Origin of the sequence: Daejeonella sp. (assembly GCF_044342615.1) — a bacterium.
Taxonomy (GTDB): domain Bacteria; phylum Bacteroidota; class Bacteroidia; order Sphingobacteriales; family Sphingobacteriaceae; genus Daejeonella.
Genome location: NZ_JBIIPN010000001.1, coordinates 1 through 52,875 on the forward strand (window position 1 = coordinate 1; position 52,875 = coordinate 52,875).

At 36.9% G+C, this 52,875-nt stretch carries 44 protein-coding genes and 1 pseudogene; 21 read left to right on the forward strand and 24 right to left on the reverse strand.

Features of this window, described 5'->3' with window-relative positions; all coding sequences use genetic code 11:
* Window positions 1-285, reverse strand: a pseudogene (locus tag ACIQ0D_RS00005) (peptidase M61); the annotation flags it as partial.
* Window positions 286-552: 267 nt separating this feature from the next.
* On the opposite strand from ACIQ0D_RS00005, the gene ACIQ0D_RS00010 reads away from it, so the two are divergent.
* The 5 genes from ACIQ0D_RS00010 to ACIQ0D_RS00030 are packed head-to-tail and all read left to right on the forward strand — an operon-like array spanning window position 553 to window position 7,415.
* Window positions 553-1,623: an efflux RND transporter periplasmic adaptor subunit gene (locus tag ACIQ0D_RS00010; RefSeq protein ID WP_395801861.1), complete on the forward strand. Its 1,071-nt coding sequence runs from the start codon at window positions 553-555 to the stop codon at window positions 1,621-1,623.
* Between the two features lie 44 nt (window positions 1,624-1,667).
* Window positions 1,668-4,742 (forward strand): efflux RND transporter permease subunit, encoded by a 3,075-nt coding sequence (locus tag ACIQ0D_RS00015; RefSeq protein ID WP_395801863.1) that lies wholly within the window; start codon window positions 1,668-1,670, stop codon window positions 4,740-4,742.
* Window positions 4,743-4,792: 50 nt separating this feature from the next.
* Window positions 4,793-6,106 (forward strand): TolC family protein, encoded by a 1,314-nt coding sequence (locus ACIQ0D_RS00020; RefSeq protein ID WP_395801865.1) that lies wholly within the window; start codon window positions 4,793-4,795, stop codon window positions 6,104-6,106.
* A 49-nt stretch (window positions 6,107-6,155) separates the two neighbouring features.
* Window positions 6,156-6,551 carry a response regulator gene (locus ACIQ0D_RS00025; RefSeq protein WP_395801867.1) on the forward strand — a complete coding sequence of 132 codons (396 nt, stop codon included), beginning with the start codon at window positions 6,156-6,158 and terminating at the stop codon, window positions 6,549-6,551.
* A 3-nt stretch (window positions 6,552-6,554) separates the two neighbouring features.
* On the forward strand, window positions 6,555-7,415 hold the full coding sequence (locus tag ACIQ0D_RS00030; RefSeq protein WP_395801869.1) for an N-acetylglucosamine kinase: 861 nt from the start codon (window positions 6,555-6,557) through the stop codon (window positions 7,413-7,415).
* A gap of 15 nt (window positions 7,416-7,430) precedes the next feature.
* On the opposite strand, the gene ACIQ0D_RS00035 is transcribed toward ACIQ0D_RS00030, so the two are convergent.
* On the reverse strand, window positions 7,431-7,727 hold the full coding sequence (locus ACIQ0D_RS00035) for a hypothetical protein (RefSeq protein WP_395801871.1): 297 nt from the start codon (window positions 7,725-7,727) through the stop codon (window positions 7,431-7,433).
* Window positions 7,728-8,007: 280 nt separating this feature from the next.
* Here ACIQ0D_RS00035 and ACIQ0D_RS00040 point away from each other — a divergent pair, with 280 nt between their 5' ends.
* Together ACIQ0D_RS00040 and ACIQ0D_RS00045 are read left to right on the forward strand one after the other, a co-directional pair.
* Entirely contained in the window at window positions 8,008-8,595 is a 588-nt protein-coding gene (locus tag ACIQ0D_RS00040) for a TlpA family protein disulfide reductase (RefSeq protein WP_395801873.1), read from the forward strand.
* Between the two features lie 57 nt (window positions 8,596-8,652).
* Window positions 8,653-9,117, forward strand: coding sequence for a rhodanese-like domain-containing protein (locus ACIQ0D_RS00045; protein WP_395801875.1), 465 nt, complete (start codon window positions 8,653-8,655; stop codon window positions 9,115-9,117).
* Window positions 9,118-9,189: 72 nt separating this feature from the next.
* On the opposite strand, the gene ACIQ0D_RS00050 is transcribed toward ACIQ0D_RS00045, so the two are convergent.
* From ACIQ0D_RS00050 to ACIQ0D_RS00075, 6 genes are all read right to left on the reverse strand, one after another.
* On the reverse strand, window positions 9,190-10,098 hold the full coding sequence (locus ACIQ0D_RS00050; protein WP_395801877.1) for a PorP/SprF family type IX secretion system membrane protein: 909 nt from the start codon (window positions 10,096-10,098) through the stop codon (window positions 9,190-9,192).
* Between the two features lie 27 nt (window positions 10,099-10,125).
* On the reverse strand, window positions 10,126-11,706 hold the full coding sequence (locus tag ACIQ0D_RS00055; protein ID WP_395801878.1) for a gliding motility-associated C-terminal domain-containing protein: 1,581 nt from the start codon (window positions 11,704-11,706) through the stop codon (window positions 10,126-10,128).
* 86 nt (window positions 11,707-11,792) lie between these two features.
* Window positions 11,793-13,739, reverse strand: a complete 1,947-nt coding sequence (locus tag ACIQ0D_RS00060) for a beta strand repeat-containing protein (protein WP_395801880.1) — start codon at window positions 13,737-13,739, stop codon at window positions 11,793-11,795.
* A 318-nt stretch (window positions 13,740-14,057) separates the two neighbouring features.
* The gene (locus ACIQ0D_RS00065; protein ID WP_395801882.1) at window positions 14,058-15,224 is read right to left on the reverse strand and encodes a helix-turn-helix domain-containing protein; all 1,167 of its coding nucleotides are present in this window, start codon (window positions 15,222-15,224) and stop codon (window positions 14,058-14,060) included.
* A gap of 330 nt (window positions 15,225-15,554) precedes the next feature.
* A complete protein-coding gene (locus ACIQ0D_RS00070; RefSeq protein WP_395801884.1) occupies window positions 15,555-16,274 on the reverse strand; it encodes a hypothetical protein in 720 nt (239 codons plus the stop codon).
* Between the two features lie 41 nt (window positions 16,275-16,315).
* On the reverse strand, window positions 16,316-17,260 hold the full coding sequence (locus ACIQ0D_RS00075) for a sulfite exporter TauE/SafE family protein (RefSeq protein WP_395801886.1): 945 nt from the start codon (window positions 17,258-17,260) through the stop codon (window positions 16,316-16,318).
* A gap of 203 nt (window positions 17,261-17,463) precedes the next feature.
* On the opposite strand from ACIQ0D_RS00075, the gene dinB reads away from it, so the two are divergent.
* Window positions 17,464-18,621, forward strand: a complete 1,158-nt coding sequence (gene dinB, locus ACIQ0D_RS00080; protein ID WP_395801888.1) for a DNA polymerase IV — start codon at window positions 17,464-17,466, stop codon at window positions 18,619-18,621.
* A gap of 3 nt (window positions 18,622-18,624) precedes the next feature.
* Window positions 18,625-21,561, forward strand: coding sequence for a DNA polymerase III subunit alpha (locus ACIQ0D_RS00085; protein ID WP_395801890.1), 2,937 nt, complete (start codon window positions 18,625-18,627; stop codon window positions 21,559-21,561).
* A 442-nt stretch (window positions 21,562-22,003) separates the two neighbouring features.
* Here ACIQ0D_RS00085 and ACIQ0D_RS00090 read toward each other — a convergent pair whose 3' ends face one another.
* The 15 genes from ACIQ0D_RS00090 to ACIQ0D_RS00160 all read right to left on the reverse strand — a co-directional run bounded on the left by ACIQ0D_RS00090 (window position 22,004) and on the right by ACIQ0D_RS00160 (window position 39,861).
* A complete protein-coding gene (locus ACIQ0D_RS00090) occupies window positions 22,004-22,441 on the reverse strand; it encodes a c-type cytochrome (protein ID WP_395801891.1) in 438 nt (145 codons plus the stop codon).
* A gap of 39 nt (window positions 22,442-22,480) precedes the next feature.
* A complete protein-coding gene (locus tag ACIQ0D_RS00095; protein WP_395801893.1) occupies window positions 22,481-24,082 on the reverse strand; it encodes an aminotransferase class V-fold PLP-dependent enzyme in 1,602 nt (533 codons plus the stop codon).
* Window positions 24,083-24,087: 5 nt separating this feature from the next.
* Window positions 24,088-25,359, reverse strand: a complete 1,272-nt coding sequence (locus tag ACIQ0D_RS00100; RefSeq protein WP_395801895.1) for an amidohydrolase/deacetylase family metallohydrolase — start codon at window positions 25,357-25,359, stop codon at window positions 24,088-24,090.
* Window positions 25,360-25,541: 182 nt separating this feature from the next.
* Window positions 25,542-28,634 carry a PQQ-dependent sugar dehydrogenase gene (locus ACIQ0D_RS00105; RefSeq protein ID WP_395801897.1) on the reverse strand — a complete coding sequence of 1,031 codons (3,093 nt, stop codon included), beginning with the start codon at window positions 28,632-28,634 and terminating at the stop codon, window positions 25,542-25,544.
* 134 nt (window positions 28,635-28,768) lie between these two features.
* On the reverse strand, window positions 28,769-29,521 hold the full coding sequence (locus tag ACIQ0D_RS00110) for a DUF1080 domain-containing protein (RefSeq protein WP_395801899.1): 753 nt from the start codon (window positions 29,519-29,521) through the stop codon (window positions 28,769-28,771).
* 117 nt (window positions 29,522-29,638) lie between these two features.
* Entirely contained in the window at window positions 29,639-30,934 is a 1,296-nt protein-coding gene (locus ACIQ0D_RS00115; protein ID WP_395801901.1) for a Gfo/Idh/MocA family protein, read from the reverse strand.
* A 147-nt stretch (window positions 30,935-31,081) separates the two neighbouring features.
* Window positions 31,082-32,434, reverse strand: a complete 1,353-nt coding sequence (locus tag ACIQ0D_RS00120) for an alkaline phosphatase family protein (protein WP_395801903.1) — start codon at window positions 32,432-32,434, stop codon at window positions 31,082-31,084.
* 10 nt (window positions 32,435-32,444) lie between these two features.
* A complete protein-coding gene (eboE, locus tag ACIQ0D_RS00125; RefSeq protein WP_395801905.1) occupies window positions 32,445-33,653 on the reverse strand; it encodes a metabolite traffic protein EboE in 1,209 nt (402 codons plus the stop codon).
* Window positions 33,650-34,780: a 3-dehydroquinate synthase gene (locus ACIQ0D_RS00130; protein WP_395801907.1), complete on the reverse strand. Its 1,131-nt coding sequence runs from the start codon at window positions 34,778-34,780 to the stop codon at window positions 33,650-33,652. Before ACIQ0D_RS00130 ends, eboE begins: the two co-directional genes overlap by 4 nt.
* A gap of 66 nt (window positions 34,781-34,846) precedes the next feature.
* Window positions 34,847-35,728: a UbiA-like protein EboC gene (gene eboC / locus ACIQ0D_RS00135; RefSeq protein ID WP_395801909.1), complete on the reverse strand. Its 882-nt coding sequence runs from the start codon at window positions 35,726-35,728 to the stop codon at window positions 34,847-34,849.
* Window positions 35,729-35,731: 3 nt separating this feature from the next.
* Window positions 35,732-36,715, reverse strand: a complete 984-nt coding sequence (locus ACIQ0D_RS00140) for a TatD family hydrolase (protein ID WP_395801911.1) — start codon at window positions 36,713-36,715, stop codon at window positions 35,732-35,734.
* 16 nt (window positions 36,716-36,731) lie between these two features.
* Window positions 36,732-37,601 (reverse strand): EboA domain-containing protein, encoded by an 870-nt coding sequence (locus ACIQ0D_RS00145; protein ID WP_395801913.1) that lies wholly within the window; start codon window positions 37,599-37,601, stop codon window positions 36,732-36,734.
* A gap of 90 nt (window positions 37,602-37,691) precedes the next feature.
* Window positions 37,692-38,066 carry a transmembrane 220 family protein gene (locus ACIQ0D_RS00150; protein WP_395801915.1) on the reverse strand — a complete coding sequence of 125 codons (375 nt, stop codon included), beginning with the start codon at window positions 38,064-38,066 and terminating at the stop codon, window positions 37,692-37,694.
* 114 nt (window positions 38,067-38,180) lie between these two features.
* Complete coding sequence (locus ACIQ0D_RS00155) at window positions 38,181-38,696, reverse strand: ferritin-like domain-containing protein (protein WP_395801917.1); 516 nt, start codon at window positions 38,694-38,696, stop codon at window positions 38,181-38,183.
* A gap of 337 nt (window positions 38,697-39,033) precedes the next feature.
* Window positions 39,034-39,861, reverse strand: a complete 828-nt coding sequence (locus ACIQ0D_RS00160) for an MBL fold metallo-hydrolase (RefSeq protein WP_395801919.1) — start codon at window positions 39,859-39,861, stop codon at window positions 39,034-39,036.
* A 121-nt stretch (window positions 39,862-39,982) separates the two neighbouring features.
* Between ACIQ0D_RS00160 and ACIQ0D_RS00165 the strand changes: the two genes are divergently transcribed.
* The 3 genes from ACIQ0D_RS00165 (at window position 39,983) to ACIQ0D_RS00175 (ending at window position 42,548) form a co-directional block, all read left to right on the forward strand.
* Window positions 39,983-40,525 (forward strand): hypothetical protein, encoded by a 543-nt coding sequence (locus tag ACIQ0D_RS00165; RefSeq protein ID WP_395801921.1) that lies wholly within the window; start codon window positions 39,983-39,985, stop codon window positions 40,523-40,525.
* 96 nt (window positions 40,526-40,621) lie between these two features.
* Complete coding sequence (locus ACIQ0D_RS00170) at window positions 40,622-41,509, forward strand: carbon-nitrogen hydrolase (protein WP_291403458.1); 888 nt, start codon at window positions 40,622-40,624, stop codon at window positions 41,507-41,509.
* Window positions 41,430-42,548, forward strand: a complete 1,119-nt coding sequence (locus ACIQ0D_RS00175) for an agmatine/peptidylarginine deiminase (RefSeq protein WP_395801923.1) — start codon at window positions 41,430-41,432, stop codon at window positions 42,546-42,548. Before ACIQ0D_RS00170 ends, ACIQ0D_RS00175 begins: the two co-directional genes overlap by 80 nt.
* A gap of 1 nt (window position 42,549) precedes the next feature.
* Here the strand turns inward: ACIQ0D_RS00175 and ACIQ0D_RS00180 are convergent, their stop codons facing one another.
* On the reverse strand, window positions 42,550-43,041 hold the full coding sequence (locus ACIQ0D_RS00180) for a polymer-forming cytoskeletal protein (RefSeq protein WP_395801925.1): 492 nt from the start codon (window positions 43,039-43,041) through the stop codon (window positions 42,550-42,552).
* A 240-nt stretch (window positions 43,042-43,281) separates the two neighbouring features.
* Between ACIQ0D_RS00180 and ACIQ0D_RS00185 the strand changes: the two genes are divergently transcribed.
* From ACIQ0D_RS00185 to ACIQ0D_RS00225, 9 genes are all read left to right on the forward strand, one after another.
* Window positions 43,282-44,130 carry a M23 family metallopeptidase gene (locus ACIQ0D_RS00185; RefSeq protein ID WP_395801927.1) on the forward strand — a complete coding sequence of 283 codons (849 nt, stop codon included), beginning with the start codon at window positions 43,282-43,284 and terminating at the stop codon, window positions 44,128-44,130.
* A gap of 5 nt (window positions 44,131-44,135) precedes the next feature.
* Window positions 44,136-44,498: a polymer-forming cytoskeletal protein gene (locus ACIQ0D_RS00190; protein ID WP_395801929.1), complete on the forward strand. Its 363-nt coding sequence runs from the start codon at window positions 44,136-44,138 to the stop codon at window positions 44,496-44,498.
* A gap of 178 nt (window positions 44,499-44,676) precedes the next feature.
* The gene (gene pafA / locus ACIQ0D_RS00195; protein WP_395801931.1) at window positions 44,677-46,344 is read left to right on the forward strand and encodes an alkaline phosphatase PafA; all 1,668 of its coding nucleotides are present in this window, start codon (window positions 44,677-44,679) and stop codon (window positions 46,342-46,344) included.
* 173 nt (window positions 46,345-46,517) lie between these two features.
* Entirely contained in the window at window positions 46,518-47,624 is a 1,107-nt protein-coding gene (locus ACIQ0D_RS00200; RefSeq protein ID WP_395801933.1) for an amidohydrolase family protein, read from the forward strand.
* A gap of 22 nt (window positions 47,625-47,646) precedes the next feature.
* On the forward strand, window positions 47,647-48,045 hold the full coding sequence (gene mutT / locus ACIQ0D_RS00205; protein ID WP_395801935.1) for an 8-oxo-dGTP diphosphatase MutT: 399 nt from the start codon (window positions 47,647-47,649) through the stop codon (window positions 48,043-48,045).
* A 62-nt stretch (window positions 48,046-48,107) separates the two neighbouring features.
* Window positions 48,108-48,404 (forward strand): Dabb family protein, encoded by a 297-nt coding sequence (locus ACIQ0D_RS00210; protein ID WP_395801937.1) that lies wholly within the window; start codon window positions 48,108-48,110, stop codon window positions 48,402-48,404.
* 178 nt (window positions 48,405-48,582) lie between these two features.
* Complete coding sequence (locus ACIQ0D_RS00215; RefSeq protein WP_395801939.1) at window positions 48,583-49,500, forward strand: metallophosphoesterase; 918 nt, start codon at window positions 48,583-48,585, stop codon at window positions 49,498-49,500.
* A 256-nt stretch (window positions 49,501-49,756) separates the two neighbouring features.
* On the forward strand, window positions 49,757-51,061 hold the full coding sequence (locus ACIQ0D_RS00220; protein ID WP_395801941.1) for an FG-GAP repeat domain-containing protein: 1,305 nt from the start codon (window positions 49,757-49,759) through the stop codon (window positions 51,059-51,061).
* 771 nt (window positions 51,062-51,832) lie between these two features.
* Window positions 51,833-52,875: DPP IV N-terminal domain-containing protein (locus tag ACIQ0D_RS00225; RefSeq protein WP_395801943.1), on the forward strand; the 1,043-nt coding region annotated here is incomplete at its 3' end.

A 52,875-nucleotide genomic window follows, 5' to 3' on the forward strand; every position in this document is an offset into this window, starting at 1 on the left:
CCAAGTATTTTTATTTATTTTCTCTGCATTAAGTGTTGTTCCATCAGCATTTACAGCATTAAAAGACTCTACACTTTTTGCAAACTCTCTAATTAAATAAGACCCTGGGGTCCAAACCGGCATTTTTAAATCAATAAAAGGAGATTTTATACCGGAAATTTCCATTGCCACATCTACGTAATGGGCTTGAGGCTCGGAGAAAGAAACTTCAAAGGCAATTTTATTTTGTGCACTCAAAGAAGTAGTAATCATGGCAATAATAAATAAGGATATCAGATGTTTCATAATTGATTAGTTAATGAGATTTTCCAAAAATAACTTTTTAATACATTTCTTGCTAGTTATTAAATTAAAGGCTGTAAAATAAATGCTACAATACCACCAAATACAAGGTATAAAAGATAAATTTGCAAACTAATTATGCTAAAATCCCTCGCCAGTCAATTGTTTTTATCCCAATAGGAACTAAAAGGCCTATTAAAAATACATAAATCCTTGGTTATCAAATAATTGAAAGCGAAAATCTTTTTTAATAAAAAATAAAAAAATCACATGAAATTAAAGTATATCATCTATCTGATCTTAGTTATTCTTATTGGCGGAGCTGTTGCCTATCGTTTTAATAAAAATAAAGCGCAACAATCTGCTTCTGGAGGTCGCGGACCAGGTGGTGGTTCTCCATCGGCTTTGAAAGTAAACGGCATAGTGGTTAAAACTGAGAATTTTTCTAATTCACTTTCAATTGCCGGTTCAATTGAAGCCGATGAGCAGGTAGATATACGTAGTGAAATTTCGGGTCTTGTGACTTCCATTCAATTCACAGAGGGTAGTAGCGTTAGCAAAGGCAAAGTATTATTAAAAATCAATGATCTTGAATTGCAAGCACAGCTTTCCCAAGCATTAACAAAGCAAAAGCTTGCTCAAGAAACAGAATTCCGTGCAGGCATGCTTCTTGAGAAAGAAGCAATTAGTAAAGAAGAATATGATGTTGCATTAGCTGAGCTTCGGTCATTACAATCGCAGACTCAACTCATTAGAGCACAGTTAGCCAAGACTTTAGTTCGTGCACCTTTTAGTGGAAAAATTGGATTACGCTCAATTTCTGAAGGCGAATACATCACACCAGCAAGCACTATTGCACGTTTAGTAAGTAACAATCCGGTAAAGATTTTATTTTCTATACCTGAAAAATATGCTGGAACAATAAAATTAAACACCAAGATCTCCTTTACTGTAGCTGGCTCTAGGGATGTTTACAGCGCTATAGTTTACGCAATCGAACCAGGAATTAATGTTGCGACACGTACCTTGCAGCTGAAGGCTAAGGCATCCAACCCGAATGGTGAATTAATGCCAGGTTCATTTGCTAAAATTGAACTCCCCCTAACCAATACAAACGATGCAATATTAGTCCCAACCCAATCAGTTATTCCTGTTTTAATGGGTAAAAAAGTGTTTATTAGCTCAAATGGAAAGGCTAAAGAAGTGATGGTTGAGACAGATACAAGAACTGACAAATCGGTTTTAATAAGTTCCGGTTTAAGTGTAGGAGATACTGTTTTAACGACAGGAATTATGTCACTTAAAAATGATACACCTATTGAGGTTAAAGTTATCAATTAATAATCTTTAGGGAGTTTGTGACATTTATTAAAAATAAATAAATAATGAGTTTATCTACCATCAGTATAAAAAGACCGGTTTTAGCAATAGTATTAAATTTACTAATAGTACTTTTTGGAATAATCGGCTTCTACTTTTTAGGCGTCAGGGAGTTCCCATCTATTGACACTCCCATTGTGTCTGTTCGGACAAGTTATCCTGGGGCAAATTCAGACATCATTGAATCTCAAATAACTGAACCTCTTGAAAAGGCAATTAATAGCATTGAAGGTATTAAAAGTATCAGCAGTTCAAGTAATCAGGGCACCAGTAATATTAGCATTGAGTTTAACCTTGAAAAGGACTTAGAAGAGGCTGCGAATGACGTTAGAGATCGTGTTTCTCAGGCTGTTCGTCAATTACCTAAAGACATCGATGGATTGCCGGCAGTCTCAAAGGCTGATGCTAATTCAGAATCAATTATATCGATGACCCTTCAGAGCACTAAAAGAAATCAATTAGAGCTAAGTGACTATGCTGAAAATGTAATTTCACAACGTTTACAAACAATACCAGGAGTAAGTGGTGTGCAGATATGGGGGCAGAAAAGATATGCCATGCGTATTTGGATTGATCCGGCCAAGCTTGCGGCCTATCGACTAACGGCCTTAGATGTTAAAAATGCGCTTGACAGAGAAAATGTAGAGCTTCCTTCAGGAAAAATAACAGGTAAATCGACAGAGCTATCAGTAAAAACACTAGGTAATTTAACCAATGAGGAGCAATTTAACAATCTCATCATTCAGAGTACTGGCGACAATACTGTACGTTTAAGAGATATCGGGACTGCAATATTAGGCCCTGAAAATGAAGAAACTATGCTTCGTCAATCGGGCACACCGATGATTGGAATAGCGATTGAGCCTCAACCTGGAGCAAATTATTTAGAGATTTCTAAGGAGTTTTATAAGCGATATGAACAATTAAAAAAAGATCTTCCAGATGATTTTACTGTAGATATTGCTTTAGACAATACCATATTTATTAAACAATCAGTAACGGAGGTAGCTGAAACTATTTTAATATCCCTCATTCTAGTTATACTCATTATCTTCTTATTTTTCCGTGATTGGAGTATGGCATTCAGACCCCTGATAGATATTCCTGTTTCATTGATTGCTACCTTCTTCATCATGTACCTTTTTGGCTTTTCCATCAATGTACTAACCTTACTCGCCATTGTGTTGGCAACAGGTTTGGTAGTAGATGATGGAATTGTAGTGACTGAAAACATCTACAAAAAAGTAGAAGAAGGATATAGTCCGATAGAGGCCGCGATTAAAGGCTCCAATGAAATATTTTTTGCAGTTATTTCTATATCTGTTACCCTTGCTGCCGTATTCCTTCCGGTAATATTTTTGGAAGGATTTGTTGGGCGACTCTTCCGAGAGTTTGGAGTGGTGATAGGTGCAGCCGTTTTAATCTCGGCCTTTGTATCGCTTTCATTAACTCCGATGCTAAATGCCTACATGATGAAGGCAAATAAAAAGAAAACCAAATTCTATACTTGGTCGGAGCCCTATTTTGAAAATATGATATCTGGATATTCAGAATCGCTAAATAATTTCATGAAAAGGAAGTGGTTAGCATTTCCAATTATCATCTGTTGTATCGGCTTAATCGCTTTATTTTGGAATATCCTTCAAAAAGAAACTGCGCCATACGACGACCGTGGTTCTGTAAATATACAGCTTACTGCGCCTGAGGGATCATCTTATGATTATACAGATAACTTCGTTTTAGAACTATCTAAAATGATTGAAGACTCTATACCAGAGAAGAGAATAAATTTAACAGTAACTTCCCCAGGATTCAGTGGCTCTGGTGCTGCCAACACAGGTTTTTTAAGGATAAGACTTTCAGAAGCCGATAAAAGGAAACGTAGTCAGGCACAAATTGCAGATAAACTCACCAAAATTACCAAAGAATATACCGATGGACGTGCATTTGTTATTCAACAACCAACTATTTCGGTTAGCAGGCGTGGCGGGCTTCCAATATCTTATATCATTCAGGCACCTAATTTTGAGAAGCTAAGAGAAAAATTACCCCTGTTTATGAATGAAATTGGACAAAATCCAACCTTCACTGTAACAGATGTAAACTTAAAGTTTAATAAGCCTGAAATAAATATATCCATAGATCGTGAAAAATCTAGAAACCTTGGAGTATCTATTTTAGATGTGGCACAAACGCTTCAATTTGCACTTAGCGGACAAAGATTTGCATATTTCCAGTTGAATGGAAAGCAGTATCAAGTAATTGGGCAATACGAAAAGATTAACAGAAATGACCCTCTAGATCTTACCTCTATTTTTGTGAGGAATAATCAAGGACAACTTATTCAATTAGACAATCTTATACAGGTAGAAGAAACAAGTACTCCACCGCAATTATACCATTATAATCGATTCATGTCGGCCACTGTTTCTGCAGGATTAGCGCCAGGAAAAAGTATTGGCGATGGTATAGAAGCAATGGACCTTGCTGCAGATAAAATTTTAGACGACAGCTTTACGACAGAATTAAGTGGCGAGTCAAGAGACTTTCAAGAAAGTTCATCAAATACACTATTTGCATTCGCTTTGGCGCTTCTATTGGTTTACCTAATCTTGGCGGCCCAATTTGAGAGCTTCATCGATCCTTTTATCATTATTTTAACGGTTCCAATGGCTGTAGCAGGGGCATTTTTATCCCTATGGCTATTTGGCCAAACATGGAATATCTTTAGTCAGATAGGCACAATTATGCTCATAGGACTCGTAACAAAGAATGGTATTCTGATTGTAGAATTTGCAAATCAGTTAAAAGAACAAGGGAAACCTATCTCTGAAGCGATTATTGAGGCTTCTGCAGCACGTTTAAGACCAATCTTAATGACCAGTCTAGCCATTGCCTTAGGTGCATTACCTATCGCTATGGCCCTTGGAGCAGCCGCAAAGAGTCGCATGAGTATGGGAATTGTAATTATTGGTGGTACTTTATTCTCATTGGTATTAACACTGTATGTAATTCCTGCCATTTATTCAATGTGGTCAAGAAAACATAAATCACATCCAGAGTTCGAAAATAATAATTAAAAATTTTAATTTAAAATTAATTAAAATAATCGATCTGTATTAAAAAGCATATGAACAAAAAAATATTGATAAAATATCTAGCCTTAATTCTACTTTTTGCCAGTAACACACAGGCACAAGAAAAATTGAGTTTGGAGCAAGCTGTGCAGATTGCACTTGAAAATAATTTTGACATTAAGCTCACTAAGAATACTGTTGAACAAGCTAAGAATAATTTCAATCGTGCAAATGCTGGTATGTTGCCAGTTGTAACTGGAAATTTTAGCACCAATAATACCGTTTCTAATACCAAGCAAACACTATCTAGCGGAGTATCTCAAGAAAGAAATGGCGCAAGAAATTCAAACTTAGTTTATGGCCCGGTTATAAATTGGCAAGTATTTGACGGGTTTCAAATGTTTGCGCGTTACGACCGACTAAAAGAATTGGAGCTATTAGGAGAAGCTAATTTAAAGTTAACTATACAGAATACGCTAGCCGATGTAATCAATAATTATTACGATCTTGTTTCACAGCAACAACAAATAAAAGCATTAAATGAGGCTTTAACTATTTCACAATTAAGGCTGAAGAACTCAAATAATCGATTTAAAATTGGGAAAGCTGCTAAGCTAGAGGTACTTGCAGCATCGGTAGATTTAAATACAGATACTACCAACCTATTAAGACAGTTAGATTTATATCGCAGCACTAAGATTAAGCTTAACGAACTGCTAGCCAGAGAAATAAAAACAGATTTTGTTGTTTCAGATAGCATCATAATCGGTAATAACCTTCTATTTGCTGATTTACAATCATCTGCATCACAATTAAACCCCAATTTACAAACGGCGCTAATTAACCGTAGAATTGCAGAAATCAATCTCAAGCAGGTTAAAGCAAGTAGGTATCCAGTGATTAATCTAAATTCCGGTTATAATTTTAATCAATCGACTTCAGAATTGGGATTTGCGAGAACATCAACGGGGCGCGGACTAAATTACGGATTGACTGCCTCTGTTAACATATTTAATGGCTATTTGCAGAAGAGAAATGAGAAAAATGCTTCATTGGAGATTGATAATAGCCGAATTCAATATGATAAAGTGAACCAAAATATAGTTTCACAATTAACATCACTATATCAAACCTATCAAACAAATTTAGAGCTTGTTAAACTAGAACAAGAGAATCTAGCTGTTGCAAAACAGAACATGGATATCACGTTAGAGAAGTTCAAAATTGGAAGTGTTGCTCCATTGGAATTTAGAGAAGCGCAACGCAATTATATCAATGCGAATGCCCGCTTCACCAATTCACAATTTGAGGCTAAGCTAGCAGAAATAGCCTTGCTCCAACTATCTGGGAAATTAAATCTAGATTAATTAAAAAAGCTCTTGATTTGCTTTAACGCCAAGAATTAGTAATTTTGGCATGATGGATGGCTTTAAATACAAAAATGTTTTTCTCATTGATGATAGTTCTATAGACAATCTGATCAATAAAAAAATCTTAGAAAACGAGAATTTCGCGCAATCAATCACCCTTATTGATAATCCCATTAAAGCATTTCAATTAATAAAAACTGCTCTAGAAAATGGGGAATTATTACCAGAAGTAATTTTCCTAGACCTAAGAATGCCCATGATGAATGGTTTCGAATTACTTAATGTCTTAATGGAAACCCCTGGTATAGAGCCAGGTAAAATCAAAATATACATACTCACATCTTCCCTAGATCCAACAGACATAAAGCAAATTAAGGAAAACCCAATGGTTTCAAAATTCATTGGAAAACCCTTAAGTAAACAATCAATTCAGGAAATATAAATTATGTTATTAGTTGCGGATAGTGGCTCAACCAAAGCCGATTGGATATTAACTTTATCAGAAAATCAAAGTATCTCGTTTAGAACAGCTGGAATAAATCCCTTCTTTTTATCCGAAAAAGACATTATTAAAATTTTTCAGGACACACCTGAAATACAAGGATATACTGAGCAGGTAAAAGAAATATATTTCTTTGGAGCCGGATGCTCTAGTCCCGATCGACGCGAATTAATTTCCAACGCACTCTCAAAAATCTTTAAAAATGCATTTATTAGTGTAGATATCGACCTAATTGCATGTATTTACGCAACTACTGGACTGAGCAAAGGTATTTGCTGCATTATTGGCACTGGATCAAACATATCATATTTTGATGGGAAAAAAGTGCATGATAGCAAGCATGGCTTAGGTTATATTTTAGGCGATGAAGGCTCTGGCACTTACTTTGGCAGAAAACTAATTACCGGGTTTTTATATGGCACCATGCCACAAGAGCTTTCTAAGGAGTTTTACAATAAATATCAAATCGACAAAGAATCGATTATCAAACGAATTTATCAAGAACCATCTCCTAATTTTTATTTGGCCTCTTTTGCGCCATTTATGAGTGAAAACTTGAGCCATCCCTACATCATAGATTTATTAGAAAAGGGATTTAATGAATTTATTGAAACCAATATTAAATCCTACGAAGACTATAAACTACATACCTGTCATTTTGTGGGATCAATCGCCTTTCATTTTTCGGATATCCTAAAAAGATTATGTGAAGAAAAGGATATAAAGGTTGGTAAAATCCTAAAACACCCTATCGAAGAATTATCTTCATTTATCTCTAAAAATGGAGAGAAAATATTGAGGTAAATTTCAGAAATAGGCTTACAGAAATTTATTTCCAGACTTCAATTCGGGACTAAAACGAATAAAGTCTTGGTATGCATCATGCAGCTCTGCTATAGAATGAACCTCAAAGTCAATTCCCCAGGGATTCCAAGTTATAAATCGCAAATCATCAGGTTTGCCCTCTTTAATTGAAATTTCTTCATAAATACCAAAATTACCTAAGGTATAATAATTGATTTTAACTACTTGATCTATAAAATCATGTGAATCAACCAAATCAAAACCCATTGTTTCAATCCAATTTTTTATTGCCGAAATATTACTTTTTGCCATAATACAATAGGTAAATTGATTCAAAAAAGAAGAAAATTTATAAAATTCATTTTTTAAATAAATAAAAAAGAAATATAGTATATCTTAAATTAAATACATATCATTTTAATTAAATATATTTAATTTATTTATTAATCAAAAAGAAATATTTTAAATAAAAAAATAAATTAATGCTTGTGTAGTGATAAAATAAATTATAAAAAAATAAAAGCAATGCAACACTTGTTACATAAGTCGTGAAGAAATCTCTGTAAATTGCGTAGATATAGATTAAGAAATCATGAAAATATTGAATTATTTAAAAGCTAACATTGGGAATGTTTTTTTTATTTTATTTATCTCTGTTGTATTTTTCAGCACAGATGTAAGAGCATTTTTGATAAGAGGTTTAATGTTTACTGGCTTATTTAATGCAGAAGCAAGTGTAGAAACAGAAAAATCGGGGAGCAATAAAATGATTCCGCCTCCTATGATTTTCAGATCGGAAAATGGCGAAATCATAAATACTGCTGAGCGGAATGGTAAAGTTTATTTTATTAACTTTTGGGCTACTTGGTGCCCTCCATGCCGCGCTGAAATGCCCTCCATCAATACATTAGCATCAAAAATAAAAAACAAAGATAAAGTAGAGTTTATTATGGTTGATGTAGACGCTAAAGTTAAAGCTTCTGTAGCATACATGAAAACCAACTCATTCAATTTAAAAGTTTATACAAGTGAATCTGGAATACCTGAAAATATATTTGGTGGGAGCCTCCCAACAACCGCAATTATTGGTCCCGATGGCACCTTAGTTTTTCACCATACAGGCATGGCAGATTATAATAATCAGAAAATGATTGATTTCTTAAATACCCTTAGTAAGTAAGGTGAAAAAGACTAAATGAATAAAAAATCGTTAATTTTGCATTATAATTCCAATCAAATGAAAAAAATCCTATTTACAATCCTATTAAGCATTAGCATAATTTCTATTACTAAGGCTCAAACCAGCATAAATACTAATCAATCTTTGGATAAAAGAGATAATTGGACTCAGAAAGATTTAATAGAACCGGCTGCTTTAGTTGCAATACTTTCAAATCCGAAGGCTAAGCAACCTTTAATTTATAATATTGGGGTAGTTGAAAACATCAAAGGAGCAAAAAACCTTGGTGCAGCTAGCGAAAAAGAGAATTTGGAGAGATTAAGAAAAACACTATCGGGACTTCCGAAAACAAGTTCTATTGTAGTTTATTGCGGATGCTGTCCATTTAGCAGATGCCCTAATATTCGCCCTGCAGTAGCCATGTTAAAAAGCATGGGATTCACTAATGGAAAACTCTTGAATATTCCTACAAATGTAAAAAAAGATTGGATTGACAAAGGTTATCCGCTAGCAGGCAAATAGTTAATGAGTTTATTAAAAACAAAAGCCTGCTAATTCATTAATTAGCAGGCTTTTATACTTATTTTCTATTCGTTATTTCCTCTTTCCTTTGAAAATCCCTCCAGCATTTAATTGAAGTCCAATTTCAAAAGTTCCCGTTGCATAGCTCTTTAATGCCTGAACTGGAGTGTTATAAAGTACTAATAACTGCCACTGCTTCAACTTCTGATAAGTTAAACCAAAGCTCATGCTTTTATTCGTGTGATACATGCTCATAAAGCCTAATTGATCATCTGGTGTGCGAAGCTCTAGTCCCATATCCAGAATATCATTGAAGTTCTTAACCCCTCTGTAAACTAGTTTGGGATGCACCTGCCAGTCCGACACTTGGGTCATGTACGTAAAAGCAGTCATGAACGTAGCATAATCGGCAATTTCATTATCCTCAATCTGTAACTGATTTTTAAGATTACTGATTGATCCCTCAATTCTGAACTTCTTATCTGAATAAGCCATTCCAAAATCACCATCCAAAATGTTCTCTTGATCATTATAGCGCATGGCACTTAAATCATTGCCAGAACCTACAATGTTTTGAGTGTTTAATGAATTGGTTTGCAATCCTAATGATATTCCGAAATGCAGTTTTCCTTCATCATTGTTTAATGGAAGGTGATAAGCATAAGTCGCCTGAAGCTTAGATCTAGTTAGTAATCCCGCTTCATCCTTATAAAAGTTTAAGCCCACGCCTACCTTCTCGCCACCATAATCAGCCGTTACCGATAAATTTCTTGGCGAGCCTTGAATATTACTCCACTGATTCCGATATCCCATATTTAGGCGGATGCCTTGATTTACTCCAGCCATTGCCGGATTAGCTAAATACGTATTCTGGAAGTATTGAGCAGCCATCGGATTGATCTGCGCACTTAAATTAGTGTTGCCCAACAACAGTGTAATTATTAGTAAAAAAAGACCTTTAAACATGTTTTTTAGGTACATATAGATAATATTTATTGTGCTATAGATTTAATTGATGATGGTAATAAAGCCCTTCTTCTCACCTTCGCCATTGTTCAACGTAATCACATAGTAATAAGTCCCTTCAGGTAATGCGGAGCCATTAAACATCCCGTTCCAATCATTCGTATAATTAATTTTTGAATAAACTATTCTGCCTGAACGGTCTAAGATCATTACCTTATTGGATGGATAAGCTGCTAAGTTTTCAATCGTCCAAACATCATTCTCTCCATCTCCATTTGGTGATAAAATATTACTCGGCGTGATATTATAATCTTCTCTCACGGTCACGGTAATGGCTACCCTTGTTTTGCTTCCAAAGCGGTTCGTTACTTCTACCGTATACGTAGTTGTTGTTTTTGGTGTGGCTATTGGGTTACTAATTGATGTGGAGTTTAAGCTAGTTGAAGGGAACCATTCATAGGATATAATATCTGATCCGCTCACAAATAGATCAGAGCTATAACCCATGCTGATGGAAGGGTTTGCACTTGCTGCGGTTCTTGTATTTGGATAGGTTTCATTGCCTGTCCCTGTTAGGACTGGCCTTCTAGATATCGTGATTGTAAATGCTTGTTCATGACTAAGGCCGCCTCTATCTGTTGTTCTTAATCGTACAGCATAGCTGTTTTTAGTATCAAACTTAAATACCTGCGCGGCACGTATTTGTCCGTTTAAAATAGTGAATGCCGCATTATCTGTAGAACCCGCACCTGCTACTAAAGAGTAGCTATGGGTATCGCCAGCATCAACATCTGTGCTAGATAAGAGTCCGATCAGGTCCCCAACATTATTGTCTTCATAAAGATTCAGCTTAGTGACTGCAATGGCTGTTGGAACTTCATTTACGTCATTCACAGCGATGGTGAGTGCTTTCTCATCAAATCGGCCGTAGGCGTCTGTAACACGTAAGCGAACAGAATAAGACTTTTTTGTTTCAAAATCCAAAGCAGTATTCGTTTGAACTTCTGAATTGTTAATAATAAAGGATGCATTATCCGCAGATCCTGTTCCACTTACCAGCGTATAGGTGAATTCTTCTTCTGCTAAGTTTTCATTTGTACCGGCTAAAGTAATCACCTTAGTGCCAAGAGGGCTATTTTCTGCAATGGAGCTGGCTGTTAAAATCAGATCAGGCGCAAATACAGCAGAAGAAATTTCGCCTAAAGCTAGTTTGGTCATATTGGCAGACAAGCTATTATTTGCCAGGTCATTTACCGTAGCTTGGCGATACCATTTATTTGCACTAAATGCAAATAGTTGCAAGCTTTGTTCGGCTAGTCCATTTAATTCAGAATCAAAGTAATCCTTTTTCAAATTACCCGTAAAGGCGGCAGTTGGATTCGTAAATTGATAGACACGAGAAATCTGATTGCCTAGCTTTGCATTGGAAACAGATACTCGTTTCAGGGAATTATCGCTCAAGCTAAAGTCTTCTGTGGGTTTCAAACTTATACCATCCGCATGAAGGAGAGCACCTGCAGTAATTGTCAATTGCTCTGCATTACCCACATGTATCAAGGAGCTACTTTGCGAAAATGCTTCGCATGTAATTAATGTGAAAAGGAAAAGTAATGTGTATTTCATGTGATGTTTTTTAAAAGAAAAGTTGAATAACAAAATGTATTACTTTTCATTTTTAAAGCCTTGGATTTCAGAACATTTCATATATATTACAAGGTAGAATATGATGTAGCATAAATAATTTGAACACTTGGTGAACCTTGATCTATCGAGCACGTATTATAAGAAATTGAAAAATCCGAATCGTTCACCCCTGTTTTTACTCGTATAGAACCAACACTATTAACCGCAGATGAAACAGTTAAATAATAATCTGTATTTGCTGTAACAGATATTGGGGAAGAAAAAGTGAATGTTAATATACCGTTACCACTATTAGAATTGGACGAACCTAATAAAGTTGATGTGTTAACTGTAGCAATTGTACTATTGAATGCACCTCCACCAGGTGCGCAAGCACTTAAACTACTATAGATTGAGAATACTGCATTTGTTGCATTATAAATTTCAAGGGAAATTGAAGTAATATTTCCTGTAACTGTTGGCCGCATTCTTATTACATTCTTTCCAAAATCAAAAAATGAAAAATTTGAATTTGCACCAGTAAAACCTAATGAACTTTGTTTTGGAGACTTAAATAAATAAAAAGTACCAGCGCTTCGGTCATAAACTACATCACCTGGATTATAATTTGAAGTATTAATTGGCCCGGCTATATTAGTTACAAATGTATTGCCAGCAGGAGCAGAAACACTTCCCCAACTCGCAGTCCCATTCCCATCAGTAGTTAAAACCTGACCATTTGTGCCAGATACTTTAGGATAGGTAATTGAACCCGCGGTCAAAGTGCCTGAAGTTATCACATTACTTACACTAGCATTTCCTAATTGGATAGTGTTATCTGTTCCAACTTCAGCTCCATAACCGATAGCTGTTGAATTAGAAATAGTTGCTCCTGCACTAGTAGTTCTAGCTTGTGTTCCTAAAAAAGTATTGTTAGAGCCTGTTGTTAAATTATCACCGGATCGAGTTCCAACACCAACATTATTATTTCCAGAAGTGCTTATTAAGGATTGGTTACCTATTGCAGTATTATTTGAACCACTAGCTACATTAAACATAGTTTCGGCTCCAACCGATGTATTTCCTCCACCTGTTGTCAAACCTATCATATTAGCATAACCAACGCCTGTATTATTATCGAAAGAAGTTCCTTTATAATCTTTCAATGCAAAAAATCCCACGGCAGTATTTCTAGTTCCAGATGCATTACTTGAATATAATGCTCCGCCACCAATAGCTGTATTTTGATCATTTTGGCCAGTACCTTTACCAATTGTTAAGCCATTGACCGTTAAATCATATGCGCCTAAATTAACTGCAGCATTGGCTCCTGTATAAGGTATACCACCTGTAGGAGGCGTAATCCACCTTGGTGCTCCTGCTCCAGTTGAACTTAATAGTTGTCCGGAGCTACCTGCACCAGTATAGGCATGTGCAGTACCTGTTCCATATCCAATACCCCCAGCTGTAGCTACGGCAGTTGAATTAGTACCGCCATTGGCAATAGCTACAATTCCAGTTAATGTGCCTGCAGCAGCAGCTACAGTAATATCAGAACTTCCATCAAATGCTACTCCATTGATATTTTTTGAGGCTGCTAATTTAGTGGCTGTTCCTGCATTGCCTGTAATGGTGGTTTGATCTCCTGTATTTGTCCCAGTAATGGCTGCAAGCTTTGTTTTTTCTGCTGTGGTATAATCATTCGTAGATAAATCTTTTCCAGTTACTTTATCAACTTTTAGGTCTGTATCCGCTTGATTAACTATCAATTTCCAAGCTGTCCCACTGTAATAGTAAAAACCACTAGGCGCTGTAGTTTGATAAATCAATAAGCCTTGCGCAGGACTACTAATTGCGTCTTTTTGCGTAGCTGTAATTCGAGGAATCAATATTCCCTTATTATTGGCATCAGAAGTAACCTCTAATGCGGCAGAGGCTGCTGGTGTGCTCGTGCCGATGCCAACTTGAGAGAATGCATTCGAAGCCGTTAACAGGCTAATGGAAATGAATAGATACTTAAAATAGATTTTCATATTAATTAAGGTAGATGTTGAGAATAAAATTTATTTATATTAATAGATTTTACATTTAAAAATTCTAAGAAATTCAATCAAAAGCGAACATTAAAATTCTTGAATAGGACTCCTAACAATAAAATTCATAACAGTCATAGAAAATTGCTATTGAAATATTATCAATAGTCAAAACATAACAGCAAAAATTAAATTATTAATCAAAGGTGAAAATCTATCCTAAAAAAAAGCATTTTGGTAAAGCCAAAAATCTACCACTTTTGAAATTTGGTAGAAAAAAACTTTATTGAAACGCTGGCCAAGCATTACACTGAAAAACTAATCTGAGAAATATTGAAGAGGCATTTTCCCTGTTTCCTTCTTAAATGCGCGGTAAAAGGTGGTCATACTAATAAACCCAGACTCAAAAGCAATAGCGTCAATGGTAATTTTCTGGGATTTTAATGGATAGGTATTGATAAAGTGTTGAATCCTATAATTATTTACCCAGTCGTTAAAATTCTTGCCGATATACTTATTTATCAATGAAGAACATTGATGTATTGGAACTTGGAATGAGTTGGCTAAATCCATTACGCGATAGGCACAATTTAAAAATGGTTTTTCATGAATCATATAATTCTGAATACACTTAACCATCTCAAGCTCCGTATCGCTGTTTTTCCTTGAAAGTTGTACTAATTCTTTTTTGTCTATTAACTCTACAGACTTGTATTTTTCTCCAATAGAAACCAAGATATAGCCATATAATATCTTTGGATTATGAACCAAGAGCAATAAAATAGAAAGAAACATAAGCAGTCCAATCCCAAAAACCCACAAATAAATACTTTGATCTTCATCAAAAAATGAACCCTTGGTGCGAAAATAAACGGTAACAATATTTAAAATATGGAAACCTGTAATGGTAGACAGTCCCCCTAAAAGCCAAATACGTTTAGTTGTACCCCCGTTTTTGTTTTTATTCAGCTGTGATTTAAAAAGCACCCAAAAGGATAGAATCAAATAAATTGTAAGTAATATTGGTCTGAAATAAAGATAAACTTCCGAAGGGAACAAGCCCGTATCAGCAACAATAGCAATGTTTTTAGTTTTAATAAGCTCTTGCGTGATAGCATCCCAATTTATAGAAGACGAAAAATACCAAGGAAGATCATCTATAAAAGAAACTAAACCTGGCAAAAAGTGCAAATAATCAATTTTGCGTAATTTCTTTTGATTATTTACTATTCCAACAGTATATAAATAAATAAAACCTGGTGCAACGTAATATAGTGGGCAAAATAACTTTAACAGAACCGGAAAATAGATAATTAGCTCATTATCAATTAATAAAAAAACTGCTATTTGTGTAAAACGAGCAAATAAAAATAATCCAAGCAAGTAATTAAGATATCGTATTCCCCTTTTTGAAATAAAATAGTGAACAGAAAACGACAGTATTACAATAAGTGCAAAAACTATAGTTAAACTTACAAATGGCATGAAATTCTAAGGCTTTAGATTGATATAAATATATCAATAATTTAAGCTTCAAATAGCATTTAAAAGAATTTTTAATGGAATAAATAATATAATAAAATATGATAATTTATTTAACTTTAAGAAAATAAAGAATCGCTTATTTTAGCAAAAAGAATTTTAATTTCTCAATTGGGCGCTCTCTATTTCATCGATTTGCTTTATCGAATAATTTGAAGGCGAAGAAGCTGTTTAACAATTTATAAAAGGCCTAATTTTAGACAGAAAATGATAGAAAACGTGGCGAATACTAATATTTCGATAACAAAATTAGAGCTAAAGATTTTTTAAAACCTAATTCTGATTATCTCTGCTCCAAATTTCATAAATCGGATTACCTGTAGAACTCTGACCCGAATGATGCCATTTACCATCAACAAGTTTACCATCAAAAGACAGGATTGCTCCTACGCGGCTATCATCCCTCGAAAAATACTCGATTTTCTCACTATACTTTCCATTCTCAAAAGTGTAAGAGCCTCCCCCCGTACCAAAAAACTCCTTCGTTTCGGCATTGATGGCTGCCCATTGAAACCTAGTACCCGTGAGTAACTTCAGAGTCTTACGCGCTCTGCGCGGATAATCCGCAATTTTACCATCCTGCATCCTTCCAGACATGCGCCAAGTTCCGCTTAGCTCTCCTTTGCCTTGATCTAATAAATTCCAAGCAACTGTCTTACCATTGAGATCGGAATTGAGTTTTTCCTTTTTAATTACAAAGGAATAACTAATTGTCTGCCCGATTTGATTTTGATCAATCGTATTAAACTCAATATTTGCAATGAGTCTATCCCCCGAAAAAGTATAGGTCCCGCCCCTGCTTTGAATAAATTTCTTATTTATCTTATCAAAGGTAGTATGCATAAAATAGCCATCAGATAATAATAAGGTCTGGTCAATATAGTCTTCTTGAGTATGCCAGGCGCCATTAATATGATCTTGACTGTTTTTTGTGGTGAAGCTCGTCAGACAAATTACTAGTCCTAGAACTATCAGTTTAGTTTTCTTTAACATATTGATTGCATTCAATATTAAAAATAAGAAGATTGCAAAACTTAATATACGAATTTTTCGAATGAATTCCAAATTATTCGGAGGCTTGAGATGATAACTAGTATCCCAACACCAATAAACATCTTTTTGAGGGGTAATTTCCCAGCCAAGCGGGCGGCAATTGGGGCGGCTAGCACCCCTCCAATGATTAAGCCGAGTACAGTTTGCCAATGACTAACACCTAAAATGACAAAGAAAGTGAGGGCGCTCGCCATAGTGACAAAAAACTCGGTTAAACTTACTGATCCAATCACATACTTAGGAGTTCTTCCTTTTGAAATTAATGTACTCGTAACCAAGGGTCCCCAGCCACCGCCACCAAACGAATCCAAAAAACCTCCCGCACCAGCTAGCCAACCTGCACGCTTTACTTTCTGTGCTTTTCTTCTCTCCTTAAATGCATTCGTTAATATCCTAACTCCAAGAAGTAAAGTATAAGCCGAAATTACTGGCCTAATAGCCTCTGAATAATTATCTCCAGCATAAGCCAAAAAAATAGCTCCAATTATGGCTCCTAAAACACCCGGTATTAATAGTGTTCTGAATAGTTTCATGTTCACATTGCCAAAACGGTAATGACTAAAACCCGAAGCGCCACTCGAAAACATCTCGGCAGTATGAATACTTCCCGAAATTACTGCCGGATTTAATCCCCCAGATAATAAAAGCGTAGTAGAAACCACACCATAGCCCATGCCCAATGCACCATCTACAATCTGAGCGCAAAAACCAATCAGCAACATCCACATAAATTTATTGTCAATCTGGGCACTGAGGTTTTTACTTAATTCAACAACTGATGTATAACTAATAAATGTATAACAGGCATAGGCAATAAAAAGCAAGGCCAAACTAAATAATGAGAGATACGCAATTCTTTTCCACCTCCGCTCTTGATTCTTTTCTGAAAGCCGAACCGACTCCGCCGATGCTTCTTTTTGTTTCATGTGTTTTTATAAAATATAAAGCCTATGGAATTAGTAGACAATTATACTTATTTATTTTGTTTTTTAAACAGGTTCATCAAAACAATCCGTTTTTTTTAGCAAAAGGCAACAATTTATCCCAATAAAAAAAAGAAAAATGAATTGCTAATTTATTTGAATTGCTAAAAATTTTAGCATAAATTTGTTTCCCCACAACTAATTTTATGCCAACAGAAAAGCAAATTATACATATTGATCAAGATGCATTTTTTGTATCAGTAGAGCTTTTAAAGAACTCTTCGCTTGTTGGGAAGCCGGTGATTATCGGGGGCACATCCGACCGTGGAGTGGTTGCTTCTTGCAGTTATGAAGCCCGAAAATTCGGCATTCACTCGGCCATGCCCTCCCGAATGGCCAAACAGCTTTGTCCCCATGCCATCTTCATCCGTGGCAACATGGAAGAGTACAGTAAATACTCGCATATCGTTACTGATATTTTGCAGGAAAAGGTTCCTCTTTTAGAAAAAGCCTCCATTGATGAGCATTATATCGACATGACGGGCATGGACCGATTTTATGGCTGCATGAAGTTTGCGCATGAACTCCGACTTCATGTGATGAAAGAGACAGGTCTGCCCCTCTCCTTCGGCTTATCCGTCAATAAAACAGTCTCAAAAATAGCCACCAACGAATGTAAACCAAATGGAGAGCGCCAAGTGCCTCTTAATGAAGTCCAGCCCTTTTTAAACCCTTTATCAATCAAAAAAATACCCGGCTTAGGACAAGCAACCTATGTAAAACTCAGCGAAATGGGCGTTCGTTTGATTTATACCTTATCGCAAATACCTCAAGAACAGATATTTAAGGTGCTTGGAAATAATGGAATAGGCTTATGGCAAAAAGCACAAGGAATTGATAATTCGCCAGTTGTGCCTTATCGGGAACAAAAATCAATCGGCACTCAAAGCACTTTTGAAACGGATAGCATTGATACACAGACCATTAAACAACTGATTACATCCATGGTTAGCGACCTCTGTTTTCAGCTCCGAGCACAAAGAAAACTGACTGCCTGCATCACGGTAACCATCCGCTATTCGAATTTCGAAACGCATACGCAGCAAAGCAAAATAGCCTATACTTCCCTCGATTCGCTGCTCATTAGCAGGGCAAAAGAGCTTTTCGATAAATTGTATAATCGCCGAATGCTACTCCGTTTGGTGGGCGTTAAATTTTCGCAATTGGTGAGCGGACATGAACAAATTAGTCTGTACAGCGCTTCCGAGGAGCAATACAAGCTCTACCAAGCCATGGACCGCATCAAAAATCGCTTTGGGGAAAAGGCTGTAAAACTAGCATCCACCATTAATATTAAGCTTTAAGGCATGTATCTGAATGTTCATTCTCAATATAGTTTGCGCTATGGCACCCTATCTATCGAAAATTTGATAGATCAAGCCAAAGCTTTTGGAATAGAACAGATGGCGCTAACCGATATCAATAATTCTACCGGAGCGACCGAATTTATTCGTAACTGCCATGAAAAAGGCATTAGAGCCATTACAGGCATCGAATTTAGGCGAGATAACAAACTACTTTACATCGGCATTGCGCGTAATCGCGAGGGAATGAAAGAGCTGAATGATTTTTTGAGCTTCTACAATTTAAATAGCATGAGCTTGCCCGATTGCCCTTGGGATTTTCAGAATGCCTATATTATTTATCCCTATTCGCAGGATCATCCACCGCTAAAAGACAATGAATTTCTAGGAATACCCTACCGCGAATTGAGTAAGCTTTTCGGGAAGCCAATCGCACACATACAAGAAAAAATGGTGGCATTGCAGCCTGTAAGCGTGAGCAACAGGCTAGAACACCGCCTCCACACTTATTTACGTGGTATAGACTTAAACACCCTTTTATCTAAAATAGGCGATTATGATCGATGCCATGAGGATGAGATCCTGCTCTCGCCAGAAAAGATCAAAGAACGTTACAGCTCCTACCCTTTCATCATTCAGAACACCGAAAAATTGATGAATGATTGCAGCAGCACTTTTGAGAAGGGTTCAAAAAACAGAAAAACCTTTACGGGATATGCCAAAGATGATAAAGATCTCTTGGAGAAGCTCGCCATGGAGGGAATGGAATATCGCTATGGGCGCTCCAACAAAGAGGCATTAAAAAGGATAAAAAAGGAGCTGCAGGTAATTGATGAATTGCACTTTTCGGCTTACTTTTTAATTACATGGGATATCATCCGCTATTCGATGGCACGAGGATATTACCATATCGGGCGGGGTTCTGGGGCCAATAGCATCGTTTCTTATTGCCTGCGCATTACGGATGTGGATCCCATAGAACTCGACCTCTACTTTGAGCGATTCCTAAACCGCCAACGTAGTAGTCCCCCAGATTTTGACATCGATTACAACTGGGATGAGCGCGAAGATGTTCAGGATTATATTTTTAAACGATATGGCAGCAAGCATACGGCTCTGCTAGGCACCATGAGTACCTTTAAAGATCGTTCCATCATTCGTGAGATTGGCAAAGTAATGGGATTGCCCAAGCAGGAAATTGATAGCTTCAGCGACCCCACACGATTTAGTGAAAACCGCGATAATCCCACTTTTGGCAAGATTTTGGCGATTCAAAATATGATGCAGGACATGCCTAATCAGCGTTCCATTCATGCAGGTGGGGTACTCATCTCGGAAGAGCCAATCACCTATTACACGGCATTAGATTTACCTCCAAAAGGCATGCCCGTAGTGCAATGGGACATGTATGAGGCCGAGGCTATAGGCTATGAAAAGTTCGATATTTTAAGTCAGAGGGGTATTGGACACATCAAGGAAGCCATCCAACTCATTGCTGAAAATCAGCAGAAGAAGCCTGATATTCATGATGTAAAATCCTTCATGAAAGATCCTACAATCAATGCTCAACTCAAGCGTGGCGATACCATTGGCTGTTTTTACATCGAGTCGCCAGCTATGCGACAATTGATTAAAAAATTAGGCTGCGAAAATTACATCACCTTAGTGGCGGCAAGCTCCATCATAAGGCCAGGGGTTTCCTCCTCGGGGATGATGAAGACGTATATTCAGAATTACCATGATCCTGAAAATGTGAAATATCTGCATCCGGTAATGAAGGAATATCTCCAAGAAACCTATGGTGTGATGGTCTATCAGGAGGATGTAATTAAGATTTGTTATCACTATGCAGGCTTAGACCTCACCGATGCGGATGTGCTTAGACGGGCTATGAGTGGGAAATATCGCTCAAAAAAGGAATTCGACCGACTCGTACAGCGCTTTTTTGATCGTGCCAAGGAAATTGGGCGAGAGGAAGAAATTACGCAAGAGGTATGGCGACAGGTATCATCCTTTGCGGGATATAGTTTCTCCAAAGCCCATTCGGCCTCTTTTGCCGTAGAAAGCTACCAAAGTCTCTTCCTGAAAACCTATTTCCCACTCGAATTTATGGTGGCGGTGCTTAATAATTATGGTGGATTTTATCAGCGTTGGCTTTATGTGCATGAACTGAAAAAAGCAGGTGCAAAAGTACATCTACCCTGCGTAAACAATAGCGAGGCTAAGGTTAGCATCAAGGGCAAGGAGGCTTGGTTAGGCTTTATTGGTATCCAGGGACTCGAAAGTCGCTTTGTGGAGCTCATTCCCGCAGAACGCAAAGCCAATGGTCCTTACCGAGATCTTGGGGATTTTATTAAACGGACTAGCATTCATCTAGAGCAGGCTATCATCCTCATCCGACTGGGAGCTTTGCGCTTTACTGGGAACAATAAAAAGGAACTTCTGTGGGAAGTACATAATTATTTAGGCAGCAAAACAATCGCGAAGCAGAGCAGCGAATTATTTCATAGCGAAGCAAAAGAGTTTTATCTCCCCGAATTAGAAAGCTCAAATGTGGAGGATGCATACAATGAATTGGAATTATTGGGTTTCCCATTGACTATGGATATGTTCGACCTAGTCAAAACGAGCTATCGGGGAGATGTCATGGCCAATGAATTGAGCGAACACATCGGGAAAACTATCCGCACAGTAGGCAATTACGTCTGCGAAAAACCAGTCCGAACCAAAAGCAATAAAAAAATGTGGTTCGGCACCTTCCTCGACAAGGATGGTAATTTCATGGATACCGTCCACTTTCCACTAAGCACGCCAGCATACCCCTTCCGTGGCAAAGGCTGCTACCTCATTGAGGGTAAGGTGGTTGAGGAGTTCGACTTCCCAAGTATTGATGTCAAGAAATTTGGGAAATTGGGGATTAGGGATAATCCGGTGTTTTAGGGGATCAGTTATCAGTTATCAGTTGTCAGTTATCAGGCTAGCGACATCTGCTACCGGTGGCTGAGGTACTCGAAGCCGGGGAAAGAGTTATCTTTGTAAGATATCAGGCTGGGAGGAGATTTAGGTCTTTAGTGGTTAGATTAATTTATCCTAGTCGGGGCGACCCTCGCGGTCGCCCTTAGTCATCTTTGAGATTTTTTATTTACCGCTGGCTGAAGTTCTCGATATCCGCTGACTGAGGTTCTTGAAGCCAATGAAAGAGTTATCAGTTGTCAGTTATCAGGCTAGCGACATCTGCTACCGGTGGCTGAGGTACTCGAAGCCGGGGAAATGAGTTGTCGGTTATCAGTTGTCGGTTATCAGGCTAACGACATCTGAGAGATTAATGTGGAGTTAAAGTTTTTTTGTCTTTAATCTTTGCTCCTTAATCCTTGCTCTCACCCTACTCCCCAAAAACCTTAAACGGATTTTTCTGCTGCTCAAATGGCTTCGATAAATCGCGTACATACTCCACCAATTGCCATAATTGCTCATCCGATAACTGTGACTTATAGCCTGGCATTGCGCTTTTCCCCTCCCGTATTTTCCAATAAATAGCCCCATCGCTCTGCGACTTAAACCATTCTTGCTTGAAATTAGGTACTTCCTGATCAGTATGCTCCAAAAGATAGCCTTGCCCCTGGCCACCATGACACCTGATGCACTTTAAATTATATACTTCTTGTGCCTGCGGAAGCGTTAAGGGCTCCAAATTATAAGGATTATAGAGGGTATCGGCCCATGAAGGCGCCGTCCAAGGTTCTTGAACCTCCTTATTTGTACCACTAATTAAGCCTAAACCCAGCATAATAAGTAGCAGCAGAGAAAAAACTCGAGCCATATCTATCTAATTATTCAAATTAAACCCTAGGCGACAATCTTATGCCTTAGATTTGGATGAGCCTGCAGAACGGTAATCGTGGCGTGTAGCGCTCCATTCAGCGTCTCCATACTCACTCAAACTCACTTTACCCTGCATGCTATTGCCATCCGTTGTCCCACTAAATGTAAAATTAATGCGTACGCCATCTTTTGTATAAGAACTTCTGATGGTTACATCTTTTCCATTTATAGTTCCATCCAAATCGCGTGATCCAATGCTTGCAAAGTGCGTCCCAATCAATGCATTAGCCTTTTGTTCAATCACCAAAGTCTGATCAACAGTGCTTGCCGAAAATTTCATCTTCAAATCCCATTGTCCACTAAGATCAAAAGCTGGTGCCACACTTTGTTTTTCCATCTTTGGCGGATTAGAAAGTATCGCTAAAACACGATCTGCAATAATCTTTTCATCCCCAACACGCAGTGAAGCCATGGCAATACTAATATTAGGCTGTAAATTCGGTGGAAATGGCAAAAAGCTTCCTGCACCACTTACAGCAATACGCGGACTTCCATCCCATAAAAGTTTTTCCATCTCCTCGCCGGTGAGTGGGATAATCGACTGATCCCATTTCACAGAGAGTGAAGGCGCACGATTGGAACGTGCTTTCGGTTCATTGATTTCAGTACTTAGGCCTTTAATGCCTTCCAAACGCTTCTCGATGTGTTTCGCCCAAGATATCCAAGTCTTCCACTCGCCTGCATGATCACGCTTGAACCACATTTCTACAGCGGCAAGCATGCCCATAATTTCTTCACGTCCAACTTTAAATCCGCGGCCAAAGCCATGATGCGGACCAGCATTGATTCTTGATGCAATGATTAAATCTTTCCGACCAAGCAATAAACCCGCACATTGAGGTCCGCGGAGGTATTTGCCCCCACTATAAGCCACTAAATCTGCTCCTTGCTCCACATGCGGATTGGGAAGTTCTAAACCTTCGGCAGCCGCATCAACCAGAATTGGAACGCCTAATGGCTTCGCAACAGAAGATATTTCTTTTAAGGATAGCGGACCATTTTCGGAACGAGCGCCTGCAAGCACGAGAATCATGGCAGTCCTCGGACCAATAGCTAATTGTAAGTCCTCAAGCGTTGAAACCTCCACCATACGTACACCAACGGCCTTTGCAGCTGCATCATATGCTGAGCGTGAATAGGCAGGAATAATAACTTCATCCTTCATTCCCGTGAGGTTAGGAATCATCCAGAGCTTGTCGGGGTCGCCACCTGTTACGCAACCTGCAGTACCAGCAGTTATTGCCGCTGAGGCTCCAGAACTGACATAACCAAATTCAGTGCCCGTTAACTGACCCAAACGTACTCCCACGGCATCCATCAACTCATCAATCTGAACATATTCGCGAACAGCCTCATCCATAGCCTGTTGCACCTCAGGCAAAATCTGACAAGCACCCACTACCGTAACAGTTCCTCGAGCATTAATCAAAGGCTTAACGCCGATTCCTTCATAAATACTCTTTATATTTTTTTGAATGGGATCTGTACTCGCGGCAAAGACAGATGGCATCGCAGCTCCTGAAACAACTCCAGCCAAAGGCAAAACACCCAATCCCTTAATTAATTCTCTTCTTTTCATAAATATTATAAACTTGGCAATCCACCAGCAACTTTAGGTAGAGGATCTGTTAAACCATTTAGATCATAAAAAACACGGCCTCCTTTGATCGTAACCTCACATTCAAAGCGTTGCTTCCCTTCTAAACGCTGCCCCATTTGGTCAAAAACGCCAAATTTTCCTTTGCGAATGCGTAAAACGGTAACATCGCCCTCAGAACCAATCGATAAATTACCTAGTTGCTCTCTATTAATAACTTGAGCGGGTTTCCAAGTGACAGAATTAATGATGTCTGGAATCTGCATGCCCAAGGTTAAAAATTTATTCATCACATTTAGGATGTCTTTCATGGCTGAGTTCATGCTTCCTCCATGATGATCGGTACTGATCACATCTGGGAAAAATCCTGCTTTGGTAGCGGGAATAGCATGTGTGAAGGAAAAACTTGCTGCTCCATGGCCAACATCCCAAATCACACCTCTCTGCCTTGCTTCAAAAACAAAAGGTCTTAATTTTCCGGTTTGCGGATCGGTAATTGCTTCACGCTCCTTACCGCCACCTCCAAAAGTATGGGTGTAAATATCTCCTGCACGGAATTTCTTCATCGTTAGTTCTTCAAGTGATAGTCCGCTGCCACCAAAATCAACAATCACGGGAATGTTTCCTGCAATTTTCCCAGCCTCAATTGCTCGATCAATAGGCACCCAATCGGGTTTATTATAATGAGCCACTTTAAATCCAACAATATGATCTTTGTGTTTTAAAGCCATATCGGCACTTAATCTGGCATCCATATCGGCATTATCCTGCTCAATTGAACCTCCTGCCATGCCCTCACCCACAATATTTAAAAAGGATAATACACGAGTCCGCGACCGATCAATTGTTTGATCCTTAAACTTCTCAAAATTTCTCCAACCGGCACTACCGGCATCCACCACAGTGGTTACACCCACACGAAAACTAAATCCATCTGGCTGATTAGCATAATAACTGTTGCGTAGGTATTTATCAGGCTCTGTCCCAGCAAAGTTATGCGTATGCATGTCTATAATACCTGGTGTAACATATAATCCCTTCGCATCAACTACACGCACAGCTGTTTTGGAATCTATGTTTTTGGCTAAAGCGGCAATTTTTCCCTCCTTATCAATCGCCACATCCATCAATTCATTAATCTTATTTTTGGGATCAATTACATGTCCTCCCTTTATTAAAATAGCATATTGCGCACTATTTTGGGCAACAACAATTTGTGCTAAAAATAGTAGGAGGATTAAAATAGGTGCTCTTTTCATGATTAATCAATATGGTGGTAAAAGACCTTTGATACTGGTCCCTCAAAATAATTTTTACTAAATATAATTAAAAAATAAGCCCTCATTTGTAATATTTCAATGAGATTAATACCATAAAAACACTATAATATATTGATTATAAATACTTTATGATTATTTAAATCCCAAAAGGAATTAATATTCTATTGGCTCTTATTCGAAAAATAAATCCAATCTAAATGAAATAAATTCTGCTTTATATCGGATGAACTTTTAAAGACAAAATACAAATCATGAATTCCTTTTGTTTCTAAGGCATTGATAATTAGCTCTTTCCATGGCTTTGAATCCTTTGCAATAGCTGCTGGTATTTGTGTTTCACCAATCATAAGCCCGTCAATTTTACCTAATCGAACCTCGATTTTTCCTCCTGCAAGAGGTTCAACACGGAAAAGCAACTGCTTTACAAGGTTCAAATCAATTTTATTAAAGCGAACATAAGTCTCATGGTTAATTGCTCGAGCATAGGCTAAATTTTCGGTAGGATATGTTGCAATTCGAACATTTCCTGAATCAAAATCTTCTGCTTGCACCCATGGACTTCGCAAAGTTATGTGATTTCGGCTTTGCAGTGCTTGTATACCATTGGCTCCTAAATCGGTATAACTTACATTGAGTAGATATGAACCTTCATTCCCTTTGCCAATATGATCTTTCAACTCAATAGCATCCGACGAGGGTCGTTTGATAGTCGATTTATCAGATAAAGAAAGAATATAATTGACAATTTCTGCCGCATCATCTTTAGATAGATTGGGATGTGGAATCATGGCACGTTCGCCCCAAACTCCACCACCACCTTTAATAATTTTATCAGAAAGCGTAGCTACCATTCCCTGTTTACCTGCATAGCGTTCTGCAATGGCAACAAAAGATGGACCAACAGAAGCTTTATCCAGCGCATGGCAGGCTTTACAATTTAGGTTTGCCGCCAATTGTTGGCCTTTTAGGTATTTAAGGCTGCTTGAGCTCTGATTTTGTGTCAAAACAATGGCAACATCTTTACCACGAGCAATATATCCATAAGTGATATTTAGCCTATTTTCATCTATGTTTTTATCTTCCAAATCAGTAATTTTTACTTGATAATCGAGAAGCACGTTATCCCAATAAAAACTACGGTTAGCATTTGTAAAAATCTGAATTTCAGGAGGAGTATTTCCCACAAAAACTTGAGAGGATGTTTCAGTTTTACCTCCTTTATCATCGCTCACACTCAGTTTTACAGAATATACCCCTGGCTTTGTAAAGGTATGAGCAGGATTAAGCCCCTCATAAGTGACATTTTCAACGCTCCAAGTATAAGTTAGCTGATCATTGCGATCATGGTCAAAGGTTTTCTTAGCTGAAAACTGAACGTTAAATGGGGCTGCGCCATATTGCCTGTCTAGCTCGATTTCTGCTACCGGATTTCTATTCCCTTCTACATATTCAATCCGAACGAGGCGTGCATCTGTATTTTTTGAAAACCAATTGGTGCCATACTCCAAAACGTAGAGGGCACCATCGCGACTAAACTGCATATCTACAGGTGCTGCAAAGGTGTATTGCTTTAAAAATGGCTCCATACGCAAATAATTGCCCTTTTCATCAAAAGTAACAGCCATTATCCAACCACGAATCCATTCATAAATGAACAATTTACCATTATAATAATCATTCAATTTGTATGGCGCATTCGGGAAAAGATCGCTGTAGTAAACTGGTCCCGCCATAGCTGAAGCCCCTCCATTACCAAGCAAAGGGAAATGCTTGGAATTCTTTTTCCCATACCAAATCATTGCAGGCTGTGCTTGAGGTAAAATTCGCTCTCCCGTATTATTTGGCGAGTCGTTTATTGGGTTTAAGGAGTCTTTTTTAGGCCCCTCAGACTTAGTTGCATAGTTGTACATTGGGAAAGCCTCATTATTTCCAAGGAAATAGGGCCAACCGTAAAAACCTGGCGCCTTCGCTTGATTTATTTCATCGAAACTCATTAACTCACCATCTTTGCTCGGCACCTTCGTATCGGGACCTACATCACCCCAGTATAAATATTTGTTTTTTTGATCTACGCTAAAGCGATATGGATTACGGGAACCCATAATGTAAATCTCTGGCCTTGTTTTGGGATTATTTTTAGGGAATAAATTGCCTTCGGGAATAGCATAAGTTCCATCATCTAAAGGCTTTATTCTTACTATTTTACCTCGCAAATCATTGGTGTTTGCAGCAGTAGCTTGATCGTCTGCCAAGGCACGTCCCGGACGCTCATCTACTGGAGTATAGCCCTCCGTTTCTTCAGCATTGGTATTATCTCCGGTAGATAAATAAAGTAGGCCATCTGCATCAAAAGAGATGTAACCCGCTGAGTGACAGCAATATTTGCGCTGAGTTGGGATTTCTAGCAGAATCTGTTCGGAAGCTTTTGCTAAACTATCACCATATAATTGAATCCGTGATAGGCGATTTACGAATTTATCCCCGGCAATGGAATAATAGAAATAAACCCAATGATTTTCACCAAATTTAGGATCAATCGCCACCCCTAAAAGTCCGTCTTCAATCCCACTGAACACATCAAAATTGGAAATCGTTTTTATTTGCTTGCTCAGTCGGTTATATATTTTCAAGCCACCCTTACGCTCGGCCAATAAAACATCATTATTAGGAAGAATTGCCATGCCCAGTGGTTCATCCAAGCCTTCAACTAAAACGGTGCGGGTGTATCTACTGCTGTCGGGAACAGTTAAAGTTTTTACACTTAAATAATCTGGGATTGATGCCTTAGAAAATTGTTTACTTAGGATTTGGGATAAATCACCTTCACTAAAATCAGGATTTAAACGGCTAATCCAGGACTTATCTTGTGTCCATACTTGGGCATCAGACTTAGTATTAAAGACTTGAAGCCAAGGCCATTCTTTTTGAGATAAACTCGTATCAGCAATACTTATTAAAACCCCACGTCCCGCCTCCAAATAACGTTTCAAAACCGGCAATTCAAGATACCCCATTTTATTTAGGGATGAGAAAGGCAACAAAATAGCATCCACCTTGGCAAGAGAATCTTCATGGAGATATTTTTCACTATCCGCCACAAGCAATTCCCAGCCATTTTTCATGGCTACATTTTTCAATTTAACAGCCTGCTGGCCTTTAATATCTTTAGAAAAATAAAGGATTTTGATTGATTTTTTAATGGGAGTACAGGCTCCAATTAAGAGAACCAAAAAAAGAAGTAGGGAGTGCTTCATGCAATGTATGTCTATTTCAGCTTTTAAATATTCGTATTCTAAGTCTTGTTTTGCTCAATGCTTCAAAGAATTAGAATACGAATATATGAAATAGACTTTTAGCTATCTAGCCATAGATGCCCTAATTCGACAATTTATTGTAATAAAGCAGCAGTCTCCTCTGCAGAAGTTACGCCTGGCGCCAACTCAATAATCTTAAAATTACGGAATTCAATTTTAGCACCTTCAGCCTCTAGGCAGATATAGCCTTTCTTTTGTGTCGACTTACTAATGCCATTTACAAATTTACCGTTTACAGAAAGTTTGATTACCCCATCTATACATACCACATCATAGGAATTCCATTCACCTTTACCCTTAGCACGATTCTCAATCGATTTGCTGCGCTCTCCTCTAGGATTATCGGGTGTAGTTTTTACCCCCTGTACTCCAAAAAGCTCGCCATGTACATAAGCAATAGGAGGCTTTTGGCCATCTCTAAGATTTAAATTTACCCAATCCAATTCAAGCATTTGCACCTCTACTCCATCTGGGAGGGGGTTTTTACCTTGAGGATTTGCTCCACTCCACACAAATACACCCGAATTACCTCCTGGTTCTAAATGCTTCCACTCTACATGGAGGATAAAATTTTCATACTGCTTTTCCGATCGAGCAACACCAATTGGCATTCCCGTAGAAAATAAAGTACCATCTTTTTTCACTGTCCATGTTTCTTTGGTAGTGTTTACATTCACCCATTTTAGGGGTGTTTCTTTTACCTTAGAACCAAGAATTACCGCATCCATGGCTTTTGAAGTACCGAACTCAAAAAGAACCTCTTGCGAGAAACTGATGTTACTACTCAATAGCAACACGAAAGAAAGAATTAGCGTTTTTTTTATCATTTTATTTGTGTTTTTAATATAAATATCATCTGTTCGAACTTATTTTTTGTCCTATGGATGGTCCTGTGGTCGGTCCTGTGGTCGGTGTTATCACCGTACCACCATACCACCGTACCACTACAAAACCTTCGTCACCCCCGGTACCGCAGGCTCTGGAACAGGCCATTTCAAATCCCAATTGTATTGATTAAAATCGGGACCAATTACCTTGTCAGAATTCATCGCCTGCTCCCAGGTAATGGTTTGTCCGCTATAAGCCGCCATACGGCCCAAGATCCCTAACATCGTACTATTCGCCATCATTTCTCCATCATTCAAAGGCTTACCTGAGCGAATAGATGCAAATAATTCGTCATGTTGAACCTGATACATATCCCTCTTCTCTCCCTGATAATTCCAATTCGTCTTACCAGTTATTTTATGTGTTTGTCCCTGATAAATAGCAATACCCTCAGAACCAATTATTTCTACTGAATTTTTAGAGGAACAACCGTCTTGCTGGCGACAAAAATTATATCCTTTGATTCCATTTTCAAATTCAAACTCGATGGCAAAATGGTCATAAATATTACCCCAGTTTTTCTCTACTCTCGACTGACGGCCACCGGTTCCAAATGCTTTTATAGGCATTTTGCTTCCCAATGCCCAAGTCATCATATCCATATTGTGAACCACCATTTCTACAATAAAATCACCCGAAAGCCAATCATAATAGTACCAATTCCGCATCTGATATTCCATGTCAGTCCACTCAGGCTTACGCGGAAAATACCATAATCCACCACCATTACGCGTAGAATTCACCATTCTCACCTCGCCAATATCCCCATTTTGAACACGCCCAAAAAGTTCTCTTTTAGGAAGATCATAACGAAAGGTAAAACCAGAAACTAGAGATAATCCTTTTTCTTTGGCTTTTTTGGAAGCTGCCAAGACTTTTCGTACTCCGGGTGCATCAACTGCAACGGGTTTTTCGCAAAAAATATGTTTACCTGCTTCAACGGCAGCAACTAATTGATCGGGACGAAATCCTGGAGGTGTAGTCAGTAAAACGACATCCACATCCGATTCCATTACACGTTTGTAAGCATCAAAACCGACAAATCTATTTTCTTTAGGCACCTTCACCTTATCGGGATGGGCCTTCATCAAAATATCGTATGAACTATCTAGGCGATCTTGAAACACATCCGCCATAGCGGTTAATATCACATTGGGGTCGGCATTAATTGCCTGACTTGCAGCACCCGTACCACGACCACCACAGCCTATCAAGGCCACTTTTAATACACTTTTGCTTTGCGCGAAGGTTGTTGTAGGGATTGCTGCCGATAAACCAATTCCGGTTCCAATAACAACTGCTCCGGTTGATTTGATAAAAGATCTTCGGTCGGTGTTTTCAAGTTTAGCCATCTTATATTCTCAGAAATTAAAATATAATAATACTAAAATTATTTTAATTAGTGCTGAAAGATAGAATGTTAGGAAACAATAGCTAGAGGGTTTGCTTCGTCGTACCTCCTCGCAATGACATGCGAATCAATTTTAATAATAAACGAATTATTTCCTTAATGTCCTAATAATTAGGTCGAAAACGGAATCTCCAGAGATAATTGAGCTTTCCAAAGGGTCATTTGTAATCAATACAGGTTGGTATTCTGCACCTACACCAATTTTACCATGTGAGCCTTTAACTAAGTTAGCATCCAAAGGAATAACATCCATCACATATCTAAAACCGGCCTTTTTCCTCAATAGTTTATATCCAGCTCTTAGTTTGGAACTCATAAACATCTCCACAGGATCATAACCAGGCTTTTTATGGATATCTACACAACGTGCATAGTCGGGAGCTTTTGAATCATCAAGCCAGAAATAATAGGTAAACCAGGAATCTTGATCAGCCATCAGGACTAAGTCACCCGCACGCTCATGATTGATGTGAAAATCTTTTTGCTCCTTTTGATCTAAGATTCGCTCAACTCCTTGAACATCTTTTAATAATTGCATCACCTGCTCCTTTACAGATGGATCATTGATATAAACATGCGCAATTTGATGATCAGCAACCACAAAGGCCTTTGAAGCCCCCGCATCTAATAATTCTAGTCCGCGCTCTTCTCTAATAGCCAGTAAACCGTGCTCCCTAAATAGTCGGTTGAGATGTATTGGATTATTTACTGGCGAAATACCATATTCTGAAAGGAGGATAATTTCTGCACCTTTATCTTCATAAAAAGTAATGAGTTTTTTTAGCACCTCATCAATCTCATTTAACTCCTTGTGGATTTTTGAGAAATCGGGACCGAATTTCTGCAGGCAATAATCCAAATGAGGCAAATAAATAAGTGTCAATGTGGGATCATAAAGATCATCTGTCAACATCGAAGCATCAGCAATCCATTGCGTTGATTTAATATTTGCTCCTGGTCCCCAGAATTGAAACAATGGAAATTCTCCCAGCTTCTCTTGCAATACATCGCGTAAGCTTGCTGGTTGGGAATAACAATCTGGCATTTTCCTGCCATCAGCCAAATAATTTGGTCGCGGAGTAACAGAATAATCGGCCGAAGAATACATATTATACCACCAAAACATTGTTGAACAGGTAAAATTAGGATCTTCCTTTTTAGCGATATCCCAAATTTTTTCACCGCTCACAAGCTTGTTCGATTGCTTCCAAAATTTAACTTCACAATCTGTACGATCATACCAACCATTCCCCACAATACCAGTAGCAGATGGCCATTTACCCGTAACATAAGTGCTTTGTGCTGAGGTAGTTAGTGCTGGAAAAACAGGTTCAATCCTTGCTAAGTGCTTACGACTGATATAATTGCTTAAAAATGGTGTATGCTCCCCAATAATAGAGCTTGAAAGTGCTACAACATCAATTACAACCGTCTTTTTCATAGCCTTGAATTTATACCAATTGTTCTTTAACCCAGTTTAACTCTCTAATAATACTTTCACTTATCGGAACTTTTAATGATTCAGGAAGCACCTCCCAAGTGTAAGTTTCTACTTCTAAATGAGCTGAAAAAGCGTTGTTTTTCTGAATTTTCAGCACTTCAATAATATCTTCTTGTGTGGATTGTAACAATCCGAGATCTTGCGCAAAAACAGGTACGTGAAAATGTGCTCGCCACTCCTTAACATCTTGATTATGAGTATTTTCAAGAGCCTCTGGAAGATCACGGTACCGAATTAAAGATTGATCAAATTTCTGAGCCACAACCTGGTGCAGGTAGGTTTTTTCATTGTATTTTGAAAAGGCCTCGAAAATAGCTGATTTAGATTCCTGATCTAGAGCCAAATCTGCCTTTAAAGCCGCACTAATTTGAATTTTACCTGTTTTTATCCCTTTTTCATCAAGCTGCTGTATAACCTTGGCATGGCTTTCATAACCTATAGCAAAATGACAAACATCATAACACAAACAAATATGCGTTTTGATGCAATTTTCTACTTCTAGTTCACTAAGTTTTAAACTTTTAGTAAGGTTTAACTTTGCCAGTGGTAGAAGCATATTTTCATACCAATCAATAAATTCAGCCCCCGTTTCAAGAAGTCCATCGGGTTCGGGTTCAATATCCAAATGCATAATTATGTCACGCTCATTCTTAATACTAATCAGATGTTGAGCAAGCTCGATAATATGTAGTGTTGCCCTTTCTTTAGCCTGAAAAGCTAAATCGTCGGTAGAAAACCAAAACTTATAACTCAAAGGCGATGTAGAAATACCGCCTTCCAAACCTTCTGGCAATAGTTCGGCTAAAATATTGAATAGTCGCAGGGTGTAATCCACACGTTCTTGGCTTGTCCAATCGGGAGCATGTACCTGATCTTTCACCACCGTATGATGAAAATCACCAAAAGGAAAACCATTCATGGTAAAAACATAGGCTTGCTGTTGATTCAGCCATTTTTTAAACGTATTCAACTCTTCAGAATTCATTAAATCAATACTTGCCGAATTAGACAGACGTAAACCAATGCCCATGGCTTGATTTGGAGAAAATTCTTTTTTAATTATTGGAAAATTTAAGTCCAAAGACTCAAAATGATCCCCCCAGCTCTCTCCAGCATGGATATTTGTACAATAAGTTAAATGCCCAGAATCGAGTTTCATGACCTATTTCGAAGTGTTTGAGATGCTTTTTTCAGTATTTCAGTGTCAATTTCATGTACTTCTAAGCCTTTTCCGATTTTTTGAAGAAGCATTATCGTTAATTCACCCCCAAGGTGCTCTCTAAATTCCTCTAAACCTAATATAATTGGTGATTGACTATCATTAACCTCCATGAGTGGATGAACAATATCAAAGCCTAATTTGATTAAAAGTTTAATTATCCGCTGGCAGTCTGAATCAGATAAAGAACCTATCAAATTGGAATAAACTGAATCTAAGGCAATACCCATAGCTACTGCTTCACCATGAAGGACTTCAAAGTTGGAAAGTTGCTCCAGTTTATGCGCACTCCAATGCCCAAAATCTAAAGGCCGCGAAGAACCTTTTTCAAAAGGATCGCCACTGGCAATATGATTCATGTGTAATTCAGCACATTTATAAATCAGGTAATTCATGCTTTCCTCGTCACGGGAAATTAATTTTTCAGCACTCTCCTCGATCCAAGTAAAGAATTTGGAATCCTTAATAAGTGCTACTTTTACTGCCTCAGAAATACCTGACCTATAATCCCTATCAGACAAGCTTTTGATGAAAAAATCATCATTGAAAACCGCTATTGGCGGAGCGAAAGTCCCAAGAAAGTTTTTCTTACCAAAGTAATTAATTCCATTTTTAACACCCACGCCCGAATCATTCTGCGATAAAACGGTTGTAGGAATGCGAATATGTCGTATCCCACGATGCGCAACTGCCGAAGCATAGCCTACTAAATCGAGTACTGAACCGCCACCAATAGCAGCAATATACGAATGTCGATCAATTTTATATTTATTGATTAATTCTAAAATCTGATCAAAATACAGGGTATTATTTTTTAATTGCTCACCACCAGGCAGGACCAAAATTTCGGGTATTAACTCAACAGCTTGATGAATTTTGAAATAATTTTTAATCTCCTGCTGTAACTCATCACCAATACCACCATCCACAACAAAAAAGATTTTACGCACAATACCATCACCCTTCAAAAAATCATTCAACAAGGTATTTGATGACTCAAAAAGTCCAGAGCTAAAAAAAACCTTATACTCAAATTTTACATCAAAAGATTGTTGAAGGTATCTCATTTTAAATAGATTCTTGAAAATATGCTGGCTTTCAATTTGCTAGCAGTGGATAAAGATAATCGTCAATTAAGTAACGGCAAAACGTTTTGATAACCAAATAGAAAGAGGCAATAAAATTACGATAAAAAAGGCCAATCCTAAGGAGCCAAATACTGCTGCCCAGGCTGCATCCATTAAAATTAGTGAGATTACACCCGCCTTAACAGCCATACCAATATTTTTACCTAAAGGTTCCCTAATTGCTTTAAAAAGAGGCTTAAATATCATCCAAGCAAATGGAAGGATAAATAATAAAGCCATCAATACCTGCCCCATTGACCATGAAAAATAAAGCATGATTCCTATGACCATAGCATATAAAAAGACGCCTAAAAAAAGTTTGTTTTTATTGGATCCATGCACCTCTCCTTGACTTATCATGGTAATTGAAAAGATGTAAATGAGCGGTACAATAGCTATAATATACAAATTATTTTGCGAAAATGCAAGAATACTCATTCCCAAAATTAGATTTAAGCCCCGGCAGGTCCCCATGTTTAGTGGACCAATAAATGAATGGTGTTTGGAGAATTTATTATAGACTAGCGCAAAAAAAGCAATGAACATTGCAATAATTCCAGAAAATATAGAATGCAAAAATGCGCTCAAAATACCCAAAACCAGCAAAAATATCCCTAAATAGACTGCTTCATTTAATTTGACTGCACCGCTAGGAATTGCTCGTTCAGGACGTTCAATTTTGTCGAGATCAGCATCAAAAACATCATTAAATACGATACCACCACCGTATAATCCAATAGTAGATAAACAAAGTAGAATTACGGGCAGAAGGCTTGCACTGGAACCAAAAACAAAACTTGAAATCGCAATGCCTGCCAAAACATCTGCCACAGAGGTCACAATATTTGCTGGCCGCATCAAGCGTAAAAGATGAAAAATCTTTCCCAAATTTTAGCTTATTATGATAGACGATTTATCTATTCGTGGCTGCTGACCACCACGAAGAACGGTATTGCCTTCAAACTTTCCAGTTTGATCTATTACTTGCGGACTCACAAAATCACGTTCGTCTATTTGTCCGCTTTGTGCAAACGCTGCAATTGCATTAGAATAGGTAATCTTTTTAATGTCTGTATCACTAATTCCCTTTAATTTCATGAGAGCTGCAGTTTTAGGAACAGCAAGCGGATCGCTAATGCCCCAATCGGCAGCAGAATTTATCATGATACGATCTGAACCATACATCTTTGCGACCTCTACCATGCGCTCATTTCCCATTTTAGTGAATGGATAAATGGTGAATGCTGCCCAAAAACCACGATCTAAAACTTCTTTTACCGTTTCTTCATTATTATGGTCCACAATTACCATTTTAGGATCAATGCCGTGTTCAATGGCAATGTCCATACTACGCTGTGTTCCCTTTTTCTTATCCCGATGTGGCGTATGAATTTGAATAGGAAGTCCCGCTTCTTTAGCCAATTCAAGCTGCATCCTATAATATTTATCTTCCGCAGCGGTTTGATCGTCAAAACCAATCTCACCAATACCTACAACCCCTTCTTTATAAATGAATAAAGGAAGTATTTCCATCACCTGCTCGGCAAGTTTTTCATTATTCGCTTCACGCGAGTTCAAACCGATGGTGCAATAGTGCTTGATGCCAAATTGGGAAGAACGGAAACGCTCCCATCCCACAAGGCTGCTATAATAATCGCGGAAGCTATCAATGCCTGTCCGTGGCTGACCCAACCAAAAGGCAGGCTCTATTAAGGCTACAATACCAGCATCGGCCATGGCCTGATAATCATCTGTAGTTCTAGAAACCATGTGGATATGAGGGTCGAAAAATTTCATTCCCTTAATGCTATCCAAATTCATTGGTTCTATAACACCTAAAGGCCTTTTCTGTTCGAATGAATGACTACAACACATGTTTTTTATTTTAATTTTATGCTTCGGGAGTCAAATTACTCCAATTTAGTTCTTTATTTTCAATTGCTTTAAGCAGCTCTGGGTAATGGTTCAAGAGCAATTTAGCGGGCTCAAGATCAGAGTAATAAACGGTTAAAGCCGCAGCTTGTCTATCTCTTAAATTACCATTTTCAAATAGCCTTTTTAGATCAATTAATAGTTTTTCGTCGATAAATTTAGTCGTTAAGCGCCACAAATGAGGGTTTATACTACGATTAGCCGCCCAACGTTCGTGTGCATAATCCTGCAAAGTAGTTGCTAGTTCGGCATTGGCACGCTCATCAATACCAGCAATTTTGTTCAAATCTTTATCAGTAAAAAAAGCTTTTAGCACCAGCTGATTCCAAGCCTTCTCATCAAGATATTTTGCAGGATAAGGATTATGATACATGATAGACTCCAATACCAGACCGATATTACTTCTAATTCCTTCGGCACATCTCATTTTCCAATCTTCAGGCCAGGCAAATAAAGAAATCGAAGAATATAAGGCTACAAGCTCTTGAATTTCGGCCGCAAGAAATAAATTATCGATTGTTTTTAGATATTTTCCCTTTTCGGAGGTGTCAATATGTAGGAGAAGACAAAGTCGCGCCAGCCTATCAGCTGTCCAGACCTTTAGAGTAAAACCAGGTTTTATACTTTCAATTTCAATATTTTGTGATTCAGTAACTTGCACCGGTGATTTACCAGTCTTTCGTGGCATCATCGCAAAAGCGGAATTGATAGCCATGGTATCTAGGACCAAGAATTTATCGCTCAGCCAGTTCCAGGCATCATCATTAATATTAGCACGGGTTAACTCAGTTATAAGTTCCCTTAATCGTTCTGCATCGTAATCAAACATGCCCACAAAATTGAATGTTGGTAGGAATTAAATATTGCGAAATCTAATAAAAATTAGCAAGAAACTAGGTAAAAATGGAGTAATTTTGAATCAAATTCCACCTGAAACAAAATAATTTAATCCGAGTGCTGCCGCGATAATTAACAGGCCAAAAAATTCACGTGTTTTTTCGATGTATGGCTTTTTTGCTTGCATGCTTTCGGTAATACTTGGAGTGTTATATTTAGTAATCCAATCGCGTACACCATCCTTGGCAAAGAACAAAATTAAGGCATAAATTAAATAAAAGGCAATTAGAAATAGGTATCCCATAGGATAATAAATACCAAATGCGGCTACTCCGCAAAGTATAGAAGCCGCCATATAAATCGGCAGCCAAAGCCAGGAATCATTATCGTTTATATTAAACCAAGCAAAAACAAGGAAAGAAAGGCAAAAAATGATGTTTAGGACTATCAAAAGCATAATATACAAATAAATTCTGATACGAAGATAGAAAATCGGTGAAAAAGAGAGCTAAAAAGACAAAAAAAGGCCCTTATTCCACTAAGAATAAGGCCCTTCTCTTTAAAAACGCACTTAAACCATTACATTAACTTCAGCCATGGCAATTTCTGTGAGTTTAACATCTGCCGCCTTCTCTTCAATCAAAGATTCATTTAATAACTCCTCTGCTCGAGTATGCTCCATGAGCTTGGCATAAGTTAATAAACAACCATAACTTGCTATTTCATAATGCTCTATTTTTTGAGCTGCTGCAATAAGTGCTGCATCTAAAACTTGTCCCGATTCAAAATTGTCAATAATCTCTTCAGATTCTTCTAATAAGCCTTGCATGGCTTTACATTTTTTTGAGCGCGGCGACAAACCGATACTTTGAAAAATTTCTGTAAGGCGCTCAACTTGATGCTCAGTTTCTGTATAATGCTCATCAAATGCACGCTTTAAATTGGTATTTGCGGTCTTAGATGACATCTTTTTAAGACCCTTTAATAATTGCTTTTCTGCACCTAGAATATCCCTTAATTCATCCACAAATAATTCATGAAGGTGTGCATTGGGCATATCAGACAACATTTGCTTTTTGGTTTCCATTTGCTTAAATTTTAAATTGATAAATAAATCGTATCAAATAATAGGCTCTTGGGATAAAAAATAACTATAATGCCAAATTGATGACAGCTTTTTTACCGAAAGAGAAATGCCAGAAATTAAATAGGTGATAATCCAGAAAATCAATATTGAACGAAAAAAATCGAATATTAATGCCAAAAATCGAATATTGGCTATCACCAATCACAAAAGAATAACATGATATAAATTGAAATGTTCTATTTTTTTTCAATTCTTTTTCAACAAAAGCGCATTAAAATTGTGATAAATAAAATGGAAGTTGACAATAAAAATCATGAAGATTTTAGAATTCTAAAAATTAATCAAACAAGGAAAACTGAACAGATTTGCTGTTTTTAAGCTTTGGATTTGCAGAAACTGTGGAATTGTGAAGATGAAATATTTTACTTTCCTGATCTCTGGAGGCTACAATAATCTCTGTTTTCTGAGATTTACTCTTAAACAATTCAGACACTAACTGCGGATGATTATTGTCTTTTGAAAGATGCGAAAGTAACAAATGGCTCATATGAAGTCCGTGCGAGCAAAACAGATCTAGCGCCTGAAGATTTGAAAGGTGACCATAATCACTTCTAATTCGGGCTTTTAAATGATGAGGATATCTACCCTTATCAAGCATTTCATCATCATAATTTGCTTCCAAAAAGGCAGCATCACAGCTTGAAAAATAACGAATAAGATTTTCACAAGGCGTGCCTATGTCGGTAAATACACCAAGCTTCAAGCCATTGCAAGTCACGATAAAACTGTGTGGGTCAGAAGCATCATGAAACTTAGTAAAAGAAGTAATTTCTAGTCCGCCAATTTGAACAAGCTCATGTGCCACAAAGCTTTTAATAAGATGACTTTCAAGATCAATCCCGGAGTTTTTAAGGGTTCTCTCTGTAATAAAAACTGGCAATTGGTACTTTTTGGCTAGGACTGAAATCCCACGAATATGATCAGAATGCTCATGAGAGACAAAAATAGCTCTTAATTTACTCATAGATAAGCCTAATCGTTCCATTCTTTTCTCTGTCTCACGACAGCTCAGGCCCGCATCAATAAAAATTGCATCATGCTGATTTTCAACATAATAACAATTTCCATTACTCCCAGAATTTAATGATGTAAATGATAAAGCCATTCTTGTTGAGAAAAAAGATTCGCATCGATGAATCTATGCCTTAAAATTATACAAAAAGCATCAAATACTTCTCCATAATGTGATTATATTCGCATTGATCAATAATTTTATATTGTATTTTATGAAAATTAGTATTCGAATTTTATTCATTTGTTCTATTTCAATGCTTAGTCAGCTAGTAAATGCACAAGAAAAGCGACTGATAAACTATACAGAAATAAGTGCATTAATTCACAATAGCACTTCATTGAGTGGGAATCCCTCGTTTAAAGGTTTTAGAACACGTACAGGGCTTACAAAATTATTGACCAATCATGTCGGACTTGGTTTGGCATTAGGGACAGATAATTACCGTAAGCCAAATGGTGCAAGTTATAATACATTGCCTATTACATTAAACGGTTCTTATTTTTTAAATTCTGATTTAACCGGCTTAAAACTAGACATTTATGGAGGTTACGCTGTGAAATTATTCGACAATTTCAATAAAGGGATGACGGCTGGCGGTGGAATTTCCTACTCGTTCCCAATCAACAGTCGATTGAATTTGGGTCTACAAACAGGATATAATTATCAAAAAATCGATTTTCCTGCAAATTATAGGTTGGGCGAGAGCTTTAATTTGGGTAATATAAGATTAGGCATAGGCTTAACCTTTAAATAATATACAAACAATTTTAGCGGGGGGCTTTGAAAGCTCTGAGAGGAATAAAATAAAATCACTAATTTTGCATTTTAAAAGCTCCTATACCATTTTAATATGTCAAAAAGCACTTATAAGATAGCTGTACTGCAGCTAAACCTAAATGATATTGCAGAAAACAATTTAAAAAAATGCATTTCCTGGGTGCGTGAAGCTGCAAAAAAGGGAGCAGAAGTTATTTCTCTACCAGAATTATACAGCAGCCATTATTTCTGCCAGACGGAGGATACCGATAATTTTGCTCTAGCAGAACCACTTTATAGCACTTCATTTATCGCATTTAGCGCATTGGCTAAGGAATTGGGAGTTGTAATTATCGTTCCTTTTTTTGAAAGAAGAATGGCAGGTATTTACCATAATAGTGCCTATATCATTGATACAGATGGTACAGAGGCGGGTTTATACCGAAAAATGCATATCCCAGACGATCCTCATTTTTACGAGAAATTTTATTTTACACCAGGTGATATTGGATTTAAAACTTTCCCGACCAAAAAAGGTAAAATTGGGACTTTAATCTGTTGGGATCAATGGTATCCTGAAGCTGCTAGACTAACGGCTTTACAAGGTGCTGAGGTATTATTTTATCCTACGGCAATTGGCTGGCATCCTTTAGAAAAGGAACAATACGGTGAAAAACAACATGGAGCTTGGATGAATGTGATGAAAGGGCATGCAGTAGCTAATGGCGTTTATGTGGCAGCAGCAAACCGCATCGGATTGGAAAAATATGTTCCTGGAACTGAGGGAATTCAATTTTGGGGCTCCTCATTCATCGCTGGTCCACAAGGCGAAATTCTAGCTCAAGCATCTCATGATCAAGAAGAAATTCTCATTGCTGAGGTAGATTTAAATCTACAAGAGAATGTGCGCCAAAACTGGCCATTCTTTAGAGATCGCAGAATTGATGCCTTTGGCGATATTACCAAAAGAGCAATCCTTTAAAATGAGTACACAAAGAAGATTTCCCGCCGAGTGGGAAAAGCAGCAAGGGATATTATTGTGTTTCCCATACAATGGAAATGACTGGCCAGGAAAATTTGTTGCCGTGCAGTGGGCATTTGTTGAATTCATCAAAAAAGTAGCCACTTTTGAGGAAGTATTTTTAGTGGTTGCTAATAAGAAAACGAAAGAAAAAATACATGAAATGCTCGAAAAAGCTCATGTAGCAATGGATAAAGTATCTTTTATCCTACATAAAACCAATAGAAGCTGGATGCGTGATTCTGGTCCGATAATCGTTAAAAATGGGTCAAAACGTGAAGCTTTGAATTTTAATTTTAATGGCTGGGCGAAATATAAAAATTTTAAACTAGACAGGCAGATGCCATCTGTTGTTTCATCTTTTCTAAATATTCCAATAAGCCAAGTTACATACAAAGGCAAGGCTGTTATTCTTGAAGGTGGAGCAATTGATGTAAACGGTAAAGGCACTTTACTAACTTCTGAGGAGTGCTTAATACATCCTGATATTCAAGTTAGAAATGCAGGATTCACAAAAGAAGATTATGAGGCAATTTTCAAAGAATATCTAGGCATAAGCAATGTTATTTGGCTAGGTGATGGAATTGCTGGTGATGATACTCATGGACATATTGATGATTTAACCCGATTTGTGGATGAAGAAACTATTATCACCGTAGTTGAAAAAGATAGTAAAGACCTCAACTACAAGTCATTACAAGAAAATTTAAAGCGACTACAAGTCTCAAAATTAGAAAATGGAAAAGCACCTAAAATTGTCGAATTACCGATGCCTAGTCCGATTTATTTTGATGGCCTCAGACTCCCCGCTAGCTATGCTAATTTTTTAATTTTAAATAAATGTGTGCTTGTTCCGGTTTTTAATGATGCGAAAGATGCAGAAGCTTTGAATATTATCGCGGGCTGTTTCCCAGGTAGGATAATTATTCCGATTAGCGCAATAGATTTTATTTGGGGATTTGGAACACTCCATTGTTTAAGTCAGCAAATACCCGAATAGTTTATTTCTTTTTAGAATTTTGACTATTTTTTTCTTCAATTAAAAATGGAGTAGCAGCACTACCTACTTGCATATTTAATTTAAGACGGTTCTCCACTTTTTCAATTAAATCGCGTTCATCTATTGCACCATCAATACGAATAGATCCATTTACAATAGCTCCCGGCTCAATCATTATAGATTTAGCCAAAATATTGCCTGTAATTGTTGCCGTGCTTTTAACCTCTACATATTCTGTTGCACGAATATCCCCAAATACCTTACCACTAATTATACTTGTACGTGAAATGATATTCCCAGAAATTTCTGAAGGTACTGCAATTTCTACCTCTTTTAATGAGAAAATATTACCAAATAATTTTTCGTCGAGCATGATAGAACTTGATGAAATAAAATTATCATCCACCTTTATAATTGTAGTATGAAAATCTGCAACAGCTTCTTTTTTACTATGAGTTTTACCGAAAGTGTTCTTTATAAAATTTAGCGCCATAAAGTTTAATTATACTCTGTAAAGCACAATAAATTGCGTTTTACCTAATTTTTTGACTTATTATGTAATTTTTCTCTTTAAAATATTCGGCAAAGTAATAAATTCATTTTAAAAAAGCTTATTTTTGCTAGTTCAATTGGCACATACAATTTTAAAAAAAGAATTATTTTAAATTATAAAGCAATTCTAACATTATATATAAAAGGTATTCAGAAAGAATAATTGCAAAAATATTAACCTATGATATTTTCAAAATCAGACTTCAGTACCGTTTTAATAGTTGGATCAAATACTGGGGAAACAAAGTCTTTGCGTGTAAAAACAAAACACATTAAAAGATTTAGGCATTATGCATTTTCAATCGGTATCACAATTTTATTATTAACGGGAACAATCATCCTGCTTTCATTAGAGATAAGTAAACATAAGCAAGAAAAACTAGCATATAGTAGAGAAATTGCACGTTTAAAAAGTAAGTTGCCTGCACCTACAGATACTGCAGAAGCGAAAAATTACATACAAAATATAGAGGATAAACTCAAAAAAATTAATCGTTACCTTAAAAAAAGAGGTATAAAAGGCTTTTCTACTAATGATATAGGTGGAAATAATCAGGGGAGCGAGAGTTTAAGCATTAAAGAAACATTTGCCTTTTATGATGAGCGCTTAACAGATGTTTTGGTGGGTGTAGCGTTTACACCTATAGGTTATCCTGGCGCTTCTATCATCAACTCAAAATTTGGTTATAGAAGTCACCCAGTAAGGCGAGGCAGTATTGAATTTCACTCCGGGTTAGATTTCAAAGGCCGTAAAGGCGATGCTGTGAAAAGCACTGCGGATGGAAAAGTAATATTAGCCGGTTGGTTTCAAGGCTACGGGAAATGTGTTAGAATACGCCATAAAAATAATCTAGAGACACTTTACGGACATTTATCTAAAATAAATGTGAAGGAAGGGCAAATGGTTACTAGCGGGCAAATTATAGGGAAGGTGGGCTCAACGGGTCAATCAACCGGCAATCACCTGCATTATGAAGTTCGTAAAAACGGTAAGCCTGTAAATCCGCGTAATTACCTGAATTTAAATTAATCAAAATGGCAACAAAAAAATCTACAGCAACCCCCACTTTGATTAGTAAAGGATGCGTAATTGAAGGCAAAATCGAGTCTGATGTTTTCTTAAGAATCGACGGCAATGTGAAGGGTGAGATTTTTATCAACGAAGGTATAATCGTTGGCGAACTAGGAACTATTGATGGCAATTTAAATGTGCGCGAAGCCGTAATTTATGGTACAATTAACGGAACCATAAAAGCAGATTCTATTCAAATAAAAAGCACCGGTAAAATACAAGGAGAATTACATACAAATAACCTTCAAGTAGAAAAAGGCGCTATTTATGTTGGGAATGTGTACATGGATAAATTCCAGTCGAAAAAGGAAATTAGCAGCCTTTAATCCTCGCTTGATCAGATATTCGTTCTTGATTGTAAAAACAACAATTTCGTATTGTTTTCTTTACATAAATCCTGAATTAAAATCGGATATTTAGGAATTATTTGAAAAGATTAATTAAGCTTTAAAACACGTTTATAAGCCTAAATTTTCTTAGCATTAATCTTATTCCTGAATTCATATGAAAATTAAAATTCTATTTTTCGCATTATTTCTTCTGTCTAGCATTTCTATAAATGCTCAACAGAATAAGTCATCAAGTCAAATAAAAAGCACTGATATCCCTCGACCTAAATTAGTTGTAGGCATTATGGTAGACCAAATGCGCTGGGATTATCTATACCGTTTTTATGAGCGTTACAGTAATGGTGGATTTAAGAGAATGCTTAATGAAGGTTTTTCATGTGAAAATGCCTACATAAATTACATTCCTAGTGTTACAGGAATTGGCCATACAACAGTCTATACCGGATCAGTGCCTGCAATTCACGGCATAACTGGCAATGATTGGATTATTCAAGAAACAGGAAAGACAATGTATTGTGCAGCTGATTCAACCGTTTCAACTGTTGGGAGTAGCTCTAAGTCGGCAGGTCAAATGTCGCCTAAAAATATGTTGGTTACATCCATGACTGATGAGTTGAGGCTCGCGACTAATTTCAGATCAAAAGTGATATCAATCGCATCCAAAGATAGAGGAGCAATTTTACCTGGTGGTCATACAGCAAATGCAGCTTATTGGTATGATGGTAGCACAGGCAACTGGATTAGCAGCACTTTTTACATGGATAAATTACCGAATTGGCTTATTAATTTTAATGATCAAAAATACCCAGAGAAATACTTAAAACAAGACTGGAACACACTTTATCCTATAGAAACATATATCCAAAGTACTAAGGATGATGCTCCCTATGAAGGCAAGTTTGCAGGCATGGATCGCCCAACGTTCCCGGTTAAAACCTCAGAAATGCTAAAAAATGGCCTAGGAATAATATCCAACACACCACACGGTAGCTCATTAACTCTTGATCTTGCCAAAGCAGCTATTGATAATGAAGGATTAGGCGCTGATGCAATCACTGATTTTCTTGCGATTAGCGTTTCTTCACCTGATTATATTGGTCACCAATTCGGACCAAATTCTATTGAAGTGGAAGATACATACTTACGTCTTGACCGCGATCTAGCGACATTTTTTAATCACTTAGATAGCAAAGTTGGAAAAGGAAATTATACTGTTTTCCTTTCTGCAGATCATGCCGTACAACATAATTCGGCATATCTTGCTGATAATAAGATCAATACAGGAGTATTTGAGAGCTCTAATGTGTTGAAACAACTAAATACTGTACTTGAAGCCGAATTTAATGTGAAAAATATCGCAAAAAGCTTTAGTAATTACGCACTTAGTTTAAATTATGCAGCTATAAAAGCTAATAATTTGAATGAAAATACAATTAAGCAGTTTAGCATTAATTTTCTCAAAAAACAAAATGGTGTTGCCTTTGTAGTGGATATTGCGAACGTTCAAAATGCCACAATTCCGGCTTTGTATAAAGAAAAAATCATTAATGGTTATCATCCAGAACGTAGTGGTGTGGTTCAAATTATTTTAGAACCTTCATGGTATTCTGGTTCCTCACAAAGATCAACAGGAGCAACGCACGGCACCTTAAACCCTGCCGACACTCACATTCCAATGGTTTTTATGGGCTGGGGTATTAAACAAGGGAAAACGAATGTCCCTTATAACATGACTGATATTGCTCCAACTATTACAGGACTGTTACGTATTCAGGAACCTAATGGGAATATCGGAAGAGCTGTAAATGAAGCCCTTAAATAATATTCCAGATTAATAAAACAATCAAAAACTATTAATAAAAAGCAACAATTCTTAAATGATTGTTGCTTTTTTTCTTAATGATTACATTTTAATTGCGAGAAATTTAGGTCGAAAGGAATAATTAATGTTATTTTAAACATATTAACTAGTAATTATAAATCTAAAAATAGATCATGAACACCTTTAAAATCAATATAATATGCCTCATTGCATTTGTTTTGTTCAGTCAGAGTACTTTAGCACAAAATGAGAAAAAGTCAATTGATTTTGAAAGCTATAACCCACCTTCAAGCCTAGTTGTTCCTGAACACGTTTTAGGAAGAGCAAAATTTCCCTTTATTGATGTTCATAATCATCAAAATAATATGCCCTCGCAAAATTTAGGCAATTTACTTGCAGAGATGGATAAGTTGAACATGAAAATCATGGTTAATTTGAGCGGACGTAGCGGCGATTATTTAGCATCAGCTGTAAAAAACATAAAGCAAAGTGATGCTAAACGTTTGATTGTTTTTGCAAACGTATCTTTTTCAGGTATTGGGGAAGCATCATGGGCAGAAAATACGGTAAAGCAACTCGAAAATGATGTAAAAGCAGGAGCTCAAGGATTAAAAATATTTAAAAGTTTAGGCTTTTCTGTAAAAGATAATAAGGGAAATCTGGTGGCTGTAGATGACCAAAGACTAGACCCAATTTGGGCTGCTTGTGGAAGACTCGGGATTCCAGTTCTTATTCACACCGCAGACCCCAAACAATTCTGGGATGAACCCAATGCACAAAATGAACGCTGGCTGGAGCTTTTAACGCAACCAGGCAGAAACAGAAGTGCAACCGATGGCTATTCATGGGAAAATCTGATTAAACAGCAACATAATCTCATTAAAAAACATCCGAAGACCAATTTTATTATCGCACATTTCGGATGGTTTGCTAATAATCTGGACTATCTTGGAAGCCTTCTTGATAGCTATCCAAACATGAATATTGAATTTGGAGCCATCATCGCGGAGATTGGCAGACAGCCACGCATGGCCAAAATGTTTTTTGAGAAATATCAAGATAGGATACTATTTGGAAAGGACAGCTGGGTGCCATCAGAATATAGCACCTATTTTAGAGTACTTGAGACTGAAGATGAATATTTTCCATACCATAAAAAATACCATGCTTATTGGAAAATGTATGGTATTGGTTTAAGCGATGAGGTATTAAAAAAGGTGTATTATAAAAATGCAATTCGAATAATTCCGGGAATTGATAAGACACAATTTCCTGATTAATAAATTTTATACATCGAACCCAATGCTACTCGTCGCCTGCGCCATCATTCAAAACAATCAAAATGAGGTACTCGCTTGCCAAAGAAGTGCAAACATGCACCTTCCTTTTAAATGGGAATTTCCTGGTGGCAAAATTGAGGAAAATGAAACAACCGAAGATTGTTTGATTAGAGAGATTAAAGAGGAACTTAATATTGAAATTCAGATTATAGAACAAAAAAGTGTGAATGATCATCATTATCCCGACAAATCCGTCCGACTTATCCCATTCATTTGCAGGCACTTAAGCGGTGAAATTTCGCTAAAAGAGCATAAAGACTTTAAATGGTTAGATAAAACTAATTTACTTGATTTAGATTGGGCAGCAGCAGACTTACCCATTCTAAGAGAGTATTTGCAAACGAATTGCGGTCAATCATAATAATTTAAAATATAAGTTTCGTTTGGGCTACATCACTATATTTGCGGCAAACAAATAAATTTATGATCGCACACCACGTTTTATTTTGGCTTAAAGCTGATATTACTGCCGAAGAAAAAAATGCCTTCCAAAAAAGCCTAAGCACATTAGAACAAATTGAAGTAGTTAAGTTTTTTCATTTAGGCACTCCTGCACCTATTGAGCGCACTGTTGTTGATACCACTTATACTTTCAGCCTTTTTCTCGCTTTTGAGGATTTAGCAGCACATGATGTTTACCAAGTCCACCCGCTACACAAAGCATTTTTAGACGAATTTAGAGTATTTTTTGATCGTGTAGTGATTTATGATGCTCAGTAGATTTCCCAAATACTAATATGATTAGAGGTAAAATCTCTACTCTGAGTCACCATACAACAAATAACTTAGAGTAAAATGTAATCAACATGTGTAGAATAGTGTCTCGGATCTAATGTCTCACATCTAAATACCTTGTACTAATTACTTTATACTAATTTTGTAAAAATCCTAAATCAACATGAGATTCATTTATTTAAGTCTGCTTTGCTTGTTTTTAGCTACAACGGCATTTGCACAAAATAAAAAATTTGAATTCATTGCTTTTGGCGATATGCCTTATCGAATTCCGAATGATTACCCTCGGTTTGAAAATTTAATAAAGCAAATAAATAGTGAGAAGCCCGCATTTAGTGTTCACGTTGGCGATTTCAAATCTGGCTCTACACTCTGTTCTGATGAGTATTTCAAAAGAATATACGATTATTTTGGGACATTTACAAATCCATTGATCTACACCCCTGGCGATAATGAATGGACCGATTGCAATCGTAAAGCAGCAGGCGAATACAATCCTTTAGAACGCTTAGCATTCTTAAGAAAAATGTTTTTTAGTTCTAGGGAGAGCTTTGGCCACAAAAAATTAGCCTTAAATAGCCAGGCCGAAAACGCTCAATTTTCTAGCTACGTTGAAAACGTAGCTTGGGAATATGGTGGTGTGCAATTTGCTACTGTACATTTGGTTGGGACAAACAATAATTTTAAGGAAAGCGGGGACAATACTGAATTTATTGAGCGTGAAAATGCTAATTTAGCTTGGCTTGAAGAAATATATGTGAAGGCGGCAGATAAAAAAGGACTTGTTATGTTTACTCAGGCAGACATGTTTTACATGGGCAAAGGTTCATCAGGGTTTGAAAAAATAAGGCTCAAATTAGCTGAACTCAGCAAGCAATATGCTAAACCAGTGCTTTTAGTAAATGGCGATTCTCACCGATTTATTGTAGATAAACCCTTACTAAATATGGATAAACGTACTACCATTTTAAATTTTACACGTTTACAGGTATTTGGAGATGCAGATATGGCTTCAGTAAAAGTAATTGTTGACCCCAATTTGAAGGAATTATTTACCTACCAAGAATTATTGATGAATTAAAAAAAATAACCGAAAAACTGATTATAATCTCAATAACACAAGCAAGAACTAATATCCAAGCTTTTAAAAAGGCTTAATTAAACCAATCAAACTCCTCAAAAATTTAAAATGAGAGGTTTTTTCCGTTATTTACGTTACAGTAAAGCTAACAATTCACATGTTAGATCCGGAGGTAAAAGCTGAGCTGAAAGATTTGATCAGTTAAAATTCTTAATAGCCTATTTAAAATCGTTTAAAAAAATCTAGCTTTAAAATCATGCATAAACTTAAATATCTGCTCTTAATTACATTAGCATTTCAAATAATAAGTTCATGTAAAAAGACAAGTGAAAAAGAAATTGTTAAAGACCCTGTTGTACTTACACCTCCCGAAACACTTAAAACGGTTTACCCTCTTAATACATTAGACTCATTATCAAGCATTAACAAAACTACATCTTGGTATAACACGAATAAATCTTTTGACCAATTGTTTAATGTACATCGATCATTGTATTGGGGATTTGAAGTAACAGCTAATGGCTTAAAACCATATAATACAAGTACTACAAACACTTGGTCGGCCAACAAAAGCTATTATTGGAATGATTTAGGAGCATATTTATACACTGATTTAACAGGTGATGGAAAAAAGGATTTATGGGCTTATTATTGGAAAAACCCATGGCCAACCAATGCACCTGGCTTACATCTATTTTCAGAATATGAATCCTATCCAAGTATTTATGATCTTCAACCTGGCTTAGTACAGGTTAGAAAAAATGTGCTAGCCGACTTAAATAATGATAAGAAAAATGAAATTGTATTATTTTCATCTGGTTATGATAGAATGCCCTTCCCTGGGGATCAAATAGGAATTTTTCATGTTGCTGAAAGAAGATACGAGTATTTAACTGCCGACATTGGATACTTTCATGGTGGCGCAACAGGAGATATAAATAATGATGGATTGATAGACATTGTAGCATATTCGGGTTGGAGTAGCATTATTCCAATTCACCCAACAGCTTATATCAATAAAGGTGGTGGAAATATGGAACTATCAAACCAACTATTTAAAGGTTTTAATACAACCGATGATAATTACTATACCGTTGAGTTATTTGATATAAATAAAGATGGTTCCCTAGATTTATTCTTAGGTGGATCTGGTAAGCTCAATATTATTATTCAAAAAAATAAGGAATATATACGTCAAGAATTTATACCTATCCCAATAGGAAATAATCTGGAGGTTATTGATATTGCATTTATGGATTTTAATTGGGATGGAAATATGGATGTCCTAACAATGAGTAATAAAAATGGATACCAGGGATATGAATTAAATCTGTTCCAAAATACCGGTACTGGTTTCAAAGATGTAACAAGTAGCTACTTTGATATCTATTCGGCTACAGGCAAGAACTCTTGGATCAAGTGGATTCATCTATTCGATTACGATAAAGATGGAGATATTGATGTTGTTGGAGATGGTTTATTTGGAGACTTAATGGGTACACAAGGCCGAAAAATTTGGTGGAAAAATAATGGTGGGAAGTTTGTTCAGGTAATGGAATAAATCCAAATTAAGGAATAAATCATCACACAACAGTGAATTAAATATTAGTAATAAAAATTTAATAGCAAAGGGAATAAAGCCTTTAAAAATTGTAGATGCCTATCCAGTAGAGACACACGGTCGTGTGTCTATCTATCCAGAGACACACGGCAGTGTATCTATCTATCCAGAGACACACGGCAGTGTATCTATCTATCCAGAGACACACGACCGTGTGTCTTTGCGAGTTTCAGACAATGCGTAGAAACCACACAATTATGAACCTACGCAAGGTTAATTGTTATGTAAATAAGATACACACGGCCGTGTGTATCTACAAAATGTATTGTTATTTGAATATGAGCCGCACGACCGTGTGTATTTACAAAATTTATTGTTATTTAAATATGAGCCACACGGCCGTGTGGCTATACAAATTTATTGTTACGTAAAGATGAGCCACACGACCGTGCGGCTCTACAAATTTATTGTTACGTAAATAAGATACACACGGCCGTGTGTATCTACGGTTTTATTTATTGTGAATTTAAATCCTACAGCACGGTTTTCTTATGAAACAACAAAAGCAGGCTTCTTTTCTTAACTACCTCTTTTTGAGCAAATAATACAACGGGGCAAGCAATTAAAACCAAGGTTTTCTGATAAACACACATAAACAGCCCTTGATAGTTTGAAAATGAAGTTTTACACAAATGTGAAAAACTTTTTGCAAGCATAAACCACCAAAATGATTTAAATTGTATTACCTAATTTTTAACAAAAACATATCGTATGAAAAAGTATCTAGTACTATTATTTGTCATCATATTGCCCTTTGTTTCACTGGCACAAAAAAATTGGAGTCCAGAACAAGTATTAAAAATTAAAAATCTTAGTAGTGCAGAGGTTTCACCTGATGGAACTAAGGTAGTTTATACCATCAGAGAAGCTATGATGACAGACGATAGAAGTGAATATGTAAATCAAATATGGATCAGTGCTATTGATGGATCTAATGCTAAACAATTAACGACAGGTGATAAAAATAATACAAATCCAAAATGGAGTCCTGATAATAAATCTATAGCCTTTACTTCTTCGCGTGATGGAAAAAATAATTTATATATACTTCCTATCGCAGGTGGTGAAGCAGAAAAAATAACAGAGGCTAAAGGAGCTGTTAGTGAATTTGAATGGAGTAATGATGGCAATAAAATTGCAGTTATTATTGCAGATGCGCCAACTGATAAAGAAGAAAAAAATAAAAAAGCAAAAAATGATTGGTATATCTGGGAAGCAGAATTAAAACAAAATAGATTGCATTTATATTGGATCCATCAAAAAGATTCATCTCAAAAATATATGCAAAAAATATTGACGAAAGAAAATATTTCTGTTTATGCATTTGATTGGAACGCAGATGGAACAAACATTGTTTACAGTTATGGTAAGTCTACAAAAGCCAATGATAATAATCTTAGCGATATAGCGTTGATTAATATTGAAACAGGAGCAACTAAAGACATTGCGAATACACCAGCTGGTGAGTCTACTCCGCAGTTTAGTCCCGATGGGAGTTTGATAAGTTATTATTGCACTGAGAATCCTAATGATTGGCCGGGTGCAAAACATGCAAAAGTTTATGCTTTAGCAGATGGAAAAACTTGGCGATTAAAAGCAACACCCAATGAAGATGGAAGTATTTTGGGTTGGACAGCAGATGGAAAAAATATTGTCTGGTCGGAGACCAATAAAACATTGACGAGTATTTACACATTAAGTGTGGATGGAAAAAATATTACTGAATTAAGTAAGGGTGAAAAAAATTATATAGG

What these genes read in the sequence shown, in the direction of transcription:
- ACIQ0D_RS00175 (WP_395801923.1), top strand. Translation starts at nt 41,430, where the DNA reads ATGTGCGCCAAAACTGGCCATTCTTTAGAGATCGCAGAATTGATGCCT.
- ACIQ0D_RS00060 (WP_395801880.1), bottom strand. Translation starts at nt 13,739, where the DNA reads ATGAAAATCTATTTTAAGTATCTATTCATTTCCATTAGCCTGTTAACG.
- ACIQ0D_RS00025 (WP_395801867.1), top strand. Translation starts at nt 6,156, where the DNA reads ATGATGGATGGCTTTAAATACAAAAATGTTTTTCTCATTGATGATAGT.
- ACIQ0D_RS00115 (WP_395801901.1), bottom strand. Translation starts at nt 30,934, where the DNA reads ATGGCTAAACTTGAAAACACCGACCGAAGATCTTTTATCAAATCAACC.
- ACIQ0D_RS00065 (WP_395801882.1), bottom strand. Translation starts at nt 15,224, where the DNA reads ATGCCATTTGTAAGTTTAACTATAGTTTTTGCACTTATTGTAATACTG.
- ACIQ0D_RS00010 (WP_395801861.1), top strand. Translation starts at nt 553, where the DNA reads ATGAAATTAAAGTATATCATCTATCTGATCTTAGTTATTCTTATTGGC.
- ACIQ0D_RS00095 (WP_395801893.1), bottom strand. Translation starts at nt 24,082, where the DNA reads ATGAAAAGAAGAGAATTAATTAAGGGATTGGGTGTTTTGCCTTTGGCT.
- ACIQ0D_RS00100 (WP_395801895.1), bottom strand. Translation starts at nt 25,359, where the DNA reads ATGAAAAGAGCACCTATTTTAATCCTCCTACTATTTTTAGCACAAATT.
- eboE (WP_395801905.1), bottom strand. Translation starts at nt 33,653, where the DNA reads ATGAAACTCGATTCTGGGCATTTAACTTATTGTACAAATATCCATGCT.
- ACIQ0D_RS00190 (WP_395801929.1), top strand. Translation starts at nt 44,136, where the DNA reads ATGGCAACAAAAAAATCTACAGCAACCCCCACTTTGATTAGTAAAGGA.
- ACIQ0D_RS00050 (WP_395801877.1), bottom strand. Translation starts at nt 10,098, where the DNA reads ATGTACCTAAAAAACATGTTTAAAGGTCTTTTTTTACTAATAATTACA.
- ACIQ0D_RS00120 (WP_395801903.1), bottom strand. Translation starts at nt 32,434, where the DNA reads ATGAAAAAGACGGTTGTAATTGATGTTGTAGCACTTTCAAGCTCTATT.
- dinB (WP_395801888.1), top strand. Translation starts at nt 17,464, where the DNA reads ATGCCAACAGAAAAGCAAATTATACATATTGATCAAGATGCATTTTTT.
- ACIQ0D_RS00105 (WP_395801897.1), bottom strand. Translation starts at nt 28,634, where the DNA reads ATGAAGCACTCCCTACTTCTTTTTTTGGTTCTCTTAATTGGAGCCTGT.
- ACIQ0D_RS00145 (WP_395801913.1), bottom strand. Translation starts at nt 37,601, where the DNA reads ATGTTTGATTACGATGCAGAACGATTAAGGGAACTTATAACTGAGTTA.
- ACIQ0D_RS00210 (WP_395801937.1), top strand. Translation starts at nt 48,108, where the DNA reads ATGATCGCACACCACGTTTTATTTTGGCTTAAAGCTGATATTACTGCC.
- ACIQ0D_RS00215 (WP_395801939.1), top strand. Translation starts at nt 48,583, where the DNA reads ATGAGATTCATTTATTTAAGTCTGCTTTGCTTGTTTTTAGCTACAACG.
- ACIQ0D_RS00015 (WP_395801863.1), top strand. Translation starts at nt 1,668, where the DNA reads ATGAGTTTATCTACCATCAGTATAAAAAGACCGGTTTTAGCAATAGTA.
- ACIQ0D_RS00090 (WP_395801891.1), bottom strand. Translation starts at nt 22,441, where the DNA reads ATGGCTCGAGTTTTTTCTCTGCTGCTACTTATTATGCTGGGTTTAGGC.
- ACIQ0D_RS00180 (WP_395801925.1), bottom strand. Translation starts at nt 43,041, where the DNA reads ATGGCGCTAAATTTTATAAAGAACACTTTCGGTAAAACTCATAGTAAA.
- ACIQ0D_RS00020 (WP_395801865.1), top strand. Translation starts at nt 4,793, where the DNA reads ATGAACAAAAAAATATTGATAAAATATCTAGCCTTAATTCTACTTTTT.
- ACIQ0D_RS00140 (WP_395801911.1), bottom strand. Translation starts at nt 36,715, where the DNA reads ATGTGTTGTAGTCATTCATTCGAACAGAAAAGGCCTTTAGGTGTTATA.
- mutT (WP_395801935.1), top strand. Translation starts at nt 47,647, where the DNA reads ATGCTACTCGTCGCCTGCGCCATCATTCAAAACAATCAAAATGAGGTA.
- ACIQ0D_RS00055 (WP_395801878.1), bottom strand. Translation starts at nt 11,706, where the DNA reads ATGAAATACACATTACTTTTCCTTTTCACATTAATTACATGCGAAGCA.
- ACIQ0D_RS00165 (WP_395801921.1), top strand. Translation starts at nt 39,983, where the DNA reads ATGAAAATTAGTATTCGAATTTTATTCATTTGTTCTATTTCAATGCTT.
- ACIQ0D_RS00035 (WP_395801871.1), bottom strand. Translation starts at nt 7,727, where the DNA reads ATGGCAAAAAGTAATATTTCGGCAATAAAAAATTGGATTGAAACAATG.
- ACIQ0D_RS00085 (WP_395801890.1), top strand. Translation starts at nt 18,625, where the DNA reads ATGTATCTGAATGTTCATTCTCAATATAGTTTGCGCTATGGCACCCTA.
- ACIQ0D_RS00155 (WP_395801917.1), bottom strand. Translation starts at nt 38,696, where the DNA reads ATGGAAACCAAAAAGCAAATGTTGTCTGATATGCCCAATGCACACCTT.
- ACIQ0D_RS00160 (WP_395801919.1), bottom strand. Translation starts at nt 39,861, where the DNA reads ATGGCTTTATCATTTACATCATTAAATTCTGGGAGTAATGGAAATTGT.
- ACIQ0D_RS00170 (WP_291403458.1), top strand. Translation starts at nt 40,622, where the DNA reads ATGTCAAAAAGCACTTATAAGATAGCTGTACTGCAGCTAAACCTAAAT.
- ACIQ0D_RS00040 (WP_395801873.1), top strand. Translation starts at nt 8,008, where the DNA reads ATGAAAATATTGAATTATTTAAAAGCTAACATTGGGAATGTTTTTTTT.
- ACIQ0D_RS00045 (WP_395801875.1), top strand. Translation starts at nt 8,653, where the DNA reads ATGAAAAAAATCCTATTTACAATCCTATTAAGCATTAGCATAATTTCT.
- ACIQ0D_RS00130 (WP_395801907.1), bottom strand. Translation starts at nt 34,780, where the DNA reads ATGAGATACCTTCAACAATCTTTTGATGTAAAATTTGAGTATAAGGTT.
- ACIQ0D_RS00220 (WP_395801941.1), top strand. Translation starts at nt 49,757, where the DNA reads ATGCATAAACTTAAATATCTGCTCTTAATTACATTAGCATTTCAAATA.
- ACIQ0D_RS00200 (WP_395801933.1), top strand. Translation starts at nt 46,518, where the DNA reads ATGAACACCTTTAAAATCAATATAATATGCCTCATTGCATTTGTTTTG.
- ACIQ0D_RS00150 (WP_395801915.1), bottom strand. Translation starts at nt 38,066, where the DNA reads ATGCTTTTGATAGTCCTAAACATCATTTTTTGCCTTTCTTTCCTTGTT.
- ACIQ0D_RS00030 (WP_395801869.1), top strand. Translation starts at nt 6,555, where the DNA reads ATGTTATTAGTTGCGGATAGTGGCTCAACCAAAGCCGATTGGATATTA.
- pafA (WP_395801931.1), top strand. Translation starts at nt 44,677, where the DNA reads ATGAAAATTAAAATTCTATTTTTCGCATTATTTCTTCTGTCTAGCATT.
- ACIQ0D_RS00075 (WP_395801886.1), bottom strand. Translation starts at nt 17,260, where the DNA reads ATGAAACAAAAAGAAGCATCGGCGGAGTCGGTTCGGCTTTCAGAAAAG.
- ACIQ0D_RS00110 (WP_395801899.1), bottom strand. Translation starts at nt 29,521, where the DNA reads ATGATAAAAAAAACGCTAATTCTTTCTTTCGTGTTGCTATTGAGTAGT.
- ACIQ0D_RS00070 (WP_395801884.1), bottom strand. Translation starts at nt 16,274, where the DNA reads ATGTTAAAGAAAACTAAACTGATAGTTCTAGGACTAGTAATTTGTCTG.
- ACIQ0D_RS00185 (WP_395801927.1), top strand. Translation starts at nt 43,282, where the DNA reads ATGATATTTTCAAAATCAGACTTCAGTACCGTTTTAATAGTTGGATCA.